The following is a 47,158-nucleotide window of genomic DNA, read 5'->3' as shown; positions in this document are numbered from 1 at the left end:
CGGTCACATTCCGAACCCGGAAGCTAAGCCTCACAGCGCCGATGGTACTGCAGGGGGGACCCTGTGGGAGAGTAGGACACCGCCGAACAATTCTTCAAAGGGTTGGACCCCGAACTTCGGTTCGGGGTCCAACCCTTTTTTGTTCGCCGTCACTTGACGTTCACGTGCGCCGACCAGCATTCCCGGCATGGGTACTGCTGCACTGCTCAGGGCCGCCGGCGTCGGAGTCGGGGACGAGGTCGTCGTACCGGCCTTCGGCACCGTGGACGTCGCCGACGCGGTGATCCAGACCGGCGCGCTGCCGGTGTTCGCCGACATAGACCCGGCCACGTACTGCCTGGACGCCTCCGCCGTCGACGCCGCGATCACGCCCCGTACGTCGGCCGTCGTCGCCGTTCACCGCTTCGGGCGGACCGCGGACCTCACGCGGCTGCACGCGATCGGCCGGCGGCACGGGCTGCTGGTGCTGGAACACGCCGAGACCGAGGCGCCGTTCGAGGAGACCGCGCAGCGCAGAGAGCGTGCCGCCTATCTGGACGCGCGCCTGCGCGGGGTGCGCACGCCCGACGGCGGCGACGGACACACCTATCAGCAATACGTGGTGCGAGTGCCGGGCAACGGCCGACCGGACCGGGACGCCTTCGCACGGGCCATACGGGCCAAGGGGATCGACTGCCGGGTGCCGGTGAAGACGCCGGTGCACCGGCTGCCCGGACACCGGCGCTGGATCTCCCTGCCGCAGACGGAGCGAGCCGCCGAGGAGACGCTCGCGCTGCCGGTGGACGCCTCGCTGACGCGGCGGCAGATGCAGCGGATCGTCTCCGCGTGCAACGCGCTGGGCGGACCGATCACGATTGGGAGCACGGCCGCGTTCGGGGTATGATCTACTCCGTCGCCGCGGGGGAATCCCGTAAAGGCGACCGGCCCCTATAGCTCAGTCGGTAGAGCGTCTCCATGGTAAGGAGAAGGTCAACGGTTCGATTCCGTTTGGGGGCTCTTGCAGAAAAGGCCCCGCCCCTTCGGGCGGGGCCTTTCGCGTGTCCGGGGGCTCCGCGTCACCGCGGAGCCCCCGGATTCAGTCCTGGAGGACTTCGGGCACCCGCATGGCGAGGATCGCCATGTCGTCGGACGGGGCGTCCGACGCGAAGCGCTCCACGGCGCGCATGATGCGGGCCGCGACCGCGCCGGCCGTCAGGCCCGTGCATGTGGTGAGGACGTCGGCGAGGCCGTCGTCGCCCAGCATGCGCGTCCCCTCGCGGCGCTCGGTGACGCCGTCGGTGACGCACAGCAGGACGTCGCCCGGGTCCAGCGTGACCGTCTGCTCGTAGAGTTCGAGGTCGTCCATCACGCCGAGCAGCGGCTGCGGCTCGGCGGCCGGTACGACGGTGCCGTCCTGACGCAGGCGCAGCGGCAGCGGGTGGCCGGCGCAGACGACCTTCAGCTCGGCGCTGCCGTCCTCCTGCGGGCGCAGCTCCCCGTAGAGGAGGGTGAGGAAGCGGCTGCGGGCGCCCTCGTCCAGGATCGCGGAGTTCAGGCGCTCCAGGACGGCGGGGCCGTCGTAGCCCTCGCGGGCCAGCAGTCTCAGGGCGTGGCGGGCGAGTCCGGTCACGGCCGCCGCCTCCGGGCCGGTGCCGCAGACGTCCCCGATGGCGAAGCCGTAGGCGCCGTCGCGGATGGGGAAGAGGTCGTAGAAGTCGCCGCCGACCTCGTTGCCCTCGCCGGCGGCGCGGTAGATGACCTCGACCTCGACGCCGTCGATGACGGGCAGGCCGGGCGGCAGGAGGCTGCGCTGGAGCGCCTGGCTGCTGGCCGTGCGCTCCGAGTACAGGCGGGCGTTGTCCAGGGCGAGGGCGGCGCGGCGGCTGAGGTCCTCGGCCAGCTCCAGGATCTCCTGGCGGAAGTGGTCGTCGGAGGGCCTGCCGAGGGTGAGCATGCCGATCACGCGGTTGCGCGCCACCAGCGGCAGGACGACGGTCTCCCCGCCGACCGCGGAGGCGGTGGCCAGGGTGGGGCCGATGATCGTGCCGATCCGGTGCTGGCTGTCGCCCAGGCTGAGACTGCGCATGGAGCTGCGCAGTGCGGCCTGGTGGGCGGCCTCGCCGGGCGCGGACCAGACGCGGGCGCCGGGCGTGGGCACCGGGTCGGGCGGGGCGATCTTCGACAGCAGGGACTTGATGCCGTCGATCAACTCCTCGTCCTCGTGCAGGACGTAGGAGAGGTAGGGCTCCGAGGCCTGGTCGGCGATGGTGTAGACGGCGCACCAGGTGGCCAGGGTGGGCACGGTCATCTGCGCCATCAGGGCCAGGGTCTGGTCGCGGTCCAGGGTGCCGGCGAGCAGGTCGGACGCCTCGACGAGGAAGCTGAGCGAGCCGCGGCGCAGCCGCTCCAGCTCGCCGAGGCGGGCCGACTCGACGGCGAGGGCGATCCGGTCGGCGGCGAACTGAAGGCGCAGCGCCTCCTCGTTGGAGTAACGTCCCGGCGCTTCGGCGGCGACGCCGAGGGAGCCGGTGAGGCGGCCCTCGACCTTGAGCGGAACCGTGACCACGGAGCGCATGCCGGTGCCGCCGAGCAGGGGCACGGCGCCGGCGGCCGCGCTGAGGTCGTCGTGGACGGCGGGCATCCGGGCGGAGCCGTAGCGGCCGGGGCCCGCCTCGACAGGAACGCGGGCGAAGCGCTGGCGGGTGGAGGGCAGGCCGGTGGAGGCGCGCACCTCGAGTTCCGTCTCGTCGTCGGTGGCCAGGAGCAGGAAGGCGGCGTCGGCGTCGAGCATGTCCCGGGCGCGCTCCACGGTGCGCTGGAGGAGGCCGTCGAGGTCGTCGGGGGCGGGGGAGCCGATGAAGACCTCGAACGGGTCGGTGTTCGAGCCGTCGGCGGCGGAGGCGCCGTCGCCGACGGCCGGGTGGCGCGTGGGCGTCTGGAGCACGGCGCGCTCGTGGTCGCGGACCAGCAGGCAGACGGTGGAGGGTTCGCCTCCGGTGTCGCGGACGCGCAGGTGGGAGGCGTAGACGGGGATGACGCGGCCGTGGGCGCCGCGGATGCCGTAGCTGCCTTCCCAGCGGGAGAGCCGGAGGGCTTCGGCGACGCCGGTGCCGGTGCCGGGGGTGTGCGGCCAGGCGGCGAGGTCGGTGAGCGGTTTGCCGAGGACGTGCTCGGCTGAGTAGCCGAACAGGTCCTCGCCGTCCTCGTTCCACGCGGTGATGGCGCCGCCGCGGTCGATCTGGACGACGGCGACGCGGACCCGGCCGTCGGTGAGGGGGAGCAGTTCGTCGGGCAGCAGGGGGCCCGCGGTGCGGGTGCCGACGGGGCGTTCGGGCACGTCGAGCTGGAACCAGACGTTCTTGTGGGTGGGGGCGTAGTCCACGCCCCAGCGGCTGGCGAGGGCGGCGCAGAGCTGGAGGCCGCGGCCGCCTTCGCGGTCGGGGCTGCCCATGTCGATCGCCGCGCTCTGCAACGGCACCTCGCGCTCGGGATAGCGGTCGGAGACCTCGATGCGCACCGCTTCGTCGCTGCGCAGGCACAGGACGTCGGCGGCGGTGCCGGCGTGCACGACGGCGTTGGTGACCAGTTCGCTGGTGAGCACCACGGCGTCGTCGACGATGTCGCCGAAGCCCCAGCCCTGGAGGGTGTCGCGGACGAAGGAGCGGGCGGTGGCGACCGAGCGCCCCAGTGGCTCGAAGCTGGCGGCCGCGCGGGCGGTGATCACAGAACTCCTCGTCCGGTCGTCGGCGTCCAGGTCTCGGCGGCCGCGCGGCTCGCCCCGCTGCTCGGGCAGCTCGGGGTCCCGCGGGCCGCCCGGCCGTTGCTCCGGGGGCTGCTCCCCGGGGATCACTCCGGTGGTCATTGTGTGCGGCCGCCCTCCGATGCCCGCTCGATCCCGTGCCACCGCCCAGGCCGGAGACTCCGGCACGGCTGGACAGCCGCATGCAAGGTTACTTACCTTCGCGGCCCCTGCGGATGCCGGTCAGCGGTGTTTTCGCCCAGAGGGTGTGCGGACGCTGTGCGAAGCTGCCGAACTGTTATGGCCTGGTTCGGCAGGGGTGAAACACTGGGCAGGCTTTCTGTCGACGGTGCGGGCGGGCGAGTGCCCGCGGTGTGCGCGGGGCAGCAACCCCTCGCGCGCTCTGGCCGTACTGGGCAGGCGTAGGCAGCAGTAGCCGGGGCGCCGGGCGGCGGCTCGGGGCACGGCAGTACAGGTCGATCCCTGCGGGAGGGACACAGTGGAGTCTGGCGCAGCGACGCGGAGCACGAAGACGCGCGCGAGGGGCGGGCAGTCCGGGCAGTCCTCCGGCGGTCAGCGCGGGCCGCGCGACGGGACCGTCACGGTGGACGCGGCGGCCCTGAACCGGCTGCTGGCGGCTCTGGTGGGCATGCGCGACGGCAACTTCCGCAAGCGGCTCACGGTGTCCGGGGACGGCGTGATGTCGGAGATCGCCGCCGTCTTCAACGAGGTGGCCGACCGCAACCTGCATCTCACGGGCGAGCTGGCGCGGGTACGGCGCGTGGTGGGGCGTGAGGGGAAGCTCACCGAGCGGCTGGAGACGGGGGCCTGCGAGGGCTCCTGGTCGGCGGCGATCGAGAACTCCAACGCGCTCGTGGACGACCTGGTGCGGCCCGTGTCCGAGGTGGGCAGGGTGCTGTCGGCGGTCGCCGAGGGCGATCTCTCGCCGCGCATGGAGCTGCGCACGACGGCGGCGGAGGGGGCAGGGCATCCGCTGCGGGGCGAGTTCCTGAAGGTCGGGCGGACCGTCAACAACCTGGTGGACCAGTTGTCGACGTTCACCGACGAGGTCACGCGGGTGGCCAGCGAGGTGGGGACGGAGGGGAAGCTGGGCGGTCAGGCGCGGGTGCGCGGGCTGTCCGGTTCGTGGAAGGACCTCACCGACTCGGTCAACACCATGGCGTCCCGGCTGACGGCGCAGGTGCGGGACATCGCGCTGGTGACCACGGCGGTGGCCAAGGGCGATCTGTCGCGCAAGGTGACTGTGCACGTCGCGGGCGAGATGCTGGAGCTGAAGAACACCGTCAACACGATGGTGGACCAGCTCTCCGCCTTCTCCTCCGAGGTGACCCGGGTGGCCCGCGAAGTGGGCACGGACGGCATCCTGGGCGGTCAGGCTCATGTGCCCGGCGTGGACGGCACGTGGAAGGAGCTGACCGACTCGGTGAACCTGATGGCCGGCAACCTGACGGCCCAGGTGCGCGGCATCGCGCAGGTGACGACCGCCGTCGCCAACGGCGACCTGTCGCAGAAGGTGACCGTCCCGGCGCGCGGGGAGGTGGCGCGGCTGGCCGAGACGATCAACCAGATGACCGAGACGCTGCGGATCTTCGCGGACGAGGTCACGCGGGTGGCCAACGAGGTCGGCGCGGAGGGTCGGCTCGGCGGCCAGGCGATCGTGCCGGGCGTGGCGGGGACGTGGAAGGACCTGACCGACTCGGTGAACACGGTGTTCCGCAACCTCACCACGCAGGTGCGGGACATCGCGGCCGTGACGACGGCCGTGGCCAGCGGCGATCTGTCGCAGAAGGTCACCGTGGACGTGGCCGGCGAGATGCTGGAGCTGAAGAACACCGTCAACGGCATGGTGGACCAGCTCTCGGCGTTCGGCGCCGAGGTGACCCGGGTGGCGCGGGAGGTCGGCGTCGAGGGCGAGCTGGGCGGTCAGGCGCAGGTGTCCGGGGCCGCCGGGACGTGGAAGGACCTCACCGACTCCGTCAACACCGCGTTCCGCAACCTCACCGGTCAGGTGCGCAACATCGCGCAGGTGACGACGGCCGTGGCCAACGGCGACCTGTCGCAGAAGGTCACCGTGGACGTATCCGGCGAGATGCTTCAGCTCAAGAACACCGTGAACACCATGGTGGACCAGCTCTCGTCCTTCGCCGACCAGGTGACCCGGATGGCGCGGGACGTGGGCACGGAGGGCCGGCTGGGCGGTCAGGCCCGGGTGGACGGCGTGTCGGGCACGTGGAAGGAGCTGACCGACTCGGTCAACTTCATGGCCGGCAACCTCACCTCGCAGGTACGGCAGATCGCCCAGGTGACGACGGCGGTGGCGCGCGGCGATCTGTCGCAGAAGATCGACGTGGACGCGCGCGGGGAGATCCTGGAGCTGAAGAGCACCATCAACACGATGGTGGACCAGCTCTCCGCGTTCGCCGACCAGGTGACGAAGGTGGCCCGCGAGGTGGGCACCGAGGGGCGGCTGGGCGGTCAGGCGCAGGTGCCCGGCGTCGCCGGTGTGTGGCGCGATCTCACCGATTCGGTGAACGGCATGGCGGGGAACCTCACCTCGCAGGTGCGCAACATCGCGCAGGTGGCCACCGCGGTGGCGCGCGGCGACCTGTCGCAGAAGATCACCGTGGACGCGCGCGGGGAGATCCAGGAGCTGAAGAACACCCTCAACACGATGGTGGACCAGCTCTCCTCGTTCGCCCAGGAGGTGACCCGGGTGGCCCGCGAGGTGGGCACGGAGGGCATCCTGGGCGGGCAGGCCGAGGTGCAGGGGGTGGCCGGCACCTGGAAGGACCTCACCCAGTCGGTGAACTTCATGGCGAACAACCTGACCATCCAGGTCCGCAACATCGCCGAGGTCACGACCGCGGTCGCCAAGGGCGACCTGTCCAAGAAGATCACCGTCGACGCCAAGGGCGAGATCCTCGAACTGGTCACCACCGTGAACACGATGGTCGACCAGCTCTCCTCGTTCGCCGAGCAGGTGACCCGGGTGGCCCGCGAGGTGGGCACCGAGGGCATCCTCGGCGGGCAGGCGCACGTGCCGGGGGTCGTCGGCATCTGGAAGGACCTCAACGACAACGTCAACCTGATGGCCAACAACCTGACCGTGCAGGTGCGCAACATCTCCCAGGTCGCGGCGGCGGTGGCCAACGGCGACCTGACGCGGACGGTGACGATCGAGGCGCGCGGCGAGGTCGCGCAGCTCGCCGACACGTTCAACACGATGGTGAAGACGCTCAGCTCGTTCGCCGACCAGGTGACCAAGGTGGCCCGCGAGGTGGGCACGGACGGCATCCTGGGCGGTCAGGCGTACGTGCCGGGCGTGGCGGGCACCTGGAAGGACCTCACCGAGTCGGTGAACCAGATGGCGTCCAACCTGACCGGCCAGGTGCGCAACATCGCGATGGTGACCACCGCCATCGCCAAGGGCGATCTGACCAAGAAGATCGACATCGACGCGCGCGGGGAGATCCTGGAGCTGAAGACGACCATCAACACGATGGTGGACCAGCTCTCCTCGTTCGCCGGGGAGGTCACCCGGGTGGCCCGCGAGGTGGGCACCGAGGGGGCGCTGGGCGGCCAGGCGCGGGTCCGGGACGTGGACGGCACCTGGCGGGACCTGACGGAGTCGGTGAACGAGATGGCCGGGAACCTGACCCGGCAGGTGCGCGCCATCGCGCGGGTGGCGACCGCGGTGACCCGCGGCGACCTGAACCTGAAGATCGACGTGGACGCCTCCGGCGAGATCCAGGAGCTCCAGGACTACATCAACAAGATGATCGCCAACCTGCGCGACACGACCATCGCCAACAAGGAGCAGGACTGGCTGAAGGGCAACCTGGCCCGCATCTCGGCGCTGATGCAGGGCCGCCGCGACCTGGAGGACGTGGCGTCGCTGATCATGAGCGAGCTGACGCCGGTGGTCTCCGCGCAGCACGGCGCGTTCTTCGTGGCGATGCAGACGGCCGACGACAAGGACCTCGGCGGCCAGGCGGACGACGCCTATGAGCTGCGGATGCTCGGCTCCTACGGCTACTCGATGGGCTCCATGCCGACGTCGTTCCGGCCGGGTGAGGCGCTGATCGGCACGGCGGCGGAGGAGAAGCGCACGATCCTGGTGGCGAACGCGCCCAGCGGCTACCTGAAGATCTCCTCCGGGCTCGGCGAGGCGCCGCCGGCCCAGGTGATCGTGCTGCCGGTGCTGTTCGAGGGGAAGGTGCTCGGCGTGATCGAGCTGGCCTCGTTCACGGAGTTCACGCAGATCCAGAAGGACTTCCTCAACCAGATCGCGGAGATGATCGCCACCAGCGTCAACACCATCTCCGTCAACACCAAGACCGAGCTGTTGCTGAAGCAGTCCCAGGAGCTGACCGAGCAACTGCGCCTGCGCTCGGAGGAGCTGGAGCAGCGGCAGAAGGCGCTCCAGGTGTCCAACGCCGAACTGGAGGAGAAGGCCGAGCTGCTGGCCCAGCAGAACCGCGACATCGAGGCGAAGAACTCCGAGATCGAGGAGGCGCGGCAGGTTCTGGAGGAGCGCGCCGAGCAGCTCGCGGTGTCCATGCGCTACCGCAGCGAGTTCCTGGCCAACATGTCGCACGAGCTGCGCACGCCGCTGAACTCGCTGCTGATCCTGGCCAAGTTGCTGGCCGACAACGCGGAGGGCAACCTCTCGCCGAAGCAGGTGGAGTTCGCCGAGACGATCCACGGCGCCGGGTCCGACCTGTTGCAGCTCATTAACGACATCCTGGACCTGTCGAAGGTCGAGGCGGGCAAGATGGACGTCTCGCCGACCCGGATCGCGCTCGTCCAGCTCATCGACTACGTGGAGGCCACCTTCCGGCCGCTGACCGCGGAGAAGGGCCTGGACCTGTCGGTGCGGGTCTCCCCGGAGCTGCCCGCGACCCTGCACACCGACGAGCAGCGGCTGCTCCAGGTGCTGCGCAACCTGCTGTCCAACGCGGTGAAGTTCACCGACTCCGGTTCGGTCGAGCTGGTCATCCGCCCGGCCCGGGACGAGGTGCCGCAGGCGATCAGGGAGCAGTTGCTGGAGGCCGGCTCGCTCACCGATCCGGAGGCGGACCTGATCGCGTTCTCCGTCACCGACACCGGCATCGGCATCGCGGCCAGCAAGATGCGGGTGATCTTCGAGGCGTTCAAGCAGGCCGACGGCACCACCAGCCGCAAGTACGGCGGAACGGGGCTGGGGCTGTCCATCTCGCGGGAGATCGCCCAGCTCCTCGGCGGTGAGATCCACGCGCAGAGCGAGCCGGGCCGCGGCTCGACGTTCACGCTGTACCTGCCGCTGCACCCGGGCGACCTTCCGCCGCAGGGCTACCAGCAGCCCGCCTCCGCGCTGGACGCCGACGAGCTGGTCGCCGCCGCCGAGCCGCATCTGTCCGACCTCTCCAGCCTCGCGGACCTCTCGGAGCTGTCCGCGGCGCAGGTGGAGACGCCGGCCGAGGTGAAGTCGTACCAGGAGACGCAGAACGGGGCCGCTGCGCTCTTCCGGCGCCGCCGCCGGGCCCTGCCCGCGGGCGAGCCGGGGCAGCCCGAGCGGCGCGGCGGGCAGGGGCCGGCGGACCAGGACGGTTCGCAGGAGGCCGGGCAGTGGCCGGCGCCTGCCGGGCAGGCGGACACGGCGCCGCGCGGGCGCCGGGACGTCCGGTTCGGCGGCGAGAAGGTGCTCATCGTCGACGACGACATCCGCAACGTGTTCGCGCTGACCAGCGTCCTGGAGCAGTACGGCCTGTCCGTGCTCTACGCGGAGAACGGCCGGGAGGGCGTCGAGGTCCTGGAGCAGCACGACGACGTCGCGGTGGTCCTGATGGACATCATGATGCCCGAGATGGACGGGTACGCCACGACCACGGCGATCCGCAGGATGCCCCAGTTCGCCGAGCTGCCGATCGTCGCGCTGACCGCGAAGGCGATGAAGGGCGACCGGGAGAAGGCGCTCGAGTCGGGCGCATCCGACTACGTGACCAAGCCGGTCGACCCCGACTATCTGCTGGGCGTGATGGAGCGGTGGATGCGGGGAGAGTGACCCTGTCAGGAGGGGCGCCGGGGAGCGGGGGAGCGAAGGCGCCCCGGAGTGCGGCGGGAGCGGTGAACGGGCCGTGAAGGGGCGGCGGAACGGCGAGGGCACGGCGCGGGCCCGGTGTCGGGAACCTGCGGCGGCCCCGCGGAGTTGTTGACTGTGAGTGCTCGAAGCCGTGTAGGGGCGCGGAAACCGGGGAACTTTCAGATCCCCTGCCGCGTTTCCGCTCCGTGCACAGTGACAACACGGTGACAGGGTGTGGCGACAGGCGGGGTGCGGCTACGATGACCGGCACAAGGACGGGCGGCGCAAGGGAGTCGTCCCCCGGGGCGGCGCCTGTGGGCGCCTCCCCGTTTCCTGCGGACAGGGGCGGCCCCACGCCGGGGCGAGGAGGGCGGGCCATGGTGCAGAAGGCCAAGATCCTCCTGGTCGATGACCGGCCGGAGAATCTGCTGGCGCTGGAGGCCATCCTCTCTGCGCTCGATCAGACGCTGGTACGGGCATCGTCCGGGGAGGAAGCGCTCAAAGCGCTGCTCACGGACGACTTCGCGGTGATTCTGCTGGACGTCCAGATGCCGGGCATGGACGGTTTCGAGACGGCAGCGCACATCAAACGGCGGGAGAGGACGCGGGACATCCCGATCATCTTCCTCACCGCGATCAACCACGGCCCGCACCACACGTTCCGCGGATATGCGGCGGGTGCGGTGGACTACATCTCCAAGCCCTTCGACCCGTGGGTGCTGCGCGCGAAGGTGTCGGTCTTCGTCGATCTGTACATGAAGAACTGCCAGCTCAAGGAGCAGGCGTCGCTGCTGCGGCTCCAGCTTGAGGGCGGCGGCAAGGACGGCGTCGCCGAGGGCAAGGACTCGCCCGGCCTGCTCGCCGAGCTGTCCGCGCGGCTCGCGGCGGTCGAGGAGCAGGCGGAGGCTCTGTCCAAACAGCTCGACGACGAGTCCGCGGACGCGGCGGCGGTCGCCACGGCCGCCCACCTGGAGCGCAAGCTGACCGGTCTGCGCCGCGCCCTGGACGCGCTGGAGCCGGGCGCCGGAAGCCCCTCCTCGGTGTCCTCGCAGAGCTGAGTCCCGCCGGGCGCGCGGCAAGCGGCGGATCCCGCCGGGTTCCTCCGCCCGCCGGATCCGTGAGCGATCCGCAACCTGCCGAGACGACCGTCTCGTTGCGCCCGGCTTGCGAGGCCCTGTGGCCTCCGCCGCCGGGCACCGCAGGCCGCCGCCGGAACGTGACGGGCCGTCAAGCCAGGGCGACGACAAAGGCGACACGAACGGGTGAAGCGCGGGGCACACGTGTCCGTCGCCGCCTCCGACGGTAACCTCACACTCATGGCCTCACGTCCCCCCGCAGCCAAGAAGCAGCCCGCCAGGAAGGCGGCCGCTCCCGCGAAGGCTCCGGCGAGGAAGGCCGCGGCGACCAGGGCCCCCGCCAAGAAGGCCGCCCCCCGTGCGGCGTCCTCCAGGAAGGCGTCCGCGGGCCGGCCGGCGCCTCGCCCCGCGCCCAGCCCGACCGGGGGCGTGTACCGGCTGGTGCGCGCCTTCTGGCTGGGCATCGCGCACGCCGTCGGCTCCGTCTTCCGCGGCATAGGGCAGGGAGCGAGGAACCTCGATCCGGCCCACCGCAAGGACGGCGTCGCGCTGCTGCTGCTCGCCGTCGCGCTGATCGTCGCGGCCGGCACCTGGGCGGATTTGCGCGGCCCCGTCGGGGACCTGGTCGAGATCCTGGTCACCGGCGCGTTCGGCCGGCTCGACCTGCTGGTGCCGATCCTGATCGGGCTCATCGCCGTACGCCTCATCCGGCACCCGGAGAAGCCCGAGGCCAACGGCCGGATCGTGATCGGGCTGTCGGCGCTCGTGATGGGTGTGCTCGGACAGGTGCACATCGCCTGCGGCTCGCCCGCCCGCAGCCAGGGCATGCGGGCGATAAGGGACGCCGGCGGCCTCATCGGCTGGAGCGCCGCGACCCCGCTGACGTACGCGCTGGGCGTTGTGCTCGCGGTGCCGCTGCTGGTGCTGCTCACCGTGTTCGGCCTGCTGGTGGTCACCGCCACCCCGGTCAACGCCATCCCGCAACGGCTGCGGCTGCTCGGGGCGAGACTCGGTCTGCTGTCCGAGCCGGAAGGCTACGAAGGGGAGTTCGAAGACTATGGAGAGTACGGGGAGTACCTAGAGGACGACGCCCGCCGCGACGAGCAGTGGCGCGAAGCGCCGCCCGCCCGCCCGCGCCGACGGCAGAGCGCCCCCGGCGCCTACGACCCCGACGGCGCGGAGCACGAGGCCCTGGCCAAGCGCCGGGGCAGGCCCCGGCGTTCCGCCGTGCCGCAGCCGGACATGACACGGCGGATGGACGCCGTGGACGTGGCCTCCGCCGCCGCCGCCTCACTCGACGGCGCGGTCCTGCACGGCCTGCCGCCGTCGCCGATCGTCGCCGACCTCACCCAGGGCGTCAGCGGCGGCGACCGGGCCGAGACGCCGACCGCCACCCCGGTCCCGGCCGCGCGGCCCGAGCAGGACCGCGCCGCCGGGCGCCCCCCGGCGGAGGCGCCGGCGCCGCGTCCCGCGCGGGAGGAGACGTCCGCCGCCGTCCTCGACCTCACCAAGGCCCCGCCCGCCGAGGTCCGTGAACTGCCGCCCCGCGCCGAGCAGCTCCAGCTCTCCGGCGACATCACCTACTCGCTGCCCGCCCTGGACCTCCTGGAGCGCGGCGGTCCGGGCAAGTCGCGCAGCGCGGCCAACGACGTCATCGTGGACGCGCTGACCAACGTCTTCACCGAGTTCAAGGTCGACGCCCGGGTCACCGGCTTCACCCGCGGGCCGACGGTCACCCGCTACGAGGTCGAACTCGGCCCGGCCGTCAAGGTCGAGCGGATCACCGCGCTGACCAAGAACATCGCCTACGCCGTGGCCAGCCCGGACGTGCGCATCATCAGCCCGATCCCTGGCAAGTCGGCGGTCGGCATCGAGATCCCCAACACCGACCGGGAGATGGTCAACCTCGGGGACGTGCTGCGCCTGGCGGCGGCCGCCGAGGACGACCACCCGATGCTCGTCGCGCTCGGCAAGGACGTCGAGGGCGGCTACGTGATGGCCAACATCGCGAAGATGCCGCACATCCTGGTCGCCGGCGCCACCGGCTCCGGCAAGTCGTCCTGCATCAACTGCCTCATCACCTCGGTCATGATGCGGGCGACCCCCGAGGACGTCCGCATGGTCCTCGTCGACCCCAAGCGCGTCGAGCTGACCGCGTACGAGGGCATCCCGCACCTGATCACACCGATCATCACCAACCCCAAGCGGGCGGCCGAGGCGTTGCAGTGGGTCGTCCGCGAGATGGACCTGCGCTACGACGACCTGGCCGCGTACGGGTTCCGGCACATCGACGACTTCAACGCGGCCGTGCGCAACGGCAAGACGAAGGCGCCCGAGGGCAGCGAACGCGAGTTGCAGCCCTACCCGTATCTGCTGGTGATCGTCGACGAGCTGGCCGACCTGATGATGGTCGCGCCGCGCGACGTCGAGGACGCGATCGTGCGCATCACGCAGCTCGCCCGCGCCGCCGGCATCCATCTGGTGCTCGCCACCCAGCGCCCCTCCGTCGACGTCGTCACCGGCCTGATCAAGGCGAACGTGCCCTCCCGGCTGGCGTTCGCCACCTCCTCGCTCGCCGACTCCCGGGTCATCCTCGACCAGCCCGGCGCCGAGAAGCTGATCGGCAAGGGCGACGGGCTGTTCCTGCCGATGGGCGCGAGCAAACCGACCCGCCTGCAGGGCGCCTTCGTGACCGAGGACGAGGTCGCCGTCGTCGTCCAGCACTGCAAGGACCAGATGACCCCGGTCTTCCGGGAGGACGTCACCGTCGGCTCCAAGCAGAAGAAGGAGATCGACGAGGACATCGGCGACGACCTCGACCTGCTGTGCCAGGCCGCCGAGCTGGTCGTCTCCACGCAGTTCGGATCGACGTCCATGCTCCAGCGCAAGCTGCGCGTCGGCTTCGCCAAGGCCGGGCGGCTGATGGACCTCATGGAGTCGCGCAACGTCGTCGGCCCCAGCGAGGGGTCCAAGGCGCGCGACGTGCTGGTGAAGCCCGACGAGCTGGACGGCGTGCTGGCCGTGATTCGCGGCGAGTCGGAGGGGTAGCAGCAAAGAGACGCCCGGCCCGCGGAGACGGCTGCCGCGGGCAGCGCGGAAGGGCCGCCGTGATCCACCCGTTAGGCGGTTGTGAGCAACCGTTTCCCTTAGACGCACGTCAAGTTGAGCAGAAGGACCGGTACGAGTCCGACCATGGACCGCGCACCTGTCCCGCCATCGGATCGGCCGGCCATTCCGATGGCGTACAAAGTCCTACCGTCGGCTCGCTCCACCCTTTTGCACCCCCCTAGACTGAACCTCCAGCACAGGCGGCTACACGCTCGAAAGGCGCCCCCGTGTCCATCGGCAACTCCCCTGAAGACGAGCGTCCGTTCGAAGACGTTTCCGAGGAAGCCCGCCCCTCCGTCGGCCGCGCCCTGAAGGACGCGCGCCTCGCCGCCGGACTGACCGTCGACGAGGTCAGCGCCGCCACCCGCGTCCGCATCGCCCTTGTGCAGGCCATCGAGGCCGACGACTTCGGCCCCTGCGGCGGCGACGTCTACGCCCGCGGGCACATCCGGGCGCTGGCGCGCGAAGTGGGCGTCGATCCGGCCCCGCTGCTGGACCAGTACGCCGCCGAGCACGGCGGGCGCCCCGCGCCCACCCCGGCCGCCCCGCTGTTCGAAGCCGAGCGCATCCGCCCCGAGCGCCGCGGGCCGAACTGGACCGCGGCCATGGTCGCCGCGATCGTCGTGGTCATCGGCTTCGTCGGCTTCACCGCCGTCAAGGGCGGCGACTCGGACGACAGCGCCAAGGCCCAGGTCGGCGGTGCCACGCCCGGTGCCAGCGCCTCGGCCTCGCCCAAGCCGAAGGGCGGCAAGCCCGCCGCCCAGAAGCCCGCCCCCTCCGACAGCGCCATCGCCGCCGCACCCCAGGACAAGGTGACCGTCCAGGTGAGCGCCCCGAACGGGCGGAGCTGGATCTCGGCCAAGGACCACAACGGCCGGATGCTCTTCGACGGGCTGCTGAACAAGGGCGAGTCCAAGACCTTCCAGGACAGCACGAAGATCAACCTCATCCTCGGCGACGCCGGCGCGATCCAGCTCTACGTCAACGGCAAGAAGATCGAGGACCAGTTCCAGCCGGGCGCCGTGGAACGCCTCACCTACACCAAGGGCGACCCGCAGGCCGGATAGCCCGCGGCCGGTGAGCGGGCCCCCTTCCGGGGCCGCGCCGAAAGCAGCGCAGGGGCCGTCCGGCATCGGGCGGCCCCTTCGGCATGGGGCCTTCGACAGGGGGCCTTCCGCGGACGAAGTAGTCTTGAGCCCATGCCTGAACGCCGTACCGTCGCACTCGTCACTCTTGGCTGCGCCCGTAACGAGGTGGACTCGGAGGAGCTGGCAGGCCGTTTGGAGGCGGACGGCTGGCAGCTCGTCGAGGACGCCGCACAAGCCGACGTCGCCGTGGTCAACACCTGCGGCTTCGTGGAAGCCGCCAAGAAGGACTCCGTCGACGCCCTCCTGGAGGCCAACGACCTCAAGGACCACGGCCGCACACAGGCCGTCGTCGCGGTCGGCTGCATGGCGGAGCGGTACGGCCGCGAGCTGGCCGAGGCGCTGCCCGAGGCCGACGGCGTGCTCGGCTTCGACGACTACGCGGACATCTCCGACCGCTTGCAGACCATCCTGAGCGGCGGCGTGCACGCCGCGCACACCCCGCGCGACCGCCGCAAGCTGCTGCCGATCAGCCCGGCCGAGCGGCAGGACGCGGGCGCCGCCGTCGCCCTGCCGGGGCACGGCCCCGCCGACCTCCCCGAGGGCCTCGCCCCCGCCTCGGGCCCCCGGGCGCCCCTGCGCCGTCGGCTGGACGGCGCCCCGGTCGCCTCGGTCAAGCTCGCCTCCGGCTGCGACCGGCGCTGCACCTTCTGCGCCATCCCCTCCTTCCGCGGCTCGTTCATCTCCCGCCGCCCCAGCGACGTGCTGAACGAGACCCGGTGGCTGGCCGAGCAGGGGGTGAAAGAGATCATGCTGGTCTCCGAGAACAACACCTCCTACGGCAAGGACCTCGGCGACATCCGCCTGCTGGAGTCCCTGCTGCCCGAGCTGGCCGAGGTCGACGGCATCGAACGGGTGCGGGTCAGCTACCTCCAGCCGGCCGAGATGCGCCCCGGACTCGTCGACGTCCTGACCTCCACCCCGAAGGTCGCCCCCTACTTCGACCTCTCCTTCCAGCACTCCGCGCCCGGCGTGCTGCGCGCCATGCGCCGCTTCGGCGACACCGACCGCTTCCTGGAGCTGCTGGACACCATCCGCGCCAAGGCGCCGGAGGCCGGGGTGCGCTCCAACTTCATCGTCGGCTTCCCCGGCGAGTCCGCCGCCGACTTTGCCGAGCTGGAGCGTTTCCTGAGCGGCGCGCGGCTGGACGCCATCGGCGTCTTCGGCTACTCCGACGAGGAGGGCACGGAGGCGGCCGGCTACGAGAACAAGCTCGATCCCGACCTCGTCGCCGAGCGGCTGGCCCGGATCTCCCAGCTCGCCGAGGAACTCGTCTCGCAGCGCGCCGAGGAGCGCGTCGGGGAGACGGTGCGGGTACTCGTGGAGTCGATCGACCCCGAGGAGGGCGTGTCCGGACGGGCGGCGCACCAGGCGCCGGAGACGGACGGCCAAGTGACGCTCACCGGCGGCGAGGGACTTGCCGTCGGCCGTATCGTCGAGGCGAAGGTCGTCGCCGCGCAAGGCGTCGACCTGGTGGCCGAGCCGCTGGCGGACGCGTCGACGTGGAGCGAGGAGGCGGGCAGATGACCGGAGTCCCGGCATCCGCGGCGGGCGGCTCCCCCCGTGCGCAGACGGCCAGGGAGGCGGCCGCGCGCCGTGCCGACGACGCGGACGGGGCTCCGGCCGCCGGTCAGACGGACCCGGACGCCGCGTCTGCGTCCGCGGACGTCGCTCCTGCGCACCGCGACGCCGCTTCTACGCACCGCGACGCCGTTTCTGCGCACGACGGCACCCTTCATGTGCACGATGACACCCTTCATGCGCACGACGGCACCCTTCCTGCGCACCGCGACACCTCTCCTACTCACCGCGACGTCGCTCCTACGCACCGCGACGCCGTTCCCGCGCCGCAGGACGACGCTCGCGCCTCTCAGGACCAGGAGGGCGGCAAGCCGCTGCGCGGCGGGAAGATCACGGCGGCGGCCGTCAACCAGGCCAGCGTGTGGAACGTCGCCAATCTGCTGACCATGCTGCGGCTGGTCCTGGTGCCCGGCTTCGTCGCCCTGATGCTGGCCGCGGGCGGTTACGACCCGGCGTGGCGCTCCCTCGCCTGGGCGGCTTTCGCCGTCGCCATGATCACGGACCTGTTCGACGGCCATCTGGCCCGGACGTACGACCTGGTCACCGACTTCGGGAAGATCGCCGACCCCATAGCCGACAAGGCGATCATGGGCGCGGCGCTGATCTGCCTCTCCGGTCTAGGCGACCTGCCCTGGTGGGTGACCGGGGTGATCCTGGGCCGGGAACTCGGCATCACGCTGCTGCGTTTCCTGGTCATCCGGTACGGCGTGATCCCCGCCAGCCGCGGCGGCAAGCTGAAGACGCTGACGCAGGGCGTCGCCGTCGGGATGTACGTGCTGGCCCTGACCGGCTGGCTGGCCACCCTGCGGTTCTGGGTGATGGCCGCGGCGGTCGTGCTGACCGTGCTGACCGGACTCGACTATGTGAGACAGGCCACGGTGCTGCGCCGGCGGGGAATCGCCGAGCGCCGGGCGGCGTTGGAGGAGTCGAAGGCGTGAGTTCACCGGCCGCCGACGTCGTGAGGCTACTCACGGTGAGAGGCGAGACGGTGGCCGTGGCCGAGTCGCTGACCGGCGGACTGGTCGCGGCCGAGATCACCTCGGTGCCCGGGGCCTCCAAGGTCTTCCGCGGCTCGATCACCGCCTACGCCACCGACCTCAAGCGGAAGCTGCTGAAGGTCGACGCCACTCTGCTGGCCCAGCGCGGAGCGGTGGATCCGCAGGTCGCCGCCCAGATGGCGACCGGCGTCCGGGACCTGCTGGGCGCCGACTGGGGCATCGCGACCACCGGGGTCGCGGGCCCCGACCCCCAGGACGGGCAGCCCGTCGGCACGGTCTTCGTGGCGGTGGCCGGGCCCGGCCGGACAGAGACCGGCGCCGCCCACGACGGGAAAACCTCCGCGCTGCGGTTGAACGGCAGCCGGGCGGAAATTCGTAGGGAGAGTGCACGCAGCGTGCTCGCACTGCTTTTGGACCGGATTGCCAGCCAACAGACCGGTAACGAGCGGGCACAGGATACGGAACGGAACGGGGGGTTTTGATGTTTGCAGCCCAGAGTGAACACGACATCGCTCCCCGCACGGCCGCGGCGCTAGGCGGTACGGTGGGGCGAGAAGGATGCGGCTACGCGGTCCGAGGAGGGAGCCACCGATGATTCTGCTCCGTCGCCTGCTGGGTGACGTGCTGCGTCGGCAGCGCCAACGCCAGGGCCGTACTCTGCGCGAAGTCTCCTCCTCCGCCCGAGTCTCGCTCGGCTATCTCTCCGAGGTGGAGCGGGGGCAGAAGGAGGCTTCCTCCGAGCTGCTCTCCGCGATCTGCGACGCGTTGGACGTACGGATGTCCGAGCTCATGCGGGAAGTGAGCGATGAACTCGCCCTCGCCGAGCTGGCCCGGTCTGCCGCGGCCGCCGACGGCATGCCCGCGCCGGTCCGCCCGATGCTGGGTTCCGTGTCGGTGACCGGCGTGCCACCCGAACGGGTGACTATCAAGGCGCCCGCCGAAGCGGTGGACGTGGTCGCCGCCTGAGCCGTCACGCGCACGCGATCTGACCCATACGTCACGAGGCCCCGGCCGGGGCTTCTCCGGACTCACCGGAGGAGCCGCGGACCGGGGCCCTTCGCGTGCCGTGACCGCGGCCGGTCCATTTGTGCTCGTGGCGGCGTCGGGCGATGGTGGAGGGCGGGTCGTGCCGCGGCGGAGCTGCGCCCGAGCGGACGAGCGGCGCGGCTGAGCGACGGCGTGGCGTCGGCGGCGAGTGACGGCGCCGGCGAGTGAGGGCGCCGCGAGCGCCCTCCCGTCCTCACGGCGCGTGGTGCGCGGGGCGGGGCTGACGGCGTCGGGCGTCCGGGCTGGAGGTGGGTGTGTGCGTGCGCGTTCGGGTCCGATAGCGCGCTGCGGCGTCGCCGTGGGGTTCGGCGGCCTGTGGTGGTGGGCGGTGCTGCGGTGCGTGCTGTCCGATGAGGCCGGAGTCCTGGAGGGCGTGGTCGTGGCGGGCGGCTGGGGGCTGAGTCTGCTGCCCGTGCACTGCGTCCCGAAGAGCGCGGTCACCGGTGCGTCGAGGCGGGGCCGACGCGTGGCCGGTGTCGTTGGGCGGCTTTCCGTGGAGTGGGGCGGGGGTGCCGCGGCCGGTGGCGGCGGGGGTGTGGTGAGCGGGGAGAGGGAGACGGCGGCTGGCGGGGATGCTGGGGTGGGGGTGGGTGGGGTTGCCGTTGGCGACGAGAAGGCTGTAGTCGCAGGTGAGGTGGCAGTTACTGCTGGGGACGCCGCGTGTGCTGGGGCTGCTGTGAGCGCCGGAGAGGCAGCGTCTGGCGGGGCTGCGAGGTGCGGCGGGGAAGCCGCGTCCGGTGGGGTCGCGGTGTCTGGCGGGGAGTCCGAGTCGGGTGCCGCCGATGCCGCTGATGCCGCCGAGAGCGGCCGGACGGCGTTCGGTGAGGCGGGAGGGTGGCCTTACGGGCACGGCGAGGGAGCGTCGACGACCGGGAGCGGCTGGCCGTACGGAACCGCCGCTGGGGAAAGGCCGCCAGCCAAGGGCGAGGACTCCTGACGGGCGGGATCGCATAGCCATACGCGGACGCGGGGGTGTGCCGCCGGGCGGCGCGCGAGCCCTCGCCTGGCACTTCTGGGCGGCCGAGCCGCGCGCTAGCGGGCGGCTGAGGCACGCGTCCTCGGGCGGTCGCGTCACGCGCCGTGCGCGGGTGCGACGTCCTCACGCGTGGTCAGGGACCATCCCCGCGCGTGCGGGATCGTCACGCGCCCCGGCGCGGATAACGCTCCCGCCACCGCTGCGGCGCGCCCGGCGCCGGGGCCGGGCCGGTCTGGCAGTTCGGGCACCAGTACGTGGGCCGGTCCTGGGCGCCGTCGCCTTGGTCGGCCACGCGGACCGAGGCGCCGCAGCGCAGGCAGGGGCGCGGCGCGCGGCCGTACACGAACAGGTCCTTCCCGCGCAGGTCGGTGGTCCGGCGGACCACGCGGTCGCGGTTGGCCTCCAGGAGCCTTTTGGCGAGCAGGGGCAGCTTCTCGGCCCGGTCGGCGGGCAGCGCGCCGACGGGCAGCCACGGGGTGGCGCCGAGCAGGAAGCAGATCTCGCTCTTGTAGACGTTGCCGACGCCGGCGAGATTGCGCTGGTCGAGCAGGGCCTCGCCGAGCTGACGGGACGGGTCGGCGAGCAGGTTGGCCAGGGCCACGCCGGGGTCCCAGTCGGCGCCGAGGAGATCGGGCCCCAGGTGGCCGACGGTGCGCTCCTCGTCGGCGGTGCGCAGCAGTTCGAGGACCGTGAGGCGGTAGCCGACGGCGGCGCGGTCGGCGGTGGCGAGGACGGCGCGGATCTGGTGGCCGGGGCCGCCCCTCCAGCGCTCGCCGTTGCCGTACACCTTCCAGGCGCCTTCCATCCGCAGGTGCGAGTGCAGCGTCACGCCGCCCTCGAAGCGAGTGAGCAGGTGCTTGCCGCGGCTGGCCGAGTCCAGCACGATCCGCCCGGCGAGGTCGACCGTGGCGTACTTCGGCACCCGGAAGTCGCTGCGGGTCAGCACCTTGCCCACGAGGGCGTCGTGCAAGCGCCTCGCGGTCTGCCAGACCGTGTCACCTTCGGGCATGGCTCCAGAGTGACACGGACCGCGGCGGCCGCTCGCGGGCGGTGGCCCGGCTCATGCGCGCAGGCGCAGGCCGCGCGGGGTGGCGACGAAGCCCGCTCCCTCCAGAAGCGACCCGATGGAGGAGGTCAGGGCCGGGGCGCCGTTGATCCGCTCGACCGTGACCGTGCCCAGGGAGCCGGCGCGGGCGGCCGCGGACAGCGCCTCGGCGGCGGCGCCCAGCCGCGGGTCGTCGGCGGCAGCGGCGCTGTCGGCATGCGCCGGGTCGGCGGGCCAGGCCAGCAGGGTCTTGCCGCCGCGCTCCATGTAGAGGGTCAGCTCACCGTCCACAAGCACCACCAGGGCGCCGGCCTTGCGCCCGGGTTTGTGCCCGGCTTCGGTCGGCGACTCGGGCCAGGGCAGCGCGGCGCCATAGGCGTTCGCCGGGTCGGCGGCGGCCAGCACGACCGCGCGGGAGTCGGCGCCGCCTCGGTCACCGCGTCCGCGTCCGCCGTAACCGAAGGAGGCCCCGCCGCCCCGCGGCCCGCCCTGGCCGGGCGACGCGAGGTCCCGGGGCGAGACGTACTCGCCGGGCGCGGGGCGGTGGCCGGAGGGCGGCCAGTCGGGGGCGCCGCCCAGGGACGCGAGGTCGTAGGCGCCGCCGTCGAAGCCGCCGCCGTCGCGCCCGGCGGTGTCGAAGGCGGCCGCGTCGAGTCCGCCGGCCGGGGCGAGGGGCCGGGCGGCCGGGGCGCCGTCGGGGAAGCCGAAGGCGCCCGGGGCGCCGCCGTCGAAGCCCGCGTCGGGCAGGCCGGTCCCTCGGTCGCGGGCGTTCGCCACCGCGCGCAGCCGGTCGACGGCGCCGTCCATCGCGAACTGCGCCGCGCCCAGGCCCTCCACCACGTATCCCCGCCGGGCCTGGCCGGTCTCCTCGAAGGCGGACAGGATCCGGTAGACGGCGGAGAAGCCGCCCTCGACGCCCTCCGCGGCGACCGCCCCGCGGGTGACCACGCCGTGCCGGTCCAGCAGGCTGTGGGCCAGGGCGTGGGCGCGCACGGTCGCGTCTGCCTCCCGGTCGGGCAGCAGCGACCAGCGGCCCGCGACGGTCGGCGGCCCGCCGCGGGACGCGGCGCGGGCGGCCGCGGTGAGCGAGCCGTAGCGCCCGCGCGGGACGGCGCGCTTGGCGCGGTGGGCGGTGGAGCCGGCCGTGCGGCCCGAGCCGAGCAGGGAGCGCATCGGGGCGAGAGTGTCGTTGGTCAGCCGTCCGGACCAGGCCAGGTCCCAGAGGGCGTCGGCCAGTTGTACGTCCGTGGCCTCGGGGTGGGTGGTGGCGCGAACTTGGTCGGCGATCTGACGGAAGAACAGTCCGTACCCGCCGGAGAGGGTCGTCAGGATCGACTGGTGCACCGCCGTCAGCTCCAGCGGGTGCGGCGGCGGCAGGAGCAGAGGGGCGGCGTCCGCCAGGTACAGGGAGACCCAGCCGTCCTTGCCGGGCAGCGCGCCCGCGCCCGCCCACACCACCTCGCCCGCCGCGGTGAGTTCGTCGAGCATCGACGGGGTGTAGTGCGCCACGCGTGAGGGCAGGACCAGCTTCTCCAGGGCCGACGCGGGCACGGACGCGCCCTGCAACTGCTCGACGGCGCGCACCAGTCCGTCGACGCCGCGCAATCCGTGTCCCCGCCCGATGTGCTGCCACTGGGGCAGGAACTGCGCGAGCGCGGCCGGCGGCGCCGGCTCCAGCTCGTGCCGCAGCGCGGCCAGGGAACGGCGGCGCAGTCTGCGCAGCACCGCGGCGTCGCACCACTCCTGGCCGATGCCCGCCGGATGGAACTCGCCCTGGACGACCCGCCCGGCGGCGGCCAGCCGCTGGAGCGCCCCCTCCGTGACGGCTCTGCCCAGCCCGAAACGCGCCGCCGCCGTGGCCGAGGTGAACGGGCCGTGAGTGCGGGCGTGGCGCGCGAGGAGGTCGCCGAGCGGGTCCTTCACCGGCTCGGTGAAGGCTTCCGGGACGCCCACCGGCAGTGCCGTGCCGAGCGCGTCGCGCAGCCGGCCCGCGTCCTCCACCGCCGCCCAGTGGTCGGCGCCGGCGATGCGGACCTGGATGGCCCGGCGCGCTCGGGCCAGCTCCCGCGCCCAGCCGGGCTCCGCGCCCCGCTCGGCCAACTCGGCGTCGGTGAGCGGGCCGAGGACGCGCAGGACGTCCGCGACGCCCTCGACGTCCTTGATCCGGCGGTCCTCCGTCAGCCACTGGAGCTCCTGCTCCAGCTCGGTCAGCACCTCGGGGTCCAGCAGCTCGCGCAGCTCCGCCTGGCCCAGCAGCTCGGCCAGCAGCCGGGAGTCGAGCGACAGCGCGGCGGCGCGGCGCTCGGCGAGCGGCGAGTCGCCCTCGTACAGGAACTGGGCGACGTACCCGAACAGCAGCGAGCGGGCGAACGGCGAGGGCTCCGAGGTGGTGATCTCCACCAGGCGGACCTTGCGGGACTCTATGTCCCCCATCAGCTCGACCAGGCCCGGGACGTCGAACACGTCCTGAAGGCACTCGCGGATCGCTTCCAGGACGATCGGGAACGAGCCGAAGTCGCTGGCCACCTGGAGCAGTTGGGCGGCGCGCTGGCGCTGCTGCCACAGCGGGGTGCGCTTGCCGGGGCTGCGGCGCGGCAGCAGCAGCGCGCGGGCGGCGCACTCGCGGAACCGGGCCGCGAACAGCGCCGAGCCGCCGACCTGGTCGGTGACGATCTGGTCGACGTCGCCCTTGTCGAAGGCGACGTCCGCTGCGCCGACGGGCGCCTGGTCGGCGGTGTGCTCCAGGCCGGCCCCGGCGGGCTCCTGGTCGAGCAGGTCCAGGCTCATCAGATCGGCGTCGGGCAGGCGCAGCACGATGCCGTCGTCGGCGTGCATGACCTGCGCGTCCATGCCGTAGCGCTCGGACAGCCGGGCGCCGAGGGCGAGCGCCCAGGGCGCGTGCACCTGGGCGCCGAACGGCGAGTGCACCACCACGCGCCAGTCGCCCAGCTCGTCGCGGAAGCGCTCCACGAGGATCGTCCGGTCGTCCGGGATGTGTCCGCACGCCTCGCGCTGCTCGTCCAGGTACGCCAGCACGTTGTCCGCGGCCCACGCGTCCAGGCCGGCCGCCAGGAGCCTGAGCCGGGCGTCCTCCTTGGGCATCGAGCCGACCTCGCGCAGGAAGGCGCCCAGCGCCCGGCCCAGCTCCAGCGGGCGGCCGAGTTGGTCGCCCTTCCAGAACGGCAGCCTCCCCGGCACGCCGGGCGCCGGGGACACCAGGACCCGGTCGCGGGTGATGTCCTCGATGCGCCACGAACTGGTGCCGAGCGTGAAGACGTCGCCGACCCGGGACTCGTAGACCATCTCCTCGTCCAGCTCGCCGACCCGGCCGCCGCCCTTCTTCGGGTCGGATCCGGCCAGGAAGACCCCGAACAGCCCGCGGTCGGGGATCGTGCCGCCGGAGGTGACGGCCAGGCGCTGCGCACCGGGGCGGCCGGTGACCGTGCCCGCCACGCGGTCCCACACCACGCGCGGGCGCAGCTCCGCGAACGCGTCGGACGGGTACCGTCCGGCCAGCATGTCCAGGACGGCCGTGAACGCCGACTCCGGCAGCGAGGCGAACGGCGCGGCCCGGCGCGCCAAGGCGAGCAGGTCGTCGACCTGCCAGGCGTCCATCGCCGTCATCGCGACCAGTTGCTGGGCGAGGACGTCCAACGGGTTGGCGGGCACCCTGAGCGCCTCGATGCCGCCCGAGCGCATCCGCTCGGTGACCACGGCAGCCTGCACCAGGTCGCCGCGGTACTTCGGGAAGACCACGCCGGTGGAGACCGCGCCGACCTGGTGTCCCGCGCGGCCGACGCGCTGGAGACCGGAGGCGACGGACGGAGGCGACTCCACCTGCACGACGAGGTCGACGGCGCCCATGTCGATGCCCAGCTCCAGGCTGGAGGTGGCGACCACCGCCGGGAGCCGGCCCGCCTTGAGGTCCTCCTCGACGAGGGCGCGCTGCTCCTTGGAGACCGAGCCGTGGTGGGCGCGGGCGATGACCGCGGGCGCGCCGTCCGCCGCTCCGGAACCGCCCATCAGCTCGGCCGGCGCGTGGTGCTCGTCCAGCGGCACGCCGGTGGCCCGCTCGTAGGCGATCTCGTTGAGCCGGTTGCACAGCCGTTCGGCGAGCCGGCGGGAGTTGGCGAACACGATCGTCGAGCGGTGCGCCTGGACCAGGTCCGCGATCCGCTCCTCGACGTGCGGCCAGATGGAGGGGCGCTCCGCGCCCTCGTCGCCGTCGGCGGCCGGGGCGCCGCCCAGCTCGCCGAGGTCCTCGACCGGGACGACGACGGACAGGTCGAACTCCTTGCCGGACTCCGGCTGGACGATCTCCACCTTGCGGCGGGGCGAGAGATAGCGGGCGATCTCGTCGACCGGGCGGACGGTCGCGGACAGGCCGATCCGGCGGGCGGGGCGGGGCAGCAGCTCGTCCAGGCGCTCCAGGGACAGCGCGAGGTGGGCGCCGCGCTTGGTGCCTGCGACCGCGTGCACCTCGTCTAGGATCACCGTCTCGACGCCGGTCAGCGCGTCGCGCGCGGACGACGTCAGCATCAGGAACAGCGACTCGGGCGTGGTGATCATGATGTCCGGCGGGCGGGTGGACAGGGCGCGGCGCTCGGCGGGCGGGGTGTCGCCGGAGCGGATGCCGACCCGCACCTCCGGCTCGGGCAGGCCCCGGCGGACGGACTCCTGCCGGATGCCGGTGAGCGGACTGCGCAGGTTGCGCTCCACGTCGACGGCGAGAGCCTTCAGCGGCGACACGTACAGCACCCGGCAGCGCTTCTTCGGGTCGGCCGGAAGGGGAGTGGAGGCCAGGTCGTCCAGGGCGGAGAGGAAGGCGGCGAGGGTCTTGCCCGATCCGGTGGGGGCGACCACGAGCACGTCCGAGCCCTCGCCGATGGCCTGCCACGCACCCGCCTGGGCAGCAGTGGGCGCGGAGAAGGCCCCCGTGAACCAGCCACGGGTCGCGGGGGAGAAGCCGTCGAGGGCTCGAAGTGCGTCGCTGACCATGCGTCCATCGTGCACCCACCGACTGACAATCCGCTCCGACCTGCGCGTTTGCCGTAGATCGGGGCCACGAGAACGGCACGGGAACGGATTTTCCCGGCGCCGTGACGGGGTCGGCCCCGCTTGCCAGGCGCCTCGGCGCAGGACGGAGAATCGTCGCGTGGCGGCTTTCGGCGAGGAGTGGGCGCGGCACTGGCGGTACGAAGAACTGCCCGGTGTCGACCTGCTGCGCGCCCGGTACGTCCGCAAGGAGTTCGTGCGGCACACCCACGAGCACTTCGTGATCGCCGCCATCGCCGAGGGCCTGGAGGTGTTCCGCTGCCGCGGCGCCGACCAGTACGCGGGGCCGGGAACCCTCGCCCTGGTCAACCCCGACACCCCGCACACCGGACGGGCGGGAGTGCCCGAGGGATGGCGCTACGGGGTGGTGTACCCGGCGCCCGGCCTGGTGGCCGAGATCGCCGCGGAGACCACGCGGATCCGCGGGACGCCCGGGTTCACGGCGCCGGTCCTCGACGATCCCCGGGCCGCCGCACTGGTGCACCAGGTGCTGCGGGCGGCGGACGAGGGCAACGCGCTGGCCGCCGACACGCTGCTGCGCGTCGCCGTGACCCGGCTGCTCCGGCTGAACGGCGGAGCGCTGCCGCGGCGGGAGGTGCGCACGGCGGGAGAGCGGATCGCGGTACGCGCGCGTGCCGTCCTGGAGGACCGCATGACCCGACCGCCGACCCTGGAGACGCTGGCGGCCGACCTCCAGACGAGCCCGTTCGCCCTGCTGCGCGCTTTCCGCGAGACCTACGGCATGCCCCCGCACGCCTGGCTGACCGACGCGCGGGTGCGCCGGGCCACGCGCCTGCTGGACGCGGGCGCCGCACCGGCCGAGGCCGCCGCGCACGTCGGGTTCGCCGACCAGTCGCACCTCAGCCGGCACTTCTCCCGGATCGTGGGCGTTCCTCCGGGCGCCTACCGGCGCGAGCGCAAGAACGTACAAGACGCGAAGGCGCCGTTGCTCCTACCGTCCGGGGCGTGGCAGAAGAGACATCACTCGCGGACAGGCGCGCCGACGGCGCGGGAGGCCCTCAAGGGACCGGCGGCGGAAAGCCGGACGGCGCCGTCGTCCGGGACGCCCTCGGGGTCGGCGTCGCCGTAGGAGCGTCCGGGTTCGCCTTCGGGGTGACCTCGGCGGGCAGCGGCCTGACGCTGCTCCAGACCTGCGGGCTCAGCCTGCTGGTGTTCAGCGGGGCGTCGCAGTTCGCCCTGGTGGGCGCGCTGGCGGCGGGCGGGAACCCGTTCACGGCGGCGGCGGGAGCGTTCTTCCTGGGTGCGCGCAACGCCTTCTACGGGCTGCGCCTGTCCCAGCTCCTGGCGCTCCCGCGCACGGTACGCCCGCTGGCCGCCCAGTGGGTCATCGACGAGACCGCCGCGGTGGCGCTCGCCCAGTCGACGCGGCGCGGCGTCCGGATCGGCTTCACGGTCACCGGCGCGACCCTTTACGTCCTGTGGAACCTCACCACCCTGCTGGGCGCGCTGGGCGCACAGGCCATCGGGGACACCCGCGCGTGGGGGCTGGACGCGGCCGGCCCGGCCGTGTTCCTGGCGCTGCTCGCACCCATGCTGAAGACCTCCGCCGAGCGAGCCGTCGCCGCGCTCGCCGTCCTCCTCGGGCTCGGCCTGCTGCCCGTCCTGCCGACCGGAGTCCCGGTCCTGGCCGCCGCGCTCGCCGCGCCCGCGGTGCTGCTCCTGGAGGGCCGGCGCGCGAACGCCGCCGGGGAGACGAGGAAGGAAGCGGGGGCCGTCGAACCAGAGACGCCAGCGCGGTCTGGCGGCGCGCCCGCCGACACCGACACGCCCGCTGCGGGGAACGCGCACGACGGGCTCGGCCCGCGAGAGGAAGCACGTTGAACACCTGGATCGCCGTCGCCGTGACCGCCGTGGGCTGCTACGCCGTCAAGCTCGCCGGGCTGCTCGTCCCGGCCGCCGCCGTGGAACGGCCGCTGGTGAAGCGGCTCGCCGCGCTGCTCCCCGTCGCCCTGCTCGCCGCCCTCACCGCCCAGCAGACGTTCGCCGACGCCGCCGCGCTCGTCCTGGACGCGCGTGCCGCGGGGCTCGGGGCCGCCGCGGTCGCGCTGGTGCTGAGGGCGCCCTTCCTGCTGGTCGTGGCGGCGGCGGTGCTGGTCACGGCCGCGGTGCGCGCCCTGGGCGGCTGACGGCGCCGCGCGCTCGGGAGGCCGGGAGACTGACGACGATGGCACGCAGGCCGCCCGAGGACGGTGCCGCGCGCACGAGAGCCCGGGACGCGGGGCGGCGGCAGCCCGCGGCACGTCACCGGGGGCGGGCGCGGGACGTCGGCGCGCGCGAGGCCCGGTGCCCCGCGCGGGCGAGGCGCGGCGCCGTCCGCCGGGCGCGCCCCCGGCCACAGCACTAGTCAAGGGCGCGGCCGTACGCCTGGAGCGTGCGCAGCGCCCCGATCGTCACCAAGGAGCGCGCCTCCAGCGCGGGCCCAGGCGCCCACTGCCGCCAGGTGATCGGCCAGCCGCCGTCCTCCTGCTGGCGGCTCGCGAGGAAGTCCAGGGAGCGGTCCATCTCGTCGTCGGTGAACCACGCGCGCGCGAGGGAGCCGGGCTCGCGCGCGAAGTCGTGCGGGAAGTGGTGCTCGCCCGGCGCGTAACCGGGCGACACCGGCCACGTCTCCAGGCGCCCGGGGTCCAGGGCCGCGAGCCGCTTCTCCCGCACCAGGCGGCCGAGCCGTTCGGCGGCCCGCCGCGCGCGCGGGCGGTCGGGAGCGGCGTCCAGGAAGACGACGGCGGCTTCCGCCTCGTACGGGTGGGAGTCCTCAAGGGACTCGATCCGGTCCCAGCAGAACTCGGTCGCCCGGAACAGCCAGGGGTGCCACACCTCGTTGCGGTGCAGCAGCCCGGCCACCGGCCCGGTGGTCAGGAGGTCGCCCGGCGGGTCGTCCACGACCGGCACGAAGGGGGCCGCCGGGTAGCCGCGCTGGGCGGGCAGGATCGCGGGCAGCGCGCCGTCCGGGGTGGAGACGGAGGTCGCGTACCGGCACACGCGCTCGGCCCGCTGACCGTCGCAGCGGCCGATGGCGTCCAGGACGTGCAGCGCGTGCGCGGCGTGCAGCGGCTGGCTCACGGGGCCGCGCAGATCGGGCTCCAGCGCGTGGCCGTACCCGTCGTCGTCGGCGCGATAGGCGTCCAGCGCGGTCTCCACCGAGTCCGCGCCTCCGTTCAGGAAGTGGTACGCGAACAGCCGCTGCTCCAGCACGCGCGCGGTGAGCCACACGAAGTGCGCGGCGCGCGACAGCGCGGAGGACGCCGGGGGCGGCGGGGCGGAGGAGGGAGCGGCAGCAGTGAGATCGGCCATGCGTCCGACCGTACGGCCGGTGCCGGTCGCGGCGGGAGTAGCCGGGCCGGGCTCCCTTTCGGGCGGACACTTGAGGGATGCGATTGATGACTTCCTGAAGCGGACGGGCCGCCCACCTGCGTAGCCGCCATGGTTGTCGTCCGGGCTCCAGGGCAGGGCCCTGGAGCCTTGGGACTCAGCGGCTCGAATGCGTCGACTGGATGTGGAAGAGGCGTGGCTGCACGTCCTCGGCGAGCTTGGCCGCCTGCTCCATGTGGACGCGCGCTTCGGGGTTGCCGAGCATCGTCCGGTAGTGCTCCTCGGTCTCCCATTGGGCGTAGTTGATGACGCGTCGCCCGTCGTGGGAGGTGTGGAAGTTGGCGCAGACGAAGCCCGGCTGGTGCTTCATCGTCTCCTCGGTGGCGCGGGCGAGGAGCTGAACGAGTTCCTCCTGGCGCTCCGGGGACACGGTGAAGACGTTGATGAGCGTGGCGACGGGCCGGGTGCTGTCGATGCGTGCCGTAACGGTCATGGCTCGATGTCTCCCCTTACGGCTGCCCGTTGTCGCGTTCGGCGACGGGTATTCCCTCGTTCGGAGGGTCGGAGGCATGTCGACGAAAGCCGCACCTTTCGGCCCTGATCCGTCTCGGGCGGTTCGTGCCTCGCCCGCTGGCTCGGGCATGCCGACCGTGGTTTTACCCTGCGTACGTACACGCACCTCAGGCCGGGGGCCGGCGCGCGAGGTCACGCCGCCGTGGATGCTTGGTTCAGCGGGGGGCGGACTCCCCGGAAACTCCCTGACGGCCGTGCGAGGGCGTGAAGGGCGGGAAACATGCAGGTCATGGCGGGTATGGAGCGGAATTCATGCGGTTGACGGTCTTCTGGGAGCGGATGGCGGAGCACTTCGGCGCCGGGTACGCCGACACTTTCGCGCGCGACCACGTGATGTCGGAGCTGGGCGGGCGGACGGTGCACCAGGCGCTGGCGGCGGGCTGGGACGCCAGGGACGTGTGGCGCGTGGTCTGCCAGGTCATGAACGTGCCCGGGGAGAGGCGCTGACCCGAGGGGAGACGCTGACCCGACCCGCGGACCACGCCGCCGTGCCGCGTTGTCAGTGTTGTCAGTGGCGTGCGGGAGACTTGCGCTGTGGCCCCCACTGACGACTCCGGGCAGAGCACCCGGCACGCACCCGCGACCGGTACGACGCCGCCCGAAGGAGCCCCCGCCGGGGGCGCCGCCGGGCCGGGCGCCCGCATGCCGCGCTGGCTGCCGCGCGCCATGGTGCTCGCCCTCGCCCTCGTCGCCGCGTTCCAGTTCGGTAGCTGGGCGTTCCATCAGCTCATCGGCCTGCTGATCAACGTCCTGATCGCGTTCTTCCTGGCCCTGGCCATCGAGCCCGCGGTGAGCCGCATGGCCGAGCGCGGCATGCGCCGCGGCCTCGCGACCTTCCTGGTCTTCCTCGCCCTGGCGGTCTTCACGGCGGGCTTCGTCACCTTGCTCGGCTCGATGCTCGCCGGCCAGATCATCAAGATGGTCGAGGGCTTTCCGGACTACCTCGACTCCGTCATCAACTGGGTCAACGCCACGTTCCACACCCATGTGAGACGAGTGGACGTCCAGGAGGGCCTGCTCCACTCCGAGTGGCTGCGCAAGTACGCGCAGAGCAGTGCCGCGGGCGTGCTGGACGTCTCCACACAGGTGCTCGGCGGCCTCTTCCGGCTGCTCACGGTCGGGCTGTTCTCGTTCTACTTCGCGGCCGACGGACCGCGGCTGCGGCGCGCCCTGTGCTCCGTGCTGCCGCCCGCCCGCCAGACGGAGGTGCTGCGCGCCTTGGAGCTGGCGGTGGACAAGACCGGCGGCTACCTGTACTCGCGCGGCCTGATGGCGCTCGTCTCCGGGATCGCCCACTACGTCCTGCTGGAGGCCCTGGGCGTGCCCTACGCGCCCGTGCTGGGCGTCTGGGTGGGACTGGTCTCGCAGTTCATCCCCACCATCGGCACCTATCTCGCGGGCGCCCTGCCGATGCTGATCGCGTTCACGGTCGACCCGTGGTACGCGGTGTGGGTGCTGGTCTTCGTCGTCGTCTACCAGCAGTTCGAGAACTACATGCTCCAGCCCAAGCTGACGGCGAAGACCGTCGACATCCACCCGGCGGTCGCCTTCGGATCGGTGATAGCCGGGACCGCGCTGCTCGGCGCCGTGGGCGCGCTGATCGCCATCCCGGCGGTCGCCACGCTGCAAGCGTTCCTCGGGGCGTACGTGAAGCGGTACGCCGTCACGGACGATCCACGCGTGCACGGCCACCGCACCCGGCCCGCGGCGCCGGGCCTGTTCGCCCGCGCCCGGCAGACCTGGGTCCGGCGGCCGGAGACCGAGACCGCGGCCGCCGGAACCGGGGCGGTCGCCGAACAGAGCGGCTCCGCGGAGTGACGTGATCTAGTGCTGTGGCCGGGCGGCCGCAACGGTAAGGCGACTCCGCGCGGCCGGGCACTGGGGCGCCATGGCGGTCCGAGCGGCCGTCGGCGGGCTCAGTAGGCGACGACCGCCCAGATCCCGGCGCCCACGACGGCCAGCGCGTAGGCGACGACCCCGGCGGTGACGATCCGCAGGCGGCGCTGCTCGCTCCAAGAGGTGCGGGACAGCAGCCAGGCCAGCGCGGGCAGGACCAGCACCGCGTGCAGACTCACCCCGTGCAGCGGCTTGAAGGGAGCGGTGGACGCGTAGGCCGCCTGCTGGTGGCCGGCCTGGCTCAGCGCCACCCCGCGCGCGATCATCGCGGCGCCCGAGGCGAGCGCCACGAGAAGGATCGCGAACCCGGAGCGCACCGCGCGCGCCATCCCGGCGGGACCCGCCGGACGGCGCCGGAAGCTGAGGACCGCGAAGCCGGTCAGGAGCCCCACCAGAAGGACGCCTCCCACCGCGAGCGTCGCCGACACCGCCGTGTCGAACGGCGTCTCCGTGTTCAGGTGGGAGGGCACCCCGCGCCACGCCTGGAGCGTGATGCCGCCCACCTCGACGACGCTGTCGCCGGCGAACACGACCAGCAGCGCCGTGCGCAGCCGCTCCCCGACGCGCAGATACGACGTCACCCAGGTCAGAGCGATCAGCGTCAGCCCGAAGGAGAGCCCGAACGTGAACGGCTTGCGCCAGGAGACGGGCCCGTCCCACGGTCCGCCGTCGACCGCGAACACCGCCAGGTGGGTCAGGCCGGACAGGACGAGGAGCAGCCCGGTGGCGTGGCACAGCCGCTCGGCGGGACGCAGCTCACGGGCGCGCGCCGCCAGCGCGGCCGGGCGGCGCGGGACAGCGGAGGTGGAGACAGCCATGGCGACAGCCTCGCGCAGGCACGGCGAACCGTCGTCGTCCCGACGAAGGCGCCGCGCGTACGTCCGGCGGAGTAGGCGCACCTCCTACGGAGCAGGGGGAGCGGGGCGGGCGGCTGCGTGGCATCCGGCACGGGAAGCTCCGCGAAAACCCGTTGGCGGGCCACGGCGACCACTGCTACCTTTCCGGAGGCCGTGCGAGAGAACGAGGAGGTGGTACCCGTGAACGTATTCACTTGGGTGCTCTCCTCTGGAGCCACGGTCGGGCGATAGGTCGTCCGGGAGCGCCGTTTCTGAGCCCTCCCGAAAGGCACGACCATGCACTTCACCTCTGAACAGCATCTCGACGGCAGCGTCCTCGAGCGCGAGTTCACCCTCGGTGAGATCCCCGGCATCCTGTGGTCACCCGCGTCCGCGTCCGCACCGGTCCCGCTGATCCTGCTCGGCCACCCTCCCCTCGGCCTGCGCGAGATGTACCCCCGACTGGTGGCGCGGGCCAGACACGCCGCGGCGGAGGGCTTCGCCACGGCCACGATCGAACTCCCCGGAAGCGGTGACCGGCCCCGTTGGGCCGCTTTCGACCAAGCGCGTGCCGACCTGCGCCGGGTCATGGAAGCCGGTGAGCCGGTCAGCGACGAGATCGTCGACGCCCTCGTCCTCCCGCTCGTCGAAAAGTCGGTCCCGGAATGGCAGACCGCCCTGGACGCCCTTCTCTCGCTGCCCGAGATCGGCGGCCCAGTCGGGTACTCGGGGGGAGTGATCTCCATCGGCATCCGGTTGGCGGTGGTCGAGCCGCGCATCGCGGCCGCCGGCCTCTTCGCCGGGACTTTCGTGCCTCGCGCCATGTTCGAGGAAGCCCGTCAGATCACCATCCCGCTGCACGTCTTGCTGCAATGGGACGACGAGGGCAACGACAGGCAGGCGGCACTGGACCTGTTCGACGCCTTCGGCTCCAAGGAGAAGACGCTGCACGCCAACATGGGCGGCCACACCGGCGTCCCGCAGTTCGCGGGGGACGCCGCGAACCAGTTCTTCACCCGGCACCTGAAATGAGGCCGGGCCGTGAGGCCGACAGCGGACGGTAAGCGGCGTCGGCCATGATGCCGTCATCGAGGACAGGCCCCGGACCTCCTCGATGACGGCGCCCGGCAGATCCCCGCCGCCCCGACCGCGGCGGTGCGCCCCCTGCCGCGGCGGTTCCGAGCCGCGTGGCGTGCTTGACACGAAAATCGAACATCCATTCTTATGGAGGCTCCGGTGCAAGGCGGCGACGGGGACTTCGTCCATTGATGCGGTGGTTGGTCCCCGGGTTATCCACAGGCCGGACCTGCGTCGGGGCGCATTGTCAGTGGCAGGCGTTAGCGTCTTGGACGTGAAGCGATTGACTCAAGCAAACCGGGTGGAACCCATGGCAGGAACCGACCGCGAGAAGGCGCTCGACGCCGCGCTCGCACAGATTGAACGGCAATTCGGCAAGGGCGCGGTCATGCGCATGGGCGAGCGGTCGATGGAGCCCATCGAGGTCATCCCAACCGGGTCGACCGCCCTCGACGTGGCCCTCGGCGTCGGCGGCCTGCCGCGCGGCCGCGTCGTGGAGATCTACGGGCCGGAGTCCTCCGGCAAGACGACCCTGACCCTGCACGCCGTGGCGAACGCGCAGAAGGCCGGCGGCCAGGTGGCCTTCGTGGACGCGGAGCACGCCCTCGACCCCGAGTACGCCAAGAAGCTCGGCGTCGACATCGACAACCTGATCCTGTCCCAGCCGGACAACGGCGAGCAGGCCCTGGAAATCGTGGACATGCTGGTCCGCTCCGGCGCCCTCGACCTCATCGTCATCGACTCCGTCGCCGCGCTCGTCCCGCGTGCGGAGATCGAGGGCGAGATGGGCGACTCGCACGTGGGTCTCCAGGCCCGCCTGATGAGCCAGGCCCTCCGCAAGATCACCAGCGCGCTCAACCAGTCGAAGACCACGGCGATCTTCATCAACCAGCTCCGCGAGAAGATCGGCGTGATGTTCGGCTCCCCGGAGACCACGACCGGTGGCCGCGCCCTGAAGTTCTACGCCTCGGTGCGCATCGACATCCGCCGCATCGAGACGCTGAAGGACGGCACGGAGGCGGTCGGCAACCGTACCCGCTGCAAGGTCGTCAAGAACAAGGTCGCTCCGCCCTTCAAGCAGGCCGAGTTCGACATCCTGTACGGCCATGGCATCAGCCGCGAGGGCGGCCTGATCGACATGGGCGTGGAGCACGGCTTCGTCCGCAAGGCCGGCGCCTGGTACACGTACGAGGGCGACCAGCTCGGTCAGGGCAAGGAGAACGCGCGCAACTTCCTGAAGGACAACCCCGACCTGGCCAACGAGATCGAGAAGAAGATCAAGGTCAAGCTGGGCGTCGGCGTGCGACCGGAGCCGCCGGCCGCCGAGCCGGCAGCGGACGCGCCGGCCCCCGCCGCGCCGGCCGACCCCGCCAAGACGGTGCCCGCCGCCGCGACCGCCAAGGCCGCCAAGCCCAAGGCCGCCACGGCCAAGAGCTGACCCGTGACCCGACGAACCGACTGGGCCGAGTACGAGCACGGGCACGTCGCTTCCGGCGCCCCGCGGGGGAGAGGCGCCGGCGCCGGGATCCCCTCGGGCCCCGGCGGGAGCGGCGCCGGGACGGGCGGCGCGGAGACGGGCGGTGCCGGGACGGGCGGCGCTGACGGCGATGGGGACGGCGCGTACGCCGGTGAGCCGGGCGGCAGGCGCCGGAGAGCCTCCGGGGCGGCCGGGGCGTTCGCACCCGGATCGAGGGATGACTCACGTCGGGACGGCTCGCGTGACGGCGGGCCGCGCGGCGGGCGCGGGCGTCGCCGACGGGACTTCGGCGAGGCGTCCGCGGTGGAAGGGGACGCCTCGCCCTGGCCGAGGGCCGGGCGGGGGGAGTCTCCGGAGGACCCGGTGGAGCGGGCGCGAGCGATCTGCCTGCGCCTGCTCACCGGGACCCCACGCACCCGCAAGCAACTCGCGGACGCCCTGCGCAAGCGGGAGATCCCGGAGGAGGCGGCCGAAGAGGTGCTGTCCCGCTTCGAGGAGGTAGGGCTGATCGACGACGGGGCGTTCGCGGACGCCTGGGTGGAGTCCCGGCATCACGGCCGCGGCCTGGCGCGGCGTGCCCTCGCGCAGGAGCTGCGGACCAAGGGCGTCGACGCCACGTTGATCGACGAGGCGGTCGGTCGGCTCGACGCCGAGCAGGAGGAGGCAACGGCACGCGAACTCGTCGACCGCAAGCTGCGCTCCACCCGGGGCCTGGACCGGGACAAGCGCCTGCGCCGCCTCGCCGGCATGCTCGCCCGCAAGGGCTACTCCCAGGGGCTGGCCCTGCGGGTGGTCAGGCAGGCCTTGGAGGAAGCGGGCGAGGACGATGAGGACGTTGGCGACGGTGGGGACGGTGAGGACACAGAACTCTCCGACGACGGATTCGGCGAGAGCGGCTGAGAGGGGGACGGGGGACTTAAGGACCGGGGACGAGTGCCCCACGGGGCGGAGGGACCGGGAGACCGAGGCGCCGAACGGCTGAACGGCCGGGCGGTTGGGCGGGCAGGCGGCCGCGCGCAAGGGGATCGCGGGACCGCTCGCCTTGCGCGCAGAGGGACCGAGAGCGAGGTGTCGAGCGCTTTGGGGACGTTCGCCTCGATCCACGCGGGTCCGCGATGCCCTGCGTTACGAGGCCACCGGCAGGCCGGCCGCTCGCCATGCCTGGAAGCCGCCGACCAGGTCGGTCGCCCGGTGCAGGCCCAACTGGTGCAGGGACGCGGCCGCGAGGCTGGAGGCGTAGCCCTCGTTGCAGATGACGACCACCCGCAGATCGTGTCCCGTGGCCTCGGGGAGGCGGTGGCTTCCCCGTGGGTCGAGACGCCACTCCAGTTCGTTGCGCTCGATGACGAGGGCGCCCGGGATCAGCCCGTCCTGTTCGCGCAGGGCGGCGTAGCGTATGTCCACCAGCAGCGCCTCACCGGCCTGGGCCGCCGCGTGCGCCGTCCGCGGCTCGACGCGCTCGTAGTCCGCGCGCACCCGTTCCAGCAGTTCGTCGATGCCGAGCGGCTCCGGTTCCGCGCCGCTCACTGCCAGTCTCCCGGACGCTCGACCTGCTCGAGGCGCAGCGTCTGTCCGGTGCGGCTGTAGCGGCGGATCTGCGGCAGCGGCGGGTAGTAGGCGTGCACGGAGATCGCGTGCCGGTCGGGAGACTCGTTGAACACCTCGTGGACGTGGTGGCGGCCGAAGGCCCGGCCCCGACCGGCCGCGAGCCGTCGGCTGCGGTCCACGCCGTCGGTGAGTTCCAGGGTCTTCCAGCCGTCGGTGGGCAGCCGGGCGGCGAGCGAGTTCTCCGTCAGCTCCCCGTCGGCGGTCAGGAAGGCGCCGACGGAGTCGGCGTGGTCGTGCCAGCCGGTGCCGGTCCCGGGCGGCCAGCCGATCAGCCATGCCTCGCTGCCGCCGGGCCCGTCGAGGCGCACCCAGGTGCGTCCCTCGGGATCGAGTGGAAGGGAGGCGATCAGGGCGGCGTCGGCTGCCACCCGCGTGACATAGGCGAGGAGTTCGGCCTGCGTGGGCGCCGCGGCGACCGAAGCCGCCGGGGCCGCGGCGGCGAGGCCCGGCGCGGCGGCGGACGGTTCAGCGGGCGCGGAGGGGGCGAGGACGTCGGAAGCGGGGGCAGGGAGAACCGGAGAGACAGACACGGGCACCATCCTGGAGAACGTTCGCGGAAGGCGCGCAGCAGCGGCCACTCACGTGGCAGGGCGCGCAGGGAAGGCGAGTTCAGCAGGAGGGGTGACACACGCAGCCCGCATAGCGGACGAGGTCCATATGGACCCTCCGCCACAGGCGCACAACAGTGTCAGTCACGCTCCGGAGTAGACCATGGCGGTGTGACACCGGTCAACTGACTGTCACCATGTGGACGGCACCGGGTGCCGGGCACCCGGCGCGCCCGGCACCCGTGCCTCGGGCACGCCGCGTGCCCCGCACCCCGCGCTCCGCGTCCCCGCACCCGCGCGGCCGACGACTTGGCTGGTCGGCGGTCACCGAGTCACCCGGCACCGTGCCCCGGACACTCAAGACCCTTGCCTCGCGCGCCCAGCATCCGCACCCCGCGCCCCCGCACCCGCGCCGCCGACGACCCGGCCGGTTGGCGGCACCGAGTCGCCGGTCACCAAGTCACCCGGCACGCAGTGCCCCAGGCACCCAAGGCCCTCGCCTCGCGCGCCCAGCACCCGCACCCCGCGCCCGCGTGGCCGACGACTTGGCCGGTCGGCGGCCACCGAGTCACCCGGCACCCGTGCCCCGGGCACCCAAGGCCCTTGCTCCGCGCGTCCAGCATCCGCGCCCCGAGCCCCCGCGCCCCCGCACGGCCGACGACTTGGCCGGTCGGCGGCCACCGAGTCACCCGGCACCCGTGCCCCGGGCACCCAAGACCCTTGCCTCGCGCGCCGAGCATCCGCACCCCGCGCCCCCGCCCCCGCGCCGCCGACGACCCGGCCGGTCGCCGGCCACCGAGTTGCCGACCACCGGGGCGGCGGCCACCAAGTCATCGACCACCAAGTCACCGACCACCGAGTCGGCGGCCACCGAGTCATCGACCGCCGGGTCGAGGCGGGCGTCGGGTCAGCGGGCGCTCGCCTCGGCCCGGTTGTCGGAGTGGGCGGCCCCGCCCAGCGCGGCCTCCGCCGCCGCGTGCAGATCGGCCGGGCGCACCCCGTTCAGCGCGGTGACCAGGTGTCCGTCGGGGCGCACGAGGAGCACGGTGTGCGGCGCGGCGCCCGGGTAGCCCTCCGCGACCAGGAGTTCGGCGGGGTACGGCAGGGCGGTCACGGCCGCGGCCAGCCGGGGCATGATCCCGGCGCTGACCCAGTGCCGGCGCTCCCACACCACCGTGCCCGGCGCCACCAGCACCGCCAGCAGCGCCCCGCGGCCCAGCCGGTCCCGCAGGGGCACGAACGAGCCGTCCTCCGCGGTCACCACCACGTCCGCGACCGGCGCGCCGACCGGTGTGTCCACCGGCGCCTCCGCGTCGGAGGGCGGGGAGCCGAGGGGCGAGTCGGCGTACGCCCCCATGGCGCCCAGCGCGCCGCGGCCCAGGCGGCCGTCCATGTGCAGCGTGTCGTGCCCGCGCGCCGCTCCGGAGACGTAGGCGCGCAGGCCGCCGCCTCCGCGCAGCAGCGGAAGCACCTGGTCCGCGGCGCGCAGCCGGGCGGAGACGATCGCGCGCCGCTCGGTCTGGTAGCTGTCCAGCAGGACCTCGTGCGGCCCGTGGTGCCAGGTCACGGCCAGTTTCCAGGCCAGGTTGTCGGCGTCGCGCAGGCCCTCGTCCAGCCCGTCCGTGCCGAGTGCGCCGAGCAGGTGCGCGGCGTCCCCGGCGAGGAAGATCCGGCCGGCGCGCCAGCGGCGGGCCAGCCGGTGGTGCACCGTGTGCACTCCGGTGTCCAGAAGCTCGTAGGACGGTGAGGACTCGCCGGTGAGGCCGGTGAGGGTCTCGCGGATGCGGGCGAGCAGCAGGTCGGGCGTCACCAGGTCCTTGCCGGGCGGCAGTAGCCAGTCCAGCCGCCAGACGCCGTCCGGCAGCGGGCGGCCGGTGACCTCCCCCGCGAAGGGCCCGGTCGTGCGCCACGGCGGCATCCGGTGGAGGAACGCTTCCTCGGGACGCGGCAGTTCCGCGCGCAGGGCGGCCACGGCGTGCCGTTCGACGGCCGTGCGGCCGGGGAAGCGGATGTCCTGGAGCTTGCGCACGGTGGAGCGCGGTCCGTCGCAGCCGACGAGGTGGCTGCCGCGCCACCAGGTGCCGTCCGGGCCGCGGGTGTGGACGGTGACGCCCGTCGAGTCCTGCTCTACGGCGTCGAGCCGGTTCCTCGAGGCGAGTTCGACCAGCGGCTCTCGGACGGCGGCGGCGCGCAGGGCGCCGGTCAGGGCGTGCTGGGCGAGATGCAGCGGCGCGGGGACGTCCTCGCCGAACGCGTACTCGCCGGTCACCTGCCTGCGCCGCAGCGACCGCCATCCGGTCCAGCGCAGTCCGGTCCGGCCGAGCGGCGCGCCGGTCAGCCGCTCCACGAGGGCGGCGGTGTCCTCGCGCAGCACGACGGTCCGCGCGGCGCGCACCTCGTCCTCGCCCGGCGTCTCGTCGAGCACGACGGACGGCACCTCGTGGCGTGCCAGCGCGAGGGCGAGGGTGAGCCCGACGGGCCCCGCGCCAACGACGATCACCGGGTCCACGGCGTGCCGCCCCCTGCCCGCGGCGGCGTCCTGACGGACAGACGTGAACAGACGGTCGGAGCGGGGTGCACGATCACAGAACGTATGCAACCCATTGCCGGTGCTTGCGTCAAGTGACGGGAGCCGTGGTGATCATTCTGCTGCCCCGGAGTGACGTCAGCCGGGTGAACACCTGTCAAGTGCGGGTATTCGCGGAGCGGCCGCCCGCTGCGTCGTCCCCGCCGGCGCCCGCGCCACCTCCGATGCCCCCGCCGGGGCCGGCGCCCGCGCCACCTCCGATGCCCGCCCCACCTCCGATGCCCCCGCCGGGGCCGGCGCCCGCGCCGACTCCGGCGCCGGTCGCCTGGGTGCCCGCCACGACGCCGGGTGCGAGCACCGCGCCGGTCGACTTCTTCCCCTGCCGCAGGCGGCGCTCCAGCCAGCTCGCGAAGCTGGTGAGGCTGAAGTTGAGCACGATGTAGATCACGGCGACGACGGTGAAGGTGGCGATGACGTTCGCGCCGTAGTACGAGGCCGTCGGGGAGACCGACGCCAGCAGCTCGGGGAAGGTGAGGATGGCGCCGCCGAGCGCGGTGTCCTTCACGATCACCACGAGCTGGCTGACGATGGCCGGCAGCATCGCGGTGACCGCCTGCGGCAGCAGGACCGACGTCATGGTCTGGGTCTTGCGCAGGCCGATGGCGTGCGCGGCCTCCGTCTGGCCCCTGGGCAGCGCCAGGATGCCGGCGCGCACGATCTCCGCGAGCACCGAGGCGTTGTAGAGCACCAGGCCGGTGACGACGGCGTAGAGCGGGCGGTCGTCGGCGCCGACGTCGGTGTACTGGGCGAACAGGGCGTTGCCGAAGATCATCAGGATCAGCACCGGGACGGCGCGGAAGAACTCCACCGCCACGGCGGCCGGAACCCTGACCCATGCGTGGTCGGAGAGCCGCGCGATGCCGAACACGGCGCCCAGCGGCAGCGCGACGGCCATCGACAGACCCGCCGCGATCAGCGTGTTCCTCAGTCCGGGCAGGAGGTACGTGGTCCACGCCTCGGCGCCGGAGAAGAACGGCTTCCACTTGGCCCAGTCGAGCTGCCCCTTGTCGCTCAGGCTGCGCAGCACCCACCACGCGAGCGCCGCGAGGGCGAGCACGAACACGATCGTGTAGAGGACGTTGCGCCGTTTGGCCCGGGGGCCCTGGGCGTCGTAGAGGACCGAGGTCATCGTTTCACCGCCGCTTTCCTGCCGACCCAGCCGAGGATCAGGCCCGTCGGCAGCGTCAGGCACACGAAGCCGAACGCGAACACCGCGGAGATCGCCAGGAGCTGGGCCTCGTTCTCGATCATCTCCTTCATCAGCGCGGCCGCCTCGGCGACGCCGATCGCGGCGGCCACCGTGGTGTTCTTGGTGAGCGCGATCAGGACGTTGGCGAGCGGTCCGACGACCGAGCGGAACGCCTGCGGCAGCACCACCAGGAACAGCACCTGGGTGAAGCCGAGGCCGAGGGCGCGGGCGGCCTCCGCCTGCCCGACCGGCACGGTGTTGACGCCGGAGCGGATCGCCTCGCAGACGAACGCCGAGGTGTAGGCGATCAGGCCGAGGACGGCGAGGCGGAAGTTGACGGCGTCGAAGTCCTGTGCGCCGAGGCCGACGCCCAGCGTCTGGTTCAGGCCCAGCGAGGTGAACAGGATGATCACCGTCAGCGGGATGTTCCGCACGATGTTGACGTAGGCGGCGCCGAACCCGCGCATGAGGGGCGCCGGGCCGACCCGCATGGCGGCCAGCAGGGTGCCCCAGACCAGGGCGCCGACGGCTGAGAGCAGGGTGAGCCGCACGGTCGCCCAGAAGGCGCCCAGCAGGTCGTAGCCTTGCAGAAAGTCGAACACGATCTCCCGCGCTTCCGCGTGTGGACGGGCCCCGGTGCGCCGCCCCCCGTGGGCGGCGCACCCGGCGGGCGCTGACTCAGCTCTTGACGTCGCCGATCTTCGGCGCGGGCTCGTTCTGGTAGCCGGCCGGGCCGAAGTTCGCCTTGACCGCCTTGTCCCAGGAGCCGTCGGCGACCATGGCCTGGAGCGCCTTGTCGATCTTGCCCTTGAGGTCGCTGCCCTTCTTGACGCCGATGCCGTAGTTCTCGTTGGTCATCTTCAGGCCGCCCAGCTTGAACCTGCCCTTGAACTGGGCCTGCGCGGCGTAGCCGGCGAGGATCGAGTCGTCCGTGGTGAGCGCGTCGATCGCCTTGGTCTGAAGACCGCTCAGGCACGCCGAGTAGGTGGGGTACTTCTGGAGGTTCGCCTGCGGCGCCAGCTTGTCCTTGACGTTCTGCGCCGAGGTCGAACCGGTCACCGAGCAGAGCTTCTTGCTGTTCAGGTCGGCCGTCGACTTGATCGAGGCGTCGTCGGCGCGGACCAGCACGTCCTGGTGGGCCAGCAGGTAGGGGCCGGCGAAGTCGACCTTCTTCTGCCGCTCGGGGGTGATCGAGTAGGAGGCGACGATGAAGTCCACGTCGCCGCGGGACAGCATGCTCTCCCGGTCGGCGCTCTTGGACTCCTTCCACTCGATCTGGTCCTTCGCGTAACCGAGCTTCTTCGCCACGTACTCGGCCACGTCCACGTCGAAGCCGGAGTAGCCCTGCGGCGTCTTCTGGCCGATGCCCGGCTGGTCGAACTTGATGCCGACGGCGATCTTCTTGCCACTGCCCGACGCCCCGCCGTCCTTCTTGCCGGAACCGCACGCCGTCGCCGAGACGGCGAGGGCGAGCACGACGGCCGAGGCGGCGGTGACCTTGCGGAGCTTCATGCGGAACATCCTTTGATCTGGGGGAGGTCGAGAGTCCTGGCAGGCGGCCGCGGGCACGGACTGCGAGGCGGACATCAGAAGTCAGTGGCCGGGCGTCCCTCGGCGCGAGCGCCGCCGGACCGTCAGTGGTGCAGGATCTTGGACAGGAAGTCCTTCGCCCGGTCGCTGCGCGGGTTGCTGAAGAACTGGTCGGGCGCGGCCTGTTCGACGATCCGGCCGTCGGCCATGAAGACCACCCGGTTCGCGGCCGAGCGGGCGAAGCCCATCTCGTGCGTGACGACGATCATCGTCATGCCGTCCCGGGCGAGCTGCCGCATGACCTCCAGGACCTCGTTGATCATCTCCGGGTCGAGCGCCGAGGTGGGCTCGTCGAAGAGCATGACCTTCGGGTCCATGGCCAGCGCCCGCGCGATGGCCACGCGCTGCTGCTGGCCGCCGGAGAGCTGCGCCGGGTACTTGTCCGCCTGCGCGCCCACGCCGACCCGGTCGAGCAGACCGCGGGCCCGCTCCTCGGCCGTCTTCCTGTCCGTGCGGCGGACCTTGACCTGCCCCAGCGTCACGTTCTGGAGCACGGTCTTGTGCGCGAAGAGGTTGAAGGACTGGAAGACCATGCCGACGTCGGCGCGCAGCCGGGCAAGCTCCTTGCCCTCGTGCGGCAGTCGCCGGCCGTCGATCGTGATCGAGCCCGAGTCGATCGTCTCCAGGCGGTTGACGGTGCGGCACAGGGTGGACTTCCCGGACCCGGAGGGCCCGATGACCACGACGACCTCGCCACGGGAGATCGTCAGGTCGACGTCCTGGAGCACGTGCAACGCGCCGAAGTGCTTGTTGACGCTCTTCAGGACGACCAGATCGCCGGTCGAGGCCAGCTCTTCCTTGGCCACCGCTACTTCGGTCATCGCTTTCAGGCTCCGTCCTCCTCGGTTGAGCAGGACAGTAGACAGCGGCGCGACCTGCGTCATTACATCTGAGGGAGATCTGAGCATCACGATCGGGCGGCGCCCGGACACGAGACGTAGCGGGCCCGTGCGGGACGCGTACCGGCTGGGTAACGACCGGCGGCCCGCGAGCGGAAGCCCCTTGACGCCGTGCCGTCCATGGGCGTGACTGCCTGAGTGCGTGTGCGGGGTTCCCGCGCATGCCGCCTGATCTGACGAAACGACGGACGAAGCCGGAGGGGGCCGGGATGAGACTGCTCCTCGTCGAGGACGACGACCACGTCGCCGCCGCTCTGTCCGCGGTCCTGGCGCGACACGGTTTCGACGTCACCCACGCCCGCAACGGCAAAGAGGCGGTCCAGGCGCTCGTGCCGGAGAGCGAGGGATTCGGTGTGGTCCTGCTCGACCTCGGCCTGCCCGACCAGGACGGCTACGAGGTCTGCGGCCGCATCCGCAAGCGCACCAGCACCCCGGTGATCATGGTCACCGCCCGCGCCGACGTCCGCTCGCGCATCCACGGCCTCAACCTCGGCGCCGACGACTACGTGGTGAAGCCCTACGACACCGGGGAACTGCTCGCCCGGATCCACGCGGTCAGCCGCCGCACCGCCCACGAGGAGACCGGCGGCGCCGGCGAGGACGCGCTGCGCCTCGGCGCCGTGCGCATCGAACTGCCCACCCGGCAGGTCAGCGTGGACGGAACGGTGATCCAGCTCACCCGCAAGGAGTTCGACCTGCTGGCCCTGCTCGCCCAGCGCCCCGGCGTGGTCTTCCGCCGGGAGCAGATCATCAGCGAGGTGTGGCGCACCAGTTGGGAGGGGACCGGCCGGACCCTGGAGGTGCACGTCGCCTCCCTGCGCTCCAAGCTGCGCATGCCGGCCCTGATCGAGACCGTGCGCGGCGTCGGCTACCGGCTCGTCGCCCCGGCCGCGTAGCGGGCCCGGGTGCGCACCCGCCTGCTGCCGCTGCTCATCGTCCTGATGGCGGCGGTGCTGTTCGCCCTCGGCGTCCCGCTGGCCGTCAGCCTGGCCGCGGGCGAGCAGCAGAAGGCGGTCGTCGACCGGATCGACGACACGGCGCGCTTCGCCGCCCTGGCCCAGTTCGTCACCGACCGCCCCACCGGCTCGCGCCAGACCGTCCCGGACGAGCGGCTGGAGACCCTCAGCCGCGAACTGGCCAGCTACGAGGAGGTCTACGGCATCCGGGCCGGCGTCTTCTACCGCTCCGGCGCCCCCATGGCCTACGCCCCGGACGACTGGTCGCTGCCCGCTGCGGGCGAGGTCCGCGCGGCCTTCGACGAGGCCCTGCTCAGCCGTCGCAGCCACGACCCGGAGCAGATCTGGCCCTGGCAGCGGCGCCGGCTCGTCGTCGCCTCGCCGGTCATCCGGGACGGCGACGTCGTCGCGGTCGTCGTCACCGACTCGCCCACCGGACCGCTGCGTTCGCGCACCCTGCACGGCTGGCTGCTGCTGGGCGGCGGCGAGACCGCCGCGATGCTCGTCGCCGTCGGCGCCGCGCTGCGGCTGACCGGCTGGGTGCTGCGGCCGGTGCGGATCCTCGACGCCACCACCCACGACATCGCCACCGGACGCCTGAAGTCCCGGGTCGCGGCGGCCGGCGGACCTCCCGAACTGCAACGCCTGGCAGCGTCGTTCAACGAGATGGCGGACAACGTGGAGGATGTGCTGGAGCAGCAGCGGGCCTTCGTCGCCGACGCCTCCCACCAGTTGCGCAACCCGCTCGCGGCACTGCTGCTGCGCATCGAGCTGCTGGCGCTCGAACTCCCCGCGGGCAACGAGGAGATCGCCTCCGTGCGCACCGAGGGACGGCGCCTCGCGCAGGTCCTGGACGACCTGCTGGACCTGGCGCTGGCCGAGCACGCCGAGGCCGATCTGCGACTCATCGACATCGGGGAGCTGACCGCTGAGCGGGTCGCCGCGTGGTCGCCGGCCGCGGAGGCCAAGGGGGTGCGGCTGGCGGGGGAGTGCCCGGCCACCACCGCCTGGGCCGACCCGGTGGCGCTGTCCTCCGCGCTGGACGCGGTGATCGACAACGCGGTCAAGTTCACGCCGGACGGCGAGCGCGTCGACGTGACGGTCTCCGGGAGCGGCGACATCTCGACGATCGTGGTCGCCGACCGCGGACCCGGGCTCACCGACGAGGAACTGGCCCGCGTCGGCGACCGGTTCTGGCGCAGCGGCCGCCACCAGAACGTCAAGGGCTCCGGTCTCGGCCTGTCCATCTCCCAGGCGCTGCTCGCGGCGGGCGGCGGCTCGATCGCCTGCGCCCACCACCGCCCGTCCGAGCCACGGGGGTTGAAGGTGACGGTGGCGGTCCCGCGCACGGACCCACGACGGTCGTAGGGCGCCGGGCGTACGCCCCTACGGCCCCACGAACCGGCAGCGGCCTACGGCTGGACCGGCAGTGCTACGGCTTCACGGACCGGTAGTAGCGCCGCGCGCCCTCGTGCAGGACCAGCGGGTCGGTGTAGATCGCGGTGCGCAGGTCGACGAGTTGGGCGGAGTGCACGTGGGCGCCGATGCCGTCCCGGCTGTCGATGACGGTGCGGGTCACCCACTCGGTGAGCGTCGGGTCCACGTCCTCGCGGGTCATCAGCACGTTGGACACGGCGATCGTGGGCACGGTGGAGCCGTGCTGGACGGACGGGTACGCCCACTCCGGCATGTTGGTGGCGCGGTAGTAGCGGGTGGCACCGCCCTCTTGATGCAGCCGGGCCACCAAGTCGCCCTCGATCGGCACGAATCTGTAGGCGAACCTCGACGCGAGCTGCTTCAGACCGTCCGTGGGCAGCCCGCCGGACCAGAAGAACGCGTCGATCGCGCCCCGGCGCAGCCCGTCCGGGCCGGTGGCGATGCCGTCGTCCAGGGGCCTGACGTCCCGGTGCGGGTCGATCCCGGCGGCGTTGAGCACCCGCTCGGCTATCAGCCGCACACCCGACTTCGGCGGCCCGATCGCCACCCGTTTGCCGCGCAGGTCCGCGACCGACTCGATCCGCGAGTCGCGCGGGACGACGAGCTGCACGTAGTCGTCGTAGAGGCGGGCCACCCCGCGGAGCCGGTCGGCGCCCGCGCCGCGGGCCAGCTCGTAGGTCTCCACCGCGTCCGCGGCGGCGATGGTGAAGTCGGCCCCGCCGGTCGCCACCCGCGCGACGTTCTCCTGCGAACCGTCGCTGGTCAGCAGCCGCACGTCCAGGTCGGGCATGTCCTTGGCGAACGCGGTGCGCAACCGCTTGCCGTACTCCTGGTAGACGCCGCGCGGGGTGCCGGTGCTGAAGGCGATCGTCCCGTGCGGCGGCTGCTCGCCGAGCGGCAGCAGCCACCACAGGAGCAGTCCGACGACCACGGCGCCGACGGCCGCGCCCTGCACGGCGCGTCGCCGGCGCGGCGGGGGGATCACCAGGGGCATGGGCGCGATCCTGCCAGCCGGGCGCCACGCTGACCAGGGCCTGCGCGGCGAAGGGCCTGACCAGGGCCTGCGCGGCGAAGGGCCTGACCAGGGCCCGCGCGGCGAAGGGCCTGACCAGGGCCCGCGCGGCGAAGGGCCTGACCAGGGCCCGCGCGGCGAAACGGCGGTCAGGACGGTCCCCGGCGGTCGCTACAGTCGGCGTATGCGTGCCTCTTCCGCCTCCGCCGCCGCTCCCTCACCCGCCTCTTCCGGGTCGCCCGCCTCTTCCGGCTCGCCCGCCGATCTGGTCCGCGAATTCCACCGCACGTTCGGGCTGGACGCCCGCAGCGC

General features: G+C 72.8%; 34 protein-coding genes, 1 tRNA gene, 1 rRNA gene and 1 pseudogene (1 of these 37 running past the window's edge). 22 read left to right on the top strand and 15 right to left on the bottom strand.

The features are described from left to right. The 3 genes from rrf to ABZ861_RS24165 all read left to right on the top strand — a co-directional run. Positions 1-88, top strand: a 5S ribosomal RNA gene (gene rrf / locus ABZ861_RS24175); the annotation flags it as partial. A gap of 99 nt (positions 89-187) precedes the next feature. Beyond that, a complete protein-coding gene (locus tag ABZ861_RS24170) occupies positions 188-883 on the top strand; it encodes a DegT/DnrJ/EryC1/StrS family aminotransferase (RefSeq protein WP_361633550.1) in 696 nt (231 codons plus the stop codon). A gap of 40 nt (positions 884-923) precedes the next feature. Continuing rightward, positions 924-996, top strand: a tRNA-Thr gene (locus tag ABZ861_RS24165). 79 nt (positions 997-1,075) lie between these two features. Here the strand turns inward: ABZ861_RS24165 and ABZ861_RS24160 are convergent. Continuing rightward, positions 1,076-3,841 (bottom strand): SpoIIE family protein phosphatase, encoded by a 2,766-nt coding sequence (locus tag ABZ861_RS24160; RefSeq protein WP_361633547.1) that lies wholly within the window; start codon positions 3,839-3,841, stop codon positions 1,076-1,078. A 376-nt stretch (positions 3,842-4,217) separates the two neighbouring features. Between ABZ861_RS24160 and ABZ861_RS24155 the strand changes: the two genes are divergently transcribed. The 8 genes from ABZ861_RS24155 to ABZ861_RS24120 all read left to right on the top strand — a co-directional run bounded on the left by ABZ861_RS24155 (position 4,218) and on the right by ABZ861_RS24120 (position 18,674). Next, positions 4,218-9,782, top strand: a complete 5,565-nt coding sequence (locus tag ABZ861_RS24155) for a HAMP domain-containing protein (protein WP_361633544.1) — start codon at positions 4,218-4,220, stop codon at positions 9,780-9,782. Between the two features lie 395 nt (positions 9,783-10,177). After that, positions 10,178-10,858 (top strand): response regulator, encoded by a 681-nt coding sequence (locus ABZ861_RS24150; protein WP_361633542.1) that lies wholly within the window; start codon positions 10,178-10,180, stop codon positions 10,856-10,858. Between the two features lie 258 nt (positions 10,859-11,116). Continuing rightward, positions 11,117-13,924 (top strand): DNA translocase FtsK, encoded by a 2,808-nt coding sequence (locus ABZ861_RS24145; RefSeq protein ID WP_361633539.1) that lies wholly within the window; start codon positions 11,117-11,119, stop codon positions 13,922-13,924. A gap of 287 nt (positions 13,925-14,211) precedes the next feature. Further along, a complete protein-coding gene (locus ABZ861_RS24140; RefSeq protein WP_361633536.1) occupies positions 14,212-15,051 on the top strand; it encodes a RodZ domain-containing protein in 840 nt (279 codons plus the stop codon). Positions 15,052-15,183: 132 nt separating this feature from the next. After that, positions 15,184-16,656 (top strand): 30S ribosomal protein S12 methylthiotransferase RimO, encoded by a 1,473-nt coding sequence (rimO, locus tag ABZ861_RS24135; RefSeq protein WP_361633534.1) that lies wholly within the window; start codon positions 15,184-15,186, stop codon positions 16,654-16,656. A gap of 212 nt (positions 16,657-16,868) precedes the next feature. After that, positions 16,869-17,648 carry a CDP-diacylglycerol--glycerol-3-phosphate 3-phosphatidyltransferase gene (gene pgsA / locus ABZ861_RS24130; RefSeq protein ID WP_361633532.1) on the top strand — a complete coding sequence of 260 codons (780 nt, stop codon included), beginning with the start codon at positions 16,869-16,871 and terminating at the stop codon, positions 17,646-17,648. Beyond that, entirely contained in the window at positions 17,645-18,190 is a 546-nt protein-coding gene (locus tag ABZ861_RS24125) for a CinA family protein (RefSeq protein WP_361633530.1), read from the top strand. Before pgsA ends, ABZ861_RS24125 begins: the two co-directional genes overlap by 4 nt. A 109-nt stretch (positions 18,191-18,299) precedes the next feature. Continuing rightward, positions 18,300-18,674, top strand: a complete 375-nt coding sequence (locus tag ABZ861_RS24120) for a helix-turn-helix transcriptional regulator (protein WP_361633527.1) — start codon at positions 18,300-18,302, stop codon at positions 18,672-18,674. A gap of 1,220 nt (positions 18,675-19,894) precedes the next feature. On the opposite strand, the gene ABZ861_RS24115 is transcribed toward ABZ861_RS24120, so the two are convergent. Beyond that, entirely contained in the window at positions 19,895-20,740 is an 846-nt protein-coding gene (locus ABZ861_RS24115; protein WP_361633524.1) for a DNA-formamidopyrimidine glycosylase family protein, read from the bottom strand. A gap of 51 nt (positions 20,741-20,791) precedes the next feature. Beyond that, on the bottom strand, positions 20,792-25,774 hold the full coding sequence (locus ABZ861_RS24110; RefSeq protein WP_361633521.1) for an ATP-dependent helicase: 4,983 nt from the start codon (positions 25,772-25,774) through the stop codon (positions 20,792-20,794). On the opposite strand from ABZ861_RS24110, the pseudogene ABZ861_RS24105 reads away from it, so the two are divergent. The 3 genes and pseudogenes from ABZ861_RS24105 to ABZ861_RS24095 all read left to right on the top strand — a co-directional run. Further along, positions 25,662-26,732: pseudogene (locus ABZ861_RS24105) on the top strand (AraC family transcriptional regulator); the annotation flags it as partial. The gene ABZ861_RS24110 and the pseudogene ABZ861_RS24105 overlap by 113 nt on opposite strands. A 65-nt stretch (positions 26,733-26,797) precedes the next feature. Continuing rightward, a complete protein-coding gene (locus tag ABZ861_RS24100) occupies positions 26,798-27,673 on the top strand; it encodes an AzlC family ABC transporter permease (RefSeq protein ID WP_361633518.1) in 876 nt (291 codons plus the stop codon). Continuing rightward, positions 27,670-27,978 carry an AzlD domain-containing protein gene (locus ABZ861_RS24095; protein ID WP_361633516.1) on the top strand — a complete coding sequence of 103 codons (309 nt, stop codon included), beginning with the start codon at positions 27,670-27,672 and terminating at the stop codon, positions 27,976-27,978. Before ABZ861_RS24100 ends, ABZ861_RS24095 begins: the two co-directional genes overlap by 4 nt. Before the next feature lie 214 nt (positions 27,979-28,192). Here ABZ861_RS24095 and ABZ861_RS24090 read toward each other — a convergent pair whose 3' ends face one another. Then, positions 28,193-29,143 (bottom strand): hypothetical protein, encoded by a 951-nt coding sequence (locus tag ABZ861_RS24090; protein WP_361633513.1) that lies wholly within the window; start codon positions 29,141-29,143, stop codon positions 28,193-28,195. Between the two features lie 175 nt (positions 29,144-29,318). After that, positions 29,319-29,654, bottom strand: a complete 336-nt coding sequence (locus tag ABZ861_RS24085; protein ID WP_361633510.1) for an antibiotic biosynthesis monooxygenase — start codon at positions 29,652-29,654, stop codon at positions 29,319-29,321. A gap of 332 nt (positions 29,655-29,986) precedes the next feature. On the opposite strand from ABZ861_RS24085, the gene ABZ861_RS24080 reads away from it, so the two are divergent. Then, on the top strand, positions 29,987-30,181 hold the full coding sequence (locus ABZ861_RS24080; protein WP_361633507.1) for a DUF3046 domain-containing protein: 195 nt from the start codon (positions 29,987-29,989) through the stop codon (positions 30,179-30,181). A gap of 87 nt (positions 30,182-30,268) precedes the next feature. Then, a complete protein-coding gene (locus ABZ861_RS24075) occupies positions 30,269-31,552 on the top strand; it encodes an AI-2E family transporter (RefSeq protein WP_361633504.1) in 1,284 nt (427 codons plus the stop codon). Positions 31,553-31,650: 98 nt separating this feature from the next. On the opposite strand, the gene ABZ861_RS24070 is transcribed toward ABZ861_RS24075, so the two are convergent. Continuing rightward, positions 31,651-32,448 carry a hypothetical protein gene (locus tag ABZ861_RS24070; RefSeq protein ID WP_361633501.1) on the bottom strand — a complete coding sequence of 266 codons (798 nt, stop codon included), beginning with the start codon at positions 32,446-32,448 and terminating at the stop codon, positions 31,651-31,653. A 315-nt stretch (positions 32,449-32,763) separates the two neighbouring features. Between ABZ861_RS24070 and ABZ861_RS24065 the strand changes: the two genes are divergently transcribed. The 3 genes from ABZ861_RS24065 to recX all read left to right on the top strand — a co-directional run bounded on the left by ABZ861_RS24065 (position 32,764) and on the right by recX (position 35,920). Continuing rightward, positions 32,764-33,498: an alpha/beta hydrolase gene (locus ABZ861_RS24065; RefSeq protein ID WP_361633498.1), complete on the top strand. Its 735-nt coding sequence runs from the start codon at positions 32,764-32,766 to the stop codon at positions 33,496-33,498. A gap of 355 nt (positions 33,499-33,853) precedes the next feature. Beyond that, positions 33,854-34,981 carry a recombinase RecA gene (gene recA / locus ABZ861_RS24060; protein ID WP_361633495.1) on the top strand — a complete coding sequence of 376 codons (1,128 nt, stop codon included), beginning with the start codon at positions 33,854-33,856 and terminating at the stop codon, positions 34,979-34,981. A 3-nt stretch (positions 34,982-34,984) separates the two neighbouring features. Then, entirely contained in the window at positions 34,985-35,920 is a 936-nt protein-coding gene (gene recX, locus ABZ861_RS24055) for a recombination regulator RecX (protein WP_361633492.1), read from the top strand. Between the two features lie 225 nt (positions 35,921-36,145). Here recX and ABZ861_RS24050 read toward each other — a convergent pair whose 3' ends face one another. The 8 genes from ABZ861_RS24050 to ABZ861_RS24015 form a co-directional block, all read right to left on the bottom strand. Further along, positions 36,146-36,547: a rhodanese-like domain-containing protein gene (locus ABZ861_RS24050; RefSeq protein WP_361633489.1), complete on the bottom strand. Its 402-nt coding sequence runs from the start codon at positions 36,545-36,547 to the stop codon at positions 36,146-36,148. Further along, the gene (locus ABZ861_RS24045; RefSeq protein WP_361633486.1) at positions 36,544-37,167 is read right to left on the bottom strand and encodes a cysteine dioxygenase; all 624 of its coding nucleotides are present in this window, start codon (positions 37,165-37,167) and stop codon (positions 36,544-36,546) included. Before ABZ861_RS24045 ends, ABZ861_RS24050 begins: the two co-directional genes overlap by 4 nt. A 70-nt stretch (positions 37,168-37,237) precedes the next feature. Continuing rightward, positions 37,238-37,309, bottom strand: a complete 72-nt coding sequence (locus tag ABZ861_RS24040; RefSeq protein ID WP_327084869.1) for a putative leader peptide — start codon at positions 37,307-37,309, stop codon at positions 37,238-37,240. 774 nt (positions 37,310-38,083) lie between these two features. Next, positions 38,084-39,685 (bottom strand): FAD-dependent monooxygenase, encoded by a 1,602-nt coding sequence (locus ABZ861_RS24035; RefSeq protein WP_361633483.1) that lies wholly within the window; start codon positions 39,683-39,685, stop codon positions 38,084-38,086. Positions 39,686-39,860: 175 nt separating this feature from the next. Beyond that, positions 39,861-40,892 carry an amino acid ABC transporter permease gene (locus tag ABZ861_RS24030; protein WP_361633480.1) on the bottom strand — a complete coding sequence of 344 codons (1,032 nt, stop codon included), beginning with the start codon at positions 40,890-40,892 and terminating at the stop codon, positions 39,861-39,863. Beyond that, positions 40,889-41,554: an ABC transporter permease subunit gene (locus ABZ861_RS24025; RefSeq protein WP_361633477.1), complete on the bottom strand. Its 666-nt coding sequence runs from the start codon at positions 41,552-41,554 to the stop codon at positions 40,889-40,891. The genes ABZ861_RS24030 and ABZ861_RS24025 overlap by 4 nt, the downstream gene beginning before the upstream one ends. Positions 41,555-41,630: 76 nt before the next feature. Beyond that, entirely contained in the window at positions 41,631-42,464 is an 834-nt protein-coding gene (locus ABZ861_RS24020) for a glutamate ABC transporter substrate-binding protein (RefSeq protein WP_361633474.1), read from the bottom strand. Between the two features lie 122 nt (positions 42,465-42,586). Next, entirely contained in the window at positions 42,587-43,363 is a 777-nt protein-coding gene (locus ABZ861_RS24015) for an amino acid ABC transporter ATP-binding protein (protein WP_361633471.1), read from the bottom strand. A 287-nt stretch (positions 43,364-43,650) separates the two neighbouring features. Between ABZ861_RS24015 and ABZ861_RS24010 the strand changes: the two genes are divergently transcribed. Then, complete coding sequence (locus ABZ861_RS24010; RefSeq protein ID WP_361633468.1) at positions 43,651-44,337, top strand: response regulator transcription factor; 687 nt, start codon at positions 43,651-43,653, stop codon at positions 44,335-44,337. A gap of 9 nt (positions 44,338-44,346) precedes the next feature. After that, entirely contained in the window at positions 44,347-45,765 is a 1,419-nt protein-coding gene (locus ABZ861_RS24005) for a HAMP domain-containing sensor histidine kinase (RefSeq protein WP_361633465.1), read from the top strand. Between the two features lie 64 nt (positions 45,766-45,829). Here the strand turns inward: ABZ861_RS24005 and ABZ861_RS24000 are convergent, their stop codons facing one another. After that, on the bottom strand, positions 45,830-46,828 hold the full coding sequence (locus ABZ861_RS24000; RefSeq protein ID WP_361633462.1) for a TAXI family TRAP transporter solute-binding subunit: 999 nt from the start codon (positions 46,826-46,828) through the stop codon (positions 45,830-45,832). Positions 46,829-47,030: 202 nt separating this feature from the next. On the opposite strand from ABZ861_RS24000, the gene ABZ861_RS23995 reads away from it, so the two are divergent. Further along, positions 47,031-47,158, top strand: partial view of a MazG nucleotide pyrophosphohydrolase domain-containing protein gene (locus ABZ861_RS23995; protein ID WP_361633459.1) — the beginning only. The gene runs 337 nt beyond the window's last position; only the first 128 of its 465 coding nucleotides appear in the window; its start codon is at positions 47,031-47,033; the stop codon falls past the right edge of the window.

The sequence above is a fragment of the Streptomyces sp. NPDC046985 genome (genome assembly GCF_040644415.1).
GTDB lineage: Bacteria > Actinomycetota > Actinomycetes > Streptomycetales > Streptomycetaceae > Streptomyces.
Note: the sequence above shows the minus strand (reverse complement) of the source record. Positions and strands in the feature narration are given on the sequence as shown.

What these genes read in the sequence shown, in the direction of transcription:
- ABZ861_RS24170 (WP_361633550.1), top strand. Translation starts at nt 188, where the DNA reads ATGGGTACTGCTGCACTGCTCAGGGCCGCCGGCGTCGGAGTCGGGGAC.
- ABZ861_RS24160 (WP_361633547.1), bottom strand. Translation starts at nt 3,841, where the DNA reads ATGACCACCGGAGTGATCCCCGGGGAGCAGCCCCCGGAGCAACGGCCG.
- ABZ861_RS24150 (WP_361633542.1), top strand. Translation starts at nt 10,178, where the DNA reads ATGGTGCAGAAGGCCAAGATCCTCCTGGTCGATGACCGGCCGGAGAAT.
- ABZ861_RS24145 (WP_361633539.1), top strand. Translation starts at nt 11,117, where the DNA reads ATGGCCTCACGTCCCCCCGCAGCCAAGAAGCAGCCCGCCAGGAAGGCG.
- rimO (WP_361633534.1), top strand. Translation starts at nt 15,184, where the DNA reads ATGCCTGAACGCCGTACCGTCGCACTCGTCACTCTTGGCTGCGCCCGT.
- ABZ861_RS24120 (WP_361633527.1), top strand. Translation starts at nt 18,300, where the DNA reads ATGATTCTGCTCCGTCGCCTGCTGGGTGACGTGCTGCGTCGGCAGCGC.
- ABZ861_RS24115 (WP_361633524.1), bottom strand. Translation starts at nt 20,740, where the DNA reads ATGCCCGAAGGTGACACGGTCTGGCAGACCGCGAGGCGCTTGCACGAC.
- ABZ861_RS24110 (WP_361633521.1), bottom strand. Translation starts at nt 25,774, where the DNA reads ATGGTCAGCGACGCACTTCGAGCCCTCGACGGCTTCTCCCCCGCGACC.
- ABZ861_RS24090 (WP_361633513.1), bottom strand. Translation starts at nt 29,143, where the DNA reads ATGGCCGATCTCACTGCTGCCGCTCCCTCCTCCGCCCCGCCGCCCCCG.
- ABZ861_RS24085 (WP_361633510.1), bottom strand. Translation starts at nt 29,654, where the DNA reads ATGACCGTTACGGCACGCATCGACAGCACCCGGCCCGTCGCCACGCTC.
- ABZ861_RS24080 (WP_361633507.1), top strand. Translation starts at nt 29,987, where the DNA reads ATGCGGTTGACGGTCTTCTGGGAGCGGATGGCGGAGCACTTCGGCGCC.
- ABZ861_RS24070 (WP_361633501.1), bottom strand. Translation starts at nt 32,448, where the DNA reads ATGGCTGTCTCCACCTCCGCTGTCCCGCGCCGCCCGGCCGCGCTGGCG.
- ABZ861_RS24065 (WP_361633498.1), top strand. Translation starts at nt 32,764, where the DNA reads ATGCACTTCACCTCTGAACAGCATCTCGACGGCAGCGTCCTCGAGCGC.
- recA (WP_361633495.1), top strand. Translation starts at nt 33,854, where the DNA reads ATGGCAGGAACCGACCGCGAGAAGGCGCTCGACGCCGCGCTCGCACAG.
- ABZ861_RS24045 (WP_361633486.1), bottom strand. Translation starts at nt 37,167, where the DNA reads ATGGTGCCCGTGTCTGTCTCTCCGGTTCTCCCTGCCCCCGCTTCCGAC.
- ABZ861_RS24030 (WP_361633480.1), bottom strand. Translation starts at nt 40,892, where the DNA reads ATGACCTCGGTCCTCTACGACGCCCAGGGCCCCCGGGCCAAACGGCGC.
- ABZ861_RS24020 (WP_361633474.1), bottom strand. Translation starts at nt 42,464, where the DNA reads ATGAAGCTCCGCAAGGTCACCGCCGCCTCGGCCGTCGTGCTCGCCCTC.
- ABZ861_RS24015 (WP_361633471.1), bottom strand. Translation starts at nt 43,363, where the DNA reads ATGACCGAAGTAGCGGTGGCCAAGGAAGAGCTGGCCTCGACCGGCGAT.
- ABZ861_RS24010 (WP_361633468.1), top strand. Translation starts at nt 43,651, where the DNA reads ATGAGACTGCTCCTCGTCGAGGACGACGACCACGTCGCCGCCGCTCTG.
- ABZ861_RS24000 (WP_361633462.1), bottom strand. Translation starts at nt 46,828, where the DNA reads ATGCCCCTGGTGATCCCCCCGCCGCGCCGGCGACGCGCCGTGCAGGGC.